General features: G+C 67.5%; 53 protein-coding genes (1 of these 53 running past the window's edge). 25 read left to right on the top strand and 28 right to left on the bottom strand.

All coding sequences use genetic code 11. The features are described from left to right. On the top strand, window positions 1-311 hold the final stretch of the coding sequence (locus C8D78_RS19015; RefSeq protein ID WP_120955425.1) for a GntR family transcriptional regulator. The gene continues 349 nt to the left of window position 1, outside the view; only the last 311 of its 660 coding nucleotides appear in the window; its start codon lies off the left edge, out of view; its stop codon occupies window positions 309-311. A 5-nt stretch (window positions 312-316) separates the two neighbouring features. On the opposite strand, the gene C8D78_RS19010 is transcribed toward C8D78_RS19015, so the two are convergent. After that, a complete protein-coding gene (locus C8D78_RS19010; protein WP_120955424.1) occupies window positions 317-1,096 on the bottom strand; it encodes an SDR family NAD(P)-dependent oxidoreductase in 780 nt (259 codons plus the stop codon). Between the two features lie 335 nt (window positions 1,097-1,431). Here C8D78_RS19010 and C8D78_RS19005 point away from each other — a divergent pair, with 335 nt between their 5' ends. The 3 genes from C8D78_RS19005 (at window position 1,432) to C8D78_RS18995 (ending at window position 3,442) form a co-directional block, all read left to right on the top strand. Further along, window positions 1,432-1,884: a hypothetical protein gene (locus tag C8D78_RS19005; protein WP_244208504.1), complete on the top strand. Its 453-nt coding sequence runs from the start codon at window positions 1,432-1,434 to the stop codon at window positions 1,882-1,884. Window positions 1,885-1,995: 111 nt separating this feature from the next. Then, a complete protein-coding gene (locus tag C8D78_RS19000; protein WP_120955423.1) occupies window positions 1,996-2,478 on the top strand; it encodes a hypothetical protein in 483 nt (160 codons plus the stop codon). Between the two features lie 13 nt (window positions 2,479-2,491). After that, complete coding sequence (locus C8D78_RS18995) at window positions 2,492-3,442, top strand: hypothetical protein (protein ID WP_120955422.1); 951 nt, start codon at window positions 2,492-2,494, stop codon at window positions 3,440-3,442. A 117-nt stretch (window positions 3,443-3,559) separates the two neighbouring features. On the opposite strand, the gene C8D78_RS18990 is transcribed toward C8D78_RS18995, so the two are convergent. The 4 genes from C8D78_RS18990 to C8D78_RS18975 all read right to left on the bottom strand — a co-directional run bounded on the left by C8D78_RS18990 (window position 3,560) and on the right by C8D78_RS18975 (window position 7,415). Further along, window positions 3,560-5,515, bottom strand: coding sequence for a DUF4389 domain-containing protein (locus C8D78_RS18990; protein WP_341867129.1), 1,956 nt, complete (start codon window positions 5,513-5,515; stop codon window positions 3,560-3,562). A 75-nt stretch (window positions 5,516-5,590) separates the two neighbouring features. Next, the gene (locus tag C8D78_RS18985; protein ID WP_120955421.1) at window positions 5,591-6,037 is read right to left on the bottom strand and encodes a flavodoxin family protein; all 447 of its coding nucleotides are present in this window, start codon (window positions 6,035-6,037) and stop codon (window positions 5,591-5,593) included. Continuing rightward, a complete protein-coding gene (locus C8D78_RS18980; RefSeq protein ID WP_120955420.1) occupies window positions 6,034-7,089 on the bottom strand; it encodes a zinc-dependent alcohol dehydrogenase family protein in 1,056 nt (351 codons plus the stop codon). Before C8D78_RS18980 ends, C8D78_RS18985 begins: the two co-directional genes overlap by 4 nt. After that, window positions 7,086-7,415, bottom strand: a complete 330-nt coding sequence (locus tag C8D78_RS18975) for a hypothetical protein (protein WP_120955419.1) — start codon at window positions 7,413-7,415, stop codon at window positions 7,086-7,088. The genes C8D78_RS18980 and C8D78_RS18975 overlap by 4 nt, the downstream gene beginning before the upstream one ends. A gap of 316 nt (window positions 7,416-7,731) precedes the next feature. Between C8D78_RS18975 and C8D78_RS18970 the strand changes: the two genes are divergently transcribed. Further along, on the top strand, window positions 7,732-9,246 hold the full coding sequence (locus tag C8D78_RS18970; protein ID WP_120955418.1) for an amidohydrolase: 1,515 nt from the start codon (window positions 7,732-7,734) through the stop codon (window positions 9,244-9,246). A gap of 31 nt (window positions 9,247-9,277) precedes the next feature. On the opposite strand, the gene C8D78_RS18965 is transcribed toward C8D78_RS18970, so the two are convergent. After that, entirely contained in the window at window positions 9,278-9,787 is a 510-nt protein-coding gene (locus C8D78_RS18965) for a hypothetical protein (protein ID WP_120955417.1), read from the bottom strand. Between the two features lie 439 nt (window positions 9,788-10,226). Here C8D78_RS18965 and C8D78_RS18960 point away from each other — a divergent pair, with 439 nt between their 5' ends. Then, window positions 10,227-10,844, top strand: a complete 618-nt coding sequence (locus tag C8D78_RS18960) for a uracil-DNA glycosylase family protein (protein WP_120955416.1) — start codon at window positions 10,227-10,229, stop codon at window positions 10,842-10,844. A 20-nt stretch (window positions 10,845-10,864) separates the two neighbouring features. On the opposite strand, the gene C8D78_RS18955 is transcribed toward C8D78_RS18960, so the two are convergent. After that, window positions 10,865-12,163, bottom strand: coding sequence for a type II toxin-antitoxin system HipA family toxin (locus tag C8D78_RS18955; protein ID WP_120955415.1), 1,299 nt, complete (start codon window positions 12,161-12,163; stop codon window positions 10,865-10,867). Next, window positions 12,160-12,480 carry a type II toxin-antitoxin system Y4mF family antitoxin gene (locus tag C8D78_RS18950; RefSeq protein WP_244208503.1) on the bottom strand — a complete coding sequence of 107 codons (321 nt, stop codon included), beginning with the start codon at window positions 12,478-12,480 and terminating at the stop codon, window positions 12,160-12,162. Before C8D78_RS18950 ends, C8D78_RS18955 begins: the two co-directional genes overlap by 4 nt. Before the next feature lie 272 nt (window positions 12,481-12,752). Between C8D78_RS18950 and C8D78_RS18945 the strand changes: the two genes are divergently transcribed. The 10 genes from C8D78_RS18945 (at window position 12,753) to C8D78_RS18900 (ending at window position 24,079) form a co-directional block, all read left to right on the top strand. Beyond that, complete coding sequence (locus C8D78_RS18945) at window positions 12,753-13,511, top strand: glucose 1-dehydrogenase (RefSeq protein WP_120955414.1); 759 nt, start codon at window positions 12,753-12,755, stop codon at window positions 13,509-13,511. A gap of 19 nt (window positions 13,512-13,530) precedes the next feature. Next, the gene (locus tag C8D78_RS18940) at window positions 13,531-14,487 is read left to right on the top strand and encodes an L-lactate dehydrogenase (protein ID WP_120955413.1); all 957 of its coding nucleotides are present in this window, start codon (window positions 13,531-13,533) and stop codon (window positions 14,485-14,487) included. A 235-nt stretch (window positions 14,488-14,722) separates the two neighbouring features. Continuing rightward, a complete protein-coding gene (locus C8D78_RS18935) occupies window positions 14,723-15,238 on the top strand; it encodes a hypothetical protein (RefSeq protein WP_120955412.1) in 516 nt (171 codons plus the stop codon). Between the two features lie 121 nt (window positions 15,239-15,359). Beyond that, entirely contained in the window at window positions 15,360-15,968 is a 609-nt protein-coding gene (locus C8D78_RS18930; RefSeq protein ID WP_120955411.1) for a DUF305 domain-containing protein, read from the top strand. A 97-nt stretch (window positions 15,969-16,065) separates the two neighbouring features. Further along, entirely contained in the window at window positions 16,066-16,761 is a 696-nt protein-coding gene (locus tag C8D78_RS18925; protein WP_120955410.1) for a FadR/GntR family transcriptional regulator, read from the top strand. Between the two features lie 103 nt (window positions 16,762-16,864). Then, window positions 16,865-17,917, top strand: coding sequence for an asparaginase (locus tag C8D78_RS18920; RefSeq protein ID WP_120955409.1), 1,053 nt, complete (start codon window positions 16,865-16,867; stop codon window positions 17,915-17,917). Between the two features lie 8 nt (window positions 17,918-17,925). Beyond that, window positions 17,926-19,341, top strand: a complete 1,416-nt coding sequence (locus C8D78_RS18915) for an aspartate ammonia-lyase (protein WP_120955408.1) — start codon at window positions 17,926-17,928, stop codon at window positions 19,339-19,341. A gap of 27 nt (window positions 19,342-19,368) precedes the next feature. After that, window positions 19,369-20,940, top strand: coding sequence for an amino acid permease (locus C8D78_RS18910; RefSeq protein WP_208642013.1), 1,572 nt, complete (start codon window positions 19,369-19,371; stop codon window positions 20,938-20,940). A gap of 144 nt (window positions 20,941-21,084) precedes the next feature. Then, window positions 21,085-22,401 carry an ATP-binding protein gene (locus tag C8D78_RS18905; RefSeq protein ID WP_120955407.1) on the top strand — a complete coding sequence of 439 codons (1,317 nt, stop codon included), beginning with the start codon at window positions 21,085-21,087 and terminating at the stop codon, window positions 22,399-22,401. Window positions 22,402-22,540: 139 nt separating this feature from the next. After that, the gene (locus C8D78_RS18900; RefSeq protein ID WP_244208502.1) at window positions 22,541-24,079 is read left to right on the top strand and encodes a carboxylesterase/lipase family protein; all 1,539 of its coding nucleotides are present in this window, start codon (window positions 22,541-22,543) and stop codon (window positions 24,077-24,079) included. On the opposite strand, the gene C8D78_RS18895 is transcribed toward C8D78_RS18900, so the two are convergent. Further along, window positions 24,076-24,750, bottom strand: coding sequence for an HD domain-containing protein (locus tag C8D78_RS18895; RefSeq protein ID WP_244208501.1), 675 nt, complete (start codon window positions 24,748-24,750; stop codon window positions 24,076-24,078). The genes C8D78_RS18900 and C8D78_RS18895 overlap by 4 nt on opposite strands. Then, window positions 24,747-25,694 (bottom strand): tRNA glutamyl-Q(34) synthetase GluQRS, encoded by a 948-nt coding sequence (gene gluQRS / locus C8D78_RS18890; protein WP_120955406.1) that lies wholly within the window; start codon window positions 25,692-25,694, stop codon window positions 24,747-24,749. Before gluQRS ends, C8D78_RS18895 begins: the two co-directional genes overlap by 4 nt. A gap of 432 nt (window positions 25,695-26,126) precedes the next feature. Between gluQRS and C8D78_RS18885 the strand changes: the two genes are divergently transcribed. Continuing rightward, window positions 26,127-26,585, top strand: a complete 459-nt coding sequence (locus tag C8D78_RS18885; protein ID WP_208642014.1) for an Lrp/AsnC family transcriptional regulator — start codon at window positions 26,127-26,129, stop codon at window positions 26,583-26,585. Between the two features lie 47 nt (window positions 26,586-26,632). On the opposite strand, the gene C8D78_RS18880 is transcribed toward C8D78_RS18885, so the two are convergent. Continuing rightward, window positions 26,633-27,088 carry an Lrp/AsnC family transcriptional regulator gene (locus C8D78_RS18880; protein WP_120955404.1) on the bottom strand — a complete coding sequence of 152 codons (456 nt, stop codon included), beginning with the start codon at window positions 27,086-27,088 and terminating at the stop codon, window positions 26,633-26,635. Between the two features lie 118 nt (window positions 27,089-27,206). Between C8D78_RS18880 and C8D78_RS18875 the strand changes: the two genes are divergently transcribed. Beyond that, window positions 27,207-27,869 carry a LysE family translocator gene (locus C8D78_RS18875; RefSeq protein WP_120955403.1) on the top strand — a complete coding sequence of 221 codons (663 nt, stop codon included), beginning with the start codon at window positions 27,207-27,209 and terminating at the stop codon, window positions 27,867-27,869. 21 nt (window positions 27,870-27,890) lie between these two features. Here the strand turns inward: C8D78_RS18875 and C8D78_RS18870 are convergent, their stop codons facing one another. The 6 genes from C8D78_RS18870 to C8D78_RS18845 all read right to left on the bottom strand — a co-directional run bounded on the left by C8D78_RS18870 (window position 27,891) and on the right by C8D78_RS18845 (window position 33,486). Beyond that, window positions 27,891-28,247, bottom strand: a complete 357-nt coding sequence (locus tag C8D78_RS18870; protein WP_120955402.1) for a nuclear transport factor 2 family protein — start codon at window positions 28,245-28,247, stop codon at window positions 27,891-27,893. Between the two features lie 81 nt (window positions 28,248-28,328). Further along, window positions 28,329-29,333, bottom strand: coding sequence for a hypothetical protein (locus C8D78_RS18865; protein ID WP_120955401.1), 1,005 nt, complete (start codon window positions 29,331-29,333; stop codon window positions 28,329-28,331). 33 nt (window positions 29,334-29,366) lie between these two features. Continuing rightward, the gene (locus tag C8D78_RS18860; protein ID WP_120955400.1) at window positions 29,367-29,867 is read right to left on the bottom strand and encodes a DUF456 domain-containing protein; all 501 of its coding nucleotides are present in this window, start codon (window positions 29,865-29,867) and stop codon (window positions 29,367-29,369) included. Window positions 29,868-29,975: 108 nt separating this feature from the next. Beyond that, window positions 29,976-31,169, bottom strand: coding sequence for an NAD(P)-dependent malic enzyme (locus C8D78_RS18855; protein ID WP_120955440.1), 1,194 nt, complete (start codon window positions 31,167-31,169; stop codon window positions 29,976-29,978). Window positions 31,170-31,475: 306 nt separating this feature from the next. Then, window positions 31,476-32,039: a helix-turn-helix domain-containing protein gene (locus tag C8D78_RS18850; protein WP_425266721.1), complete on the bottom strand. Its 564-nt coding sequence runs from the start codon at window positions 32,037-32,039 to the stop codon at window positions 31,476-31,478. Window positions 32,040-32,220: 181 nt separating this feature from the next. After that, the gene (locus tag C8D78_RS18845) at window positions 32,221-33,486 is read right to left on the bottom strand and encodes an MFS transporter (protein WP_120955398.1); all 1,266 of its coding nucleotides are present in this window, start codon (window positions 33,484-33,486) and stop codon (window positions 32,221-32,223) included. Between the two features lie 142 nt (window positions 33,487-33,628). On the opposite strand from C8D78_RS18845, the gene rraA reads away from it, so the two are divergent. The 3 genes from rraA (at window position 33,629) to C8D78_RS18830 (ending at window position 37,523) form a co-directional block, all read left to right on the top strand. After that, window positions 33,629-34,105, top strand: a complete 477-nt coding sequence (rraA, locus tag C8D78_RS18840; RefSeq protein WP_120955397.1) for a ribonuclease E activity regulator RraA — start codon at window positions 33,629-33,631, stop codon at window positions 34,103-34,105. A 103-nt stretch (window positions 34,106-34,208) separates the two neighbouring features. Next, window positions 34,209-35,867 (top strand): MDR family MFS transporter, encoded by a 1,659-nt coding sequence (locus C8D78_RS18835; RefSeq protein ID WP_120955396.1) that lies wholly within the window; start codon window positions 34,209-34,211, stop codon window positions 35,865-35,867. 192 nt (window positions 35,868-36,059) lie between these two features. After that, a complete protein-coding gene (locus C8D78_RS18830; RefSeq protein ID WP_120955395.1) occupies window positions 36,060-37,523 on the top strand; it encodes a sugar porter family MFS transporter in 1,464 nt (487 codons plus the stop codon). A 115-nt stretch (window positions 37,524-37,638) separates the two neighbouring features. Here C8D78_RS18830 and C8D78_RS18825 read toward each other — a convergent pair whose 3' ends face one another. From C8D78_RS18825 to C8D78_RS18805, 5 genes are all read right to left on the bottom strand, one after another. Further along, entirely contained in the window at window positions 37,639-38,865 is a 1,227-nt protein-coding gene (locus C8D78_RS18825) for an MFS transporter (RefSeq protein ID WP_120955394.1), read from the bottom strand. A gap of 35 nt (window positions 38,866-38,900) precedes the next feature. Continuing rightward, window positions 38,901-39,386: a MarR family winged helix-turn-helix transcriptional regulator gene (locus C8D78_RS18820; protein ID WP_120955393.1), complete on the bottom strand. Its 486-nt coding sequence runs from the start codon at window positions 39,384-39,386 to the stop codon at window positions 38,901-38,903. Between the two features lie 216 nt (window positions 39,387-39,602). Further along, window positions 39,603-40,751, bottom strand: a complete 1,149-nt coding sequence (locus C8D78_RS18815; RefSeq protein ID WP_120955392.1) for a mannitol-1-phosphate 5-dehydrogenase — start codon at window positions 40,749-40,751, stop codon at window positions 39,603-39,605. Further along, a complete protein-coding gene (locus tag C8D78_RS18810) occupies window positions 40,751-42,736 on the bottom strand; it encodes a PTS mannitol transporter subunit IICBA (RefSeq protein WP_120955391.1) in 1,986 nt (661 codons plus the stop codon). Before C8D78_RS18810 ends, C8D78_RS18815 begins: the two co-directional genes overlap by 1 nt. 58 nt (window positions 42,737-42,794) lie before the next feature. Continuing rightward, window positions 42,795-43,523, bottom strand: a complete 729-nt coding sequence (locus C8D78_RS18805) for a TetR/AcrR family transcriptional regulator (RefSeq protein ID WP_120955390.1) — start codon at window positions 43,521-43,523, stop codon at window positions 42,795-42,797. 184 nt (window positions 43,524-43,707) lie between these two features. Here C8D78_RS18805 and ptsP point away from each other — a divergent pair, with 184 nt between their 5' ends. The 3 genes from ptsP to C8D78_RS18790 all read left to right on the top strand — a co-directional run bounded on the left by ptsP (window position 43,708) and on the right by C8D78_RS18790 (window position 46,240). After that, window positions 43,708-45,393 (top strand): phosphoenolpyruvate--protein phosphotransferase, encoded by a 1,686-nt coding sequence (gene ptsP, locus C8D78_RS18800; RefSeq protein WP_120955389.1) that lies wholly within the window; start codon window positions 43,708-43,710, stop codon window positions 45,391-45,393. Window positions 45,394-45,485: 92 nt separating this feature from the next. After that, window positions 45,486-45,905 carry a helix-turn-helix domain-containing protein gene (locus C8D78_RS18795; RefSeq protein ID WP_120955388.1) on the top strand — a complete coding sequence of 140 codons (420 nt, stop codon included), beginning with the start codon at window positions 45,486-45,488 and terminating at the stop codon, window positions 45,903-45,905. 125 nt (window positions 45,906-46,030) lie between these two features. Further along, window positions 46,031-46,240: a hypothetical protein gene (locus C8D78_RS18790; protein WP_244208505.1), complete on the top strand. Its 210-nt coding sequence runs from the start codon at window positions 46,031-46,033 to the stop codon at window positions 46,238-46,240. Between the two features lie 20 nt (window positions 46,241-46,260). On the opposite strand, the gene C8D78_RS18785 is transcribed toward C8D78_RS18790, so the two are convergent. Further along, window positions 46,261-47,481, bottom strand: a complete 1,221-nt coding sequence (locus C8D78_RS18785; RefSeq protein ID WP_120955387.1) for a PucR family transcriptional regulator — start codon at window positions 47,479-47,481, stop codon at window positions 46,261-46,263. A gap of 244 nt (window positions 47,482-47,725) precedes the next feature. Here C8D78_RS18785 and ald point away from each other — a divergent pair, with 244 nt between their 5' ends. Further along, on the top strand, window positions 47,726-48,844 hold the full coding sequence (ald, locus tag C8D78_RS18780) for an alanine dehydrogenase (protein ID WP_120955386.1): 1,119 nt from the start codon (window positions 47,726-47,728) through the stop codon (window positions 48,842-48,844). A gap of 102 nt (window positions 48,845-48,946) precedes the next feature. Here ald and C8D78_RS18775 read toward each other — a convergent pair whose 3' ends face one another. From C8D78_RS18775 to C8D78_RS18755, 5 genes are all read right to left on the bottom strand, one after another. Beyond that, entirely contained in the window at window positions 48,947-50,011 is a 1,065-nt protein-coding gene (locus tag C8D78_RS18775) for a Gfo/Idh/MocA family protein (protein ID WP_120955385.1), read from the bottom strand. A gap of 191 nt (window positions 50,012-50,202) precedes the next feature. Further along, window positions 50,203-51,900: an ABC transporter family substrate-binding protein gene (locus C8D78_RS18770; protein ID WP_120955438.1), complete on the bottom strand. Its 1,698-nt coding sequence runs from the start codon at window positions 51,898-51,900 to the stop codon at window positions 50,203-50,205. Between the two features lie 61 nt (window positions 51,901-51,961). Next, window positions 51,962-54,130: a dipeptide ABC transporter ATP-binding protein gene (locus C8D78_RS18765; RefSeq protein ID WP_120955384.1), complete on the bottom strand. Its 2,169-nt coding sequence runs from the start codon at window positions 54,128-54,130 to the stop codon at window positions 51,962-51,964. Beyond that, the gene (locus C8D78_RS18760) at window positions 54,127-55,146 is read right to left on the bottom strand and encodes an ABC transporter permease (protein WP_120955383.1); all 1,020 of its coding nucleotides are present in this window, start codon (window positions 55,144-55,146) and stop codon (window positions 54,127-54,129) included. The genes C8D78_RS18765 and C8D78_RS18760 overlap by 4 nt, the downstream gene beginning before the upstream one ends. 2 nt (window positions 55,147-55,148) lie before the next feature. Continuing rightward, window positions 55,149-56,135 carry an ABC transporter permease gene (locus C8D78_RS18755; RefSeq protein ID WP_120955382.1) on the bottom strand — a complete coding sequence of 329 codons (987 nt, stop codon included), beginning with the start codon at window positions 56,133-56,135 and terminating at the stop codon, window positions 55,149-55,151. Window positions 56,136-56,207: the final 72 nt, after the last annotated feature.

Here is a 56,207-nt window from a genome sequence, read left to right as displayed (position 1 = left end):
TGCGCTCGGCGATCGACGCCATGTCGGCGGCCGCCGAGGGGAGCCTGGAGGAACGGATCGAATCCGACCTCGAGTTCCACCGGACCCTGTGCCGGCTTACCGGAAACGAGACTCTGCTTCACTCCTGGGAATCGCTGGAGGGTTCCATCCGGATGTCCATCATGTTCGCCGGGATTGAACGGGCCGTCAGCAACATGAGTGTGGACCGGCACCACGACATCGTCGCCGCGATCGAGACCGGCGACGCCGTTCTGGCCCGCACAACAATCCTCGAACACATGGATGTGGCGGCCTCCAACCTGGTGGCCTAGCGGCGTCAGTAGTCCACGATCGCGCCGGAGGAAATGTTGACCGTCGCGTCGGTGATGGCCGCCGCCTTGTCCGAGACGACGAAGCAGGCCACGTTGCCCACGTCCGTCAGGGTGGCCGTGCGGTTCAGGTGTGCGGTTCTGGCGATCTCCACCACGATCTCCTCCCGGCTTTCGGCCTGCCACGGGATGGTTTCGATAATGCCGCCGGTGACCATGGTGACCACCCGGATCCCGTGCTTTCCCAGCTCAAGGGCCCATTGCCGGCGCAGTCCCTCCATCGCGTCCAGCGCCACCTTGAACCCGCCCAGGCCGTGAACGGTCTGCGGTCCCGAGCCACCGAACATGAGCACGACGCCGGAGCGCTGCTTGACCATGTGCACGGCCGCCGCGCGGGTGGTGAGAAAGTGAGTACGCGCGGCCAGTGTGATGGGACGGGTGAAGTCGTCCGCGTCAATTTCCATAAGCGGCTGCTGGACGTCGCCGAACGAGATCACATTGAAGGAGATATCAATCCTCCTGCTCTTCTTCGCCACCCGGTTCACGAAGGCGTCCACCTGCTCTTCATCCAGGGCATCGACGACGGCCGTTTCGGCTGTTCCGCCGGCTTCGCGAATATCGCGGGCCACTTTCTCCAGCCGCGACTCGGTCCTTCCTGCGATGTGGACCATGGCGCCTTCGGCCGCGAATGCCCTCGCCACGGCCCCGCCGACCGCCCCGCCGCCGCCGTAGATCAGGGCGGTCTTGCCGTCCAGCAAGCCGTTTTCCGGAAGACCGTTGTTCAGCATGGTCGCCTGCCTAGTGCCGGGGTTCGTGAATTCCCTCAACTATGTTCTTGCAGGCGGCCGGTGGCAAGAGGACCGGGGCCGTGCGGACCGCCGTGGCCGGATGGCTGGCAAGGTCCGGGACAACGCCGGGACCCGGCCAGGCGTCCCCCCAATGCACACTCCTGGCCGAACCGCGACGCATCGGGCGGCAATTTTGCCGCCCCCTGCAGGCGAGGCATTGGACACGTCCAATTTCTCGTCCTGAGCGTACCCGGAAAGATTAGACATGTCTAATCTGTTAGAATCGCAAGCGAACCGACATCTCGGGACACGCCCGGTCGCATGATATTCGTCTGATGAAAGAGGCCACCGTGAGCAGCGACCAGCCGACTTCCGCGCCGGGCCTTGCCCTCGCCCGCAAGCTGAACATCCTCCTGGACACCGCCGAAGCCGAGGGCCGGAAGATCACGTTCGCCGACGTCCGGGACGCCATGGCCGCTGCCGGCTCGCCGCTCTCTCGCGCAAGGTGGCACTACATGCGATCGGGCACAGGACCGGCGGTCAAGAAGGTCGAACTCCTGCAGAACCTGGCAAGGTTCTTCGGGGTAAGCGAGAACTACCTGATCGACGGCGACGACGAGCTTCCGCCCCGAGTGGAGGCGCAGCTGGAACTGCTCGCCTCCATGCGGGCCAACAAGGTACGCAACTTTGCCGCCCGCCAGCTGGACGGCCTCTCCTCTGAGACGCTCCTCCAGATCCGGGACCTGATCGACGAACAGCTCTCCCGTGAGCAGCCCGACCAGCCCTGAGTAGTCCACTAACCACACGTTGACCTGCGCTGATATGCTTCTGGCGAGGTTTGGCCGTCAGGAAGCGGCGTGTCCATGCTGACGCTCTATCAACAGCCAAGGACTCCGTATATGGATTACGACGCCGCCCGGTCCCGGGCCCGGGAAGCTGAAGCAAGCCTCTCCCTCACCGAGCCGGTCTCCCTGGCATCAATCCAGGCGCATCTTGAACGGCAACGGAGCCGCAAGATCGTCATCAACCCCATCGAAGGGGCAACGGACAAGGTCTGTGGGCTGTGGTTTGGGCTGGACCACATGGACCTGATCCTGCACGCCCGGGGGGCATCAGAAGTCCACCGGCAGCAAATTGTCCTCCACGAGTTCGCCCACATGATCCTGCGCCACGAGCAGGAGATCCTCTCGGCCGAATACGCCGGCACATTCTTTCCGGACCTCGACCCGGAACGCGTCGTCAAGGCACTGAGGCGCTCAGATTTCCTCAACGAGTTCGAGGTCACGGCGGAACTCCTTGCAGACCGCCTGGCGGCAAGGATCCGCCTCTCCCAGGACCGCGCCGGTGGCCAGCCGGGCAATTTCGGCCCGGTATTCGGATGATCGGGGTATTCGGATGATCCAGCTCCTGACGGCTGCGGTTCTCTTCGTCCTTGCGGCGGCCCGGATCCCGGCCATGATGCGGAACCGCCGCGATACCGTGTTCCTTTCGGCCTTGTTCGCCGGTGCCGGCTCGCTGCTGATGTCACCTGCCGTGTATGCCACGGTCGATCACTGGATCGGCGGGATCAATCTCGCCAACCTTGCCTTGCATTCCTCGATGATTTGCAGCCTCTGGTACCTCCGGCGCGCGGTCCTGGAGGCGATCGTGCCGGCCGGCGCGGGCCGGGCATTGGTGCGCTCCCTGCCGCTGACCCTCACGCTGGCGCTGCAAGCGGTGTTCTTCCTCCTGACAGGCCCCACCACGACGACGGACAGCTGGGGGCTTTACCATTACCGCCTGCCGGCCGCCCTGTTTTCCGCCGTGCTGATCGTCTTCATAGGGTGGGTCTGCTCCGGGGTCGGCGTGGCCTGCTTCCGGTACATCCCGCGGATGCGGCGCTCGTTCAAAGCCGGCTTCACCATGGTCGGCGTTGCGGCCGTCCTCGGCCTGTTCGTGGCCGTCAAGTTCACGATCGGGCTGCTCTCCGTCCCGATCCCGGCGCTCCTGGAAGTCCCCGTGCCCTCCGACGCCTTCATCAGGGTCTTGGAGATGCTCACCCTCATCCTGGGCGGGGCGGGCCTGACTGTGCCCGCCGTCGCCGGCCATACCCGCCTCAAACGGCAGGCCCGCTGGGCGTCCGACACCCTCGCCGGCGTCGAACCCATCAGGGAACGGGTGCTAGGGCTCGTGGGCGCCGAGCGGCTCCTCGAAAGCGACCCCGCCGCGCCAGTCCGGGAACGGCTTCACCGGATGATCGTTGAGCTCTGGGACGCCGAGCTTGCGTCCGGCGGAATCCTGACCCCGGGCGAGCGGACATTCCTGCTGGCCGCGGAAGAGCAGCTGGACCTCAACCGGGTCCGGTGACGGGCCGAACACCGCGAGCGGTCCGGGGGCATTCACCCGCCCCGGCCCGTGCGGCCTGCGCTCTGCCGGAACCGCGCCGAACGAGCACCACCGGAACTCCATCGGGCCAGGGTGGCGCTAAGTAACGGGCGGGCCTTCCGGGCCTGCTTCGCCGCGTCCGCTGGCGGGGTGCGGCCCGTTTTGGCCCTCCTGCGCGCCCGGGTGCCCCTCGCCGCGCGGGCTGCCTTCACCTTCGGCGGTCTCATGGTTGATCGAGGCCGCGGGACCGCCGATGCCGTAGAAGTCGGGCTGACCGCCACCTGGGCCGGCCGGCGTCCCTGCGGGGGAACCGGCGTCTGGGCCTGAACCGGGTCCGGGACCGGGGCCGGGGGCGGCCCCCGGGCCCGGACCGGTAAAGGAGCCGGCACTCGGGCCGGGGGCTGGACCAAAGCCGGGGCCCGGTGCCGGGGCGGCGCCGGGAGGCTGGTATGGGGGTGCCGCGGCGGCTCCGGCCGGGGGTGCGGGGACGGGTCCGGCGTACGCGAGCGCAGGCAGGTCACCTGGATCCACGGGACCCATGTCGAGGTGGAACGGCGGATATTCGTCCCGCATCAGGGACACGTAGGTGATGACGCGGTAGATCCAGCGGTTCAGGCCGAGGAGCAGGTCGAACAGCCCCCGGAAGTACTGGCCGGTGAACAACAGGATCACCCCGGCAATTAAGACCAGCAGACCCAAGAGGGAGATGCCCACTCCTTCCTGCACCCAGCGGCCGTCCCGGAACTCCCCTGACGTCGCCGTGCCGGTCAGCAGGCCGATGATCAGCAGATGCGGTATGGCCAGCAGCCACGATTTCACGAAAATCAGTCCGCGGGACAGCCGTTCGGGATAGTCGACGTCGAAGTCCGCCGGGTAACTGGTGCGGGCCAGGGTGAATGGCGGGTAAACGTCCGTGCCGATCGCGCTCAGGGCGTAGAAGGCCACTCGCCAGTTCCAGCGGATTACGCCGACATTGAAGTCAAAGAGCGAACGCGGGTAGCGCCCCGTGAACAGGATCGCGAACCACGCCACAAGGGTGACCACCCCGAAAGCGAACCAGAGGAAGAACAGCACGATGTAGTGCGGAATGGCCAGGAACCACTTGACCAGCCACATCCAGCGGGACAGGTTCGGGTCGAGGTAGCCGTTGAGGCGCGCCGGATACACATAGCGCGACGGCGTGCCCGGCGGCACGGGATAGGGAGTTCCCTGCGGGGTTGCATAAACCCCTGCCGCGCCCGGCGCGGCGGCACTGTTCAGCTGCCCCCGGGTCCCGGGCGGGTATGTGCCCACCGGATACGGCTGGCCGGGTTGGCCCGGCGTGGGCGGCAGGTTGCCAGGAGGGACGCCGCTGCCCGGCCCGCCGCGGCCGGATCGTGCGGCGCGGCCCAGTCCGACTGCGCCCAGCACGATCAGCGGCACCCCGATCAGGAGCATCACAATCCCCCCGATGAGCAGCCCGATGAAGACCGGCCAGAGCAGATCGGAGCGCGCCCCCGCCTGCAGGTTCACCGTTACGGGAGCACTCGCGTCCGCGTTCATGACCACGACGGCCCAGCTTCCGGGGCGCAGGTCCCAGGTGAGATCCTGCTCTCCGGGACCGGTGGCGGTCGCGGCCCAGAAACTCTGCCGGGCAGGGTCGGAGGGGGTGTTGGCGCCAGCCACGTCGCGGTAGATGACGCGGAAGGGGTCGAACCTGACGTCGACGATCTCGGTGTGCCGGACACCGGCCAGATACGCCTCGACGTCGGCCCGAGGGCCTATGCCAATGAAGATTTGCTTACCGGGATCGGTGGTGGACCCGCGCAGCAGTACGCTGCCCGCAAAATCCGCGGGGGTGCCCTCGGGGAGGCCGCCTTCGGTCATGGCATCCAGCCGCGGAGTGGTGAGCGCGTAGGAATCGCCTGAGAACGGCGCCGACGGCGTGGTGAAGTACCTGCCGTCGCGCTGCTGGTAGTTGGCCCAGCCCGTGACCCCGGCTCCCGCCAGTAGCCCCAGACCGACGAGTGCGCACAACGCACCGATCACCAGCATGACTATCCGGCCTGCTTTCATGGCCGCCGTCCTTTCAGATGGCCCGTTGGCACGCCCTGTTGGGCGGGACATCCGGGTGTCGGGGCCGGGCGGACCCTACCGCCCGAGCGAGGTCAGCAGGGCCTTCGCCCAGTTGCCGGCCTTGTCTATTTCTCCGGTGCGCAGCGGCCCCTTAGTGCCGCCCACGTAGAACGGCATGGGTTCGGCGATGATGTCGGCCCCTCCGGCGCGGAGGGCACGTGTGATCTTCTTGGCGGCATCGCCGTGGATGAACATCCGCAGACGGGTGTCGAAAGCGGCCGCCTTGACTCCCTTGAGCTGATCCTGGCCAAAGCCGGACAGCAGCTCGGTGACTTTCGGCGTCGGCCGCCAGCCGTTGATGGGGCTGCCGACCACGAGGAGGTCCCCTGCCGCCAGCGCTCCCGAGTCGAAGTCATCCACCGGCACGGCCGCGGCGTCCAGTCCCTCGAGTTGGCCGGCCACAGTCTCGGCCACGGCCTTGGTGTTGCCGAAGGCCGAGTCGTAGACAATGAAGGCTTTCAAGCCGTGATCACCACTTTGAGGGCCTTCGTCTCCGCCGCGCGGGCGAAGGTGTCGTAGGCCTCCATGAACTCGTCAAAGGTGAAGTGGTGGGTCGCGAAACTGTCCGCCGGGACTTTCTGTTGCGCCACGAGCTTGAGCAGCATGGGAGTGGTGTTGGTGTTGACCAGGCCCATGCTGATATTGATGTTCCGGATCCAGAGGTCTTCCACGTGCAGTTGCACGGCCTTGCCGTGCACGCCCACATTGGCCACATTGCCGCCGGGCCGCACGACGTCGATACACATGGTGAAGGTCTCCGGGATGCCGACGGCCTCGATCGCCACGTCCACGCCCTGCCCGTCGGTCAGCAGCATCACCTGCTCTTTCCAGTCGGCATCGCTGGAGAGGACCACATCGGTGGCTCCGAATTCGCGGGACTTCTCGAGCCGGTGCGCGTCAAGGTCGACGGCGATGACGGTGGCGGCGCCGTAGAGGCCGGCCGTGGAGATGGCGGCCAGCCCCACGGGTCCAGCGCCGATCACGGCGACTGTATCGCCGGGCTTGACCCGGCCGTACTGCACGCCGATCTCAAATCCGGTGGGCAGGATGTCCGAGAGCATGACGGCCTGTTGGTCGCTGACGCCCTCGGGCAGGAGGTACAAGGAGTTCTCGGCGTAGGGAACGCGGACGAATTCGGCCTGGGTGCCGTCGATCAGGTGCCCGAAGACCCAGCCGGTACCGGAGGCGCCTTCCTCTCCGAGGCAGTGGGAGTACAGGCCGGCCTTGCAGTTCACGCAGTGCCCGCAGGACTTGATGCAGGAAATGATGACGCGGTCCCCAACCCTGAGACTGGTGACGGATGCGCCGACCTCGGTGATGGTGCCGACACCCTCGTGGCCCAGGATGCGCCCCTTGGCCACGGCCGGAACATCGCCCTTGAGGATGTGCAGGTCGGTGCCGCAAATGGTGGTCGTGTCCACCTTGACGATCACATCGCTCGGGCTCTGGATGGTGGGATCGGGAACGTCGGTCCAAGCCTTCTGGCCGGGGCCGCCGTAGACGAGCGCTTTCATGCGTACTCCTTGGTTCTAAGGATGACCAGCGGGTCTACGAGGCGGAGCCGGCACGGCGTTTCAGTGGCGTCGATTCCGGAATACAGCAACGAGACGCGGGCACGCTCACGGAGCTCGTCGATCGCGGGGGCCGAAACGCGGGCATGGGCGAGGTCGAGCACGAGTTCGAATCCCGGGAGTTTGCTCGTGACCCGGCGGCAGACGACGTAGAGTGCGCGCACGTTGGCCACGGTCACTACGCCGTGCACCTCGATCCGCGCCGTCTCGGCGTCGGCGTCAAGGCGTATCAGAACGTTAAGTTTGGGGTCCCCAATATGGTGATGCATGAATCCGTCAGAGCTCCCTGACGGTTTCCGGGTTTGTGGACAACACCGTGGGTGGACTGTAGTTGTTCATTTGGCCGTGGCCTCCTGCCATTTCCTGCTGAAGCCGGAAAGTGCAAAACGCCTTTTCCTTCCCCAAGTCGCGGCGAGACCCGTACTGCCTTCCTCACAAGCGGCTGTTCCCCCGACGTATGGCCCCCAACTGGCCGCGCAGGAATTACCCCAGATTCAGCTTGGCGGGAATGCGCGCTGGGGGTAAGGGGCGAAAGTCCCTTGCGGCCGTTTGGGTCCTCCGGAGTTCCGTGCTTAGCCTGTTCCCATGGCTGCACCGCTCGAACCCTTCAATCTTCCGGATCTTGTGCTGGCGTCCGTGCGGCAACCGGGGGACGACGTATGCTCTGATGTGCATATACGGGATGGCGTCGTGGCGGCGATTGCGCCGTCGGGCCGGACGGGCACGCTGCCCGCTGCCACCCGCACTGTGGACTTTGATGGCCGCTACATCATTCCGGGGCTGTGGGATGAGCATGTCCACATGACACAGTGGGCGCTGGCCTCCAACCGGCTTGACCTTTCCGGTGCAGGCTCGGCGCGCGAGGCGGCCGGCGTCGTCGGGTCCCACCTCGCACGGATGGGAGGCGAGGACCCGGCTCCGCACGCCGTCACGACTCTCGTCGGCGCTGGTTTCCGTGACGCCGTCTGGACGGATGTACCTAGCCTGGACCTCCTCGACGGCGCGACGAACGGCCGGCCGGCGGCGCTGATCAGCCACGACCTCCACTGTGTCTGGCTGAACTCGGCGGCGGCCCGGCGCTACGGCGTGCCGGTGGACGCAAGCGGGCTGCTCCGCGAGGGACCCGCATTTGCCGTGACCCGCCAACTGGGCAAGCTCCCGGCCGCGGTGGTGGATTCGTGGGTGCAGCGGGCCGGCCGGGCCGCCGCCGCGCGCGGCGTGGTGGGGATCGTGGACTTCGAGATGACCTGGAACCGTGACGTCTGGCTGCGGCGGATCGCCGGCGGCTTCGCATCGCTCCGGGTTGAGGCGGGGGTCTATCCCCAGGATCTGGACCGGGCCGTGACCGATGGGCTGCTGACAGGCTTGGAGGTGGCAGGCAGCGACGGGCTCCTGACGGTGGGCCCGCTAAAGGTGCTGATCGACGGTTCGCTCAATACCCGCACCGCGTTCTGCGTTGACCCGTATCCGGATGGCGGCCACGGTCTGCTGACGGTGAGCGGAACGGAGTTACTGGCTTTGCTGGTCCGTGCCCGCCAGGCAGGCTTTGTACCGGCGGTCCATGCCATTGGCGACGCCGCCAACCAGGTGGCGCTGGACGCTTTTGAGGCGGCCGGTATTGCCGGGCGGGTGGAACATGCCCAGTTTGTCCGGAGCGAGGACCTCCCCCGCTACGGCCGGTTGGGCGTGACCGCGAGTGTCCAGCCGGCGCACGCGCTCGATGACCGGGACGCTGCGGAGGCGAATTGGGTCGGGCGGACGGACCGGTCCTTCCCGCTCCGCTCGCTGCTGGCGGCCGGTGCGACGCTCGCCCTGGGATCCGACGCCCCGGTAGCCCCGCTGGACCCGTGGACCGCGATGTCCGCCGCAACGGCCCGGGCCCGGCAGGACGGCCGCGGGCCGTGGCACGCTGAGCAGGCGCTCACGCGGCAGGAAGCCATCACGGCCTCGACCCGCGGCCGCGGCCGGCTTCGGCTCGGGGACCGCGCCGATCTTGCGGTGCTCGACGGCGACCCGCTGACTGTCCCCGACGCACAGTTTGCCGCGATGCCGGTGGCCGCAACGTTGGTGGCGGGCAGGTTTACGCACGGGGACGCTTAGCTGGCGGAAGCAGGCGCCCCGCTGGCGTCTGCTAGGTGCCTTTGACCCGGGCCCGGACCAAGTTGGCATACGGCAGCCGGCCATACGCTTGCACGAATGCGGCGTGGTACCCGGCCTCGGCCCCGTTGAGTTGCTCCACGGGCAACTCCTTCCACGCGATGATGAGCGAACCGGCAGCGGCGAGCTGCCAGATGAGCCGGCCGTCCCAGTGGCCGGGCGGCTTCCCGGCGCCGAAGTCGACGAATTCCTGGATTTGCCGGCGAAGCCCACGGTTGCCCTTGCTTCCGGGCCCGGCCTTGCCCACGAAAAGGACATCGGCGCCGTCGACCCATTCGGCGTCGAGCGCTTCCGCTTTCAGCGTGGGGTCCTTCTTCTTGAAGACGCCGGCCGTGCTTCTGGCCAGAAACTCCGGGCGGTATCCTTCCGGCCGCAGCACGGCGAATATTCCGGGTTTCTGCGGAATCCGGTTGATGTCAAGGTCTCCGAGCCGCCGGAATCCGGTGAATCCGTCCTGTTTCAGTGACTGTGCGTTGATGGGCATGGATTCCTTGGATCGGGGCGCGGGCGTTCCTTCGATGCTGACAGACGCGCACGTTCGGTGGCTCTTATTTTGTCAGTGCTCGGCCGGAGACTTGAACCGCGAACCCGCGACGACACCTGCCGCACCCCGAACTGCGACGCCCCGATCCGCCGCCTGGCGACGGCGACAAAGAAAAACGCCATGCACCGAGTGGGCCGCATGACGTGAGGCCTGCAGGTACCTTCGCGATCTCGCTAAGAGAAGGCTGGGACACTTTCATGTCCCGAACAACCCGGCGTCATCTGATGGTTACCTGCAGGCAATTTAAGAGTACGCCCGCCGTATCGCCGTGACCAGATGAAGAAAGCCTCTGGTCACGGACGTAAGAACACGCTCTCCCCGAAAGCGTAGAGTGGAGGAAGCCGCCTGATTCTGGACGCCAAGTGCTGAGGGAGAAATCGTGACGATTGACTGGGACGAAAAAAAGACCCTGCTGCAGGAGCCGAACATTGCCGCCGTAACGCAGCTGTGCGACGAACTCATGGAAAAGAAGCCTGGATCCGTGGTCCCCTACATCGACCCCATCCATGACGAGGACGAATGCCGGATTGTCAGCCTCCATGTCAGCCCCGGCAAGGGCACGGAATCGGGCTTTGTTTCACACTTCAATGACGATGAGGCCGCCCGCCGCGCCACCTCCATTTACGAGGCCGCGGAGCTGGATCCCCGCTACGTGATGCCCTGGAACGCCTATCCGTGGGTCCGCGACCCGGAGGCCTCCTCGGCCCTGAACGTCCAGGAGAAGACCGACGGCCTGCGGCCCTTCCGCCAGTTCCTGAAGATCAACCGCCGCGTCTCGGCCGTCATTGCCCACGGCGCAGACGCCCACTCCTTCCTGACGCTGTTCGAGAAGACGTACCACTCCTCGCTGAAGAACCATGGCGTCAAAATTTACAAGGCCACGGCGCTCGGCGGCCGCGCCTTTGCCGTCTCGCCGGTGAAGCAGGAAGAGCTCCTCACCAAGAACGTTGAAGTGTACAAAGACGCCATGCAGCGGGCGGGCATCCAGCACCTCTGAGCCGATAGGACGCCGGCACGTCACCCCGCCATGAGCCGGCGCCGGTGTTTGAGCTCCTTGATCCAGTCCCGGGTGACCGGCGCCGGGAACGGTGAGGCGCCGTCGACGGTCATGGAGCTGAATGCCGTACCCGTCTCAAGGTCCGCCAGCAGTGGTGCGGAGGCCTTCAGCGCCAGCTCCAGCAGTTGGACAGCGGCGCGCTCTGTCAGCCCCATCCCCGTGGCCCAGCCCAGGAAATGCCTCCGCGAAATACCCGTCCGCTTCCCGCCCAGCGTCAGCGCGAGCGTCTTGTCCCCGTAGACCACGGTGGAGGGGATGTCATAGACCGGCGCGATGGACCATTCTCCGGTCGGCTGCTGCACCATCGAAACGTTCTTGGCGTGCAGGTCCCCGTTGCCTGTCAGCCACGCAAATGCCGCCTGCAGGCCCAGATTCCGCAGCGCCGGCAGCGGAGCCGCGCAGTACGCGGCGAGGGCATGGCACACCTGCCCGTAACCCACGTTGTACTTGTCGGCCGGGTACAGCCCCAGTACTTGCGCCCCGTCCTCGACGGCGAGCCGCAGCACCGCGTTCGGTGACCCGGGCGTCGCCGTAGACCCGGTCGCCGTGGGCACCATCGTTTTGGACCCCTCCGTCTGGGCCCCCTCCGTCTGGGCGGCCGGCACCCGGTCGAAGCGCTCCACGAGGAGCCCCGGCCGGCCGGCGACGTCGCGGATCAGCCGGACCCGGCTCAGGGGAATCCGCAGCCGCGCCGCGTAGCGGAACATGGCGCATTCGTTTTCGACGACGTGCGGGAACTCGGGCGCGTTGAGTTTGAGAATGTAGCGGCGGCCGGCGCTGGCCACCGGCATCGAGATCATCCCTGCGGACAGCTTGTCCTGCACCCCGGCAAGCGCCACCGGGTCGATCAGCCCGGAGTCACCCAGCAGGGCATCGAAATCCACGGGTGTGCCCGGGTCAAGTTCGACGGCGTGCTCGTCCGGGTCCAGCTTCTCGCCATGGCCCACAATTTGCACGTCACCCACCGGGTTGGCGCCGGCCGCGATGAGCAACGACAGCTCGTCATCCACACTGGTCTTGACGGAACGGCGCAGGGCATTGAGCCGCCGCCCCTCGGGCAGGAGCCCGGTGAAATAGGGCGGGGCGGCCCCCGCGGCGGACAGCACGGGGACTGTGGTGAGCGGCAGCGAGCTCGCGACGGCGGGGCCCCCGGACGCCAGGTAGGCCGGCAGATAGCTGAACCGGGTGCCGCCGTCGTGCCGTTCCAGCCGCGCCGCCAGCACGCCGGCCTTATAGACATCCGCGACGCGGTGCCTCATGGCCGGGCCTCCGGGCCGTCCGCGGCTTCGCGAGGACCTGGCCTTTCGCCGCGCAGACCGTGGCCGCCGCCCTCACGCGGGCCGGCGAGGGCGCGGGCGGCGGCGCTGGTCCGGGTCTGCACCCGGAGCTCGAGCCCCAGGGTGTCCAAAAGCGCGAGCAGCGAGTCCAGCTGCACGGTGCGTTTTCCCTGCTCGACGAACCGGACAAAACGTTCCGAGACCCCGGTGAGTTCGGCCAGCTCCCGCTGGCTTAGCCGGAGCGATCTGCGCCGGGACCGGACCTCGGCCGCAAGCTGGTCCGGAAACGGGTTGCCCATAGCCGCCTCTCCGTGGGTCAGATAGGCCCGCCAGTACCTGAATCTATAGGTACGAACGTGCCGTTTTCCTTGAATTCACAGTGTAGAGCCGGCAGCAGAGCAGTAACAAGGGCATTCCGGCACGTTCGTACCGGGGATGCGGGCGGGGCAGGAGCTGCCGACACCCCCCGTAGGGTCCAACGGCCCTGCCCGCAGTCCGGACGCGACGGGATGCTGGACAGGGGCGGCCCGCCAGTGCCCCCTGACGCGAGACAGCCTGGAAGGGACACGCCGTGGGACGCCTGGACGGCAAAGTGGCATTGATCAGCGGCGGCGCCCGCGGCATCGGCGGGGCCACGGCCGGCCGGATGCTGCAGGAAGGCGCGAAGGTTGTGGTGGGCGATGTCCTGGACGAGGAAGGGGCTGCCCTCGCGGCCCGGCTTGGCGACGGCGCCCGCTTCGTTCACCTGGACGTGACCAGTCCGGCCGACTGGCAGGAGGCAGTGGACGGCGCCGTCAGCGCGTTTGGCGGCCTCAGCATCCTGGTCAACAACGCCGGAATCGTGAATTTCGGCCGGATCGATGACTATGCGCACGAGCAGTGGGCCCGGATCATCGCCGTGAACCTCACGGGGGTGTTCAACGGCATCAAGGCCGCGGCGCCGGTCCTGGCCCGTTCAAGCCCGGCCGCCATCATCAACGTGTCATCGATCGCCGGACTGCGCGGGTATGAGCAGCTTGCCGGATATACGGCGTCGAAGTTCGGGGTCCGCGGCCTGACCAAGAGTGCCGCGATGGACCTTGGCGGCTTGGGCATCCGGGTCAATTCGGTGCACCCGGGCGTCATCCAGACTCCCATGACGGCGGGCATGACCTTCGACACCGGCCACGTCCCGCTGCACCGGATCGGCCAGCCGACGGAGGTCGCCGATCTTCTGGTGTACCTCGCGGCGGACGAATCGTCTTATGTCACGGGCGCTGAATTCGTGATCGACGGCGGCGAAACCGCGGGTTCGGTCGCCGCGACCCCGGCAGAAATACCGGGAAACTAGGCCGGAAAGAGGCAAAAAAATGTCCCGGAAGAGCGGTTCAAAATTAGCGGTGGTCGGCGCTGGCAGCGTCGGGACGTCCCTCGCCTACGCTGCCCTGATCCGCGGCTCGGCCAGCCACGTGGCCCTGTTCGACGTCAACGCCACCAAAGCGGAGGCAGAAGTGCTGGACCTGGCGCACGGGACGCAGTTCGCCGCCGCGTCGGCTACCGTCACGGGCGGCGGGGATATCTCCGCCACGGAGGGCGCCGACGTCGTGGTTGTGACGGCCGGCGCCAAGCAGGCCCCGGGCCAGACGCGCCTGGACCTTGCGGGCACCAACGTGCGCATCCTTGAGGACCTCATGCCGCAACTGCTGGCGCAGGCCCCGGACGCGGTCTTTGTGCTCGTCACGAACCCGTGCGACGTCCTGACGGTCGCCGCGCAGAAGATCTCGGGTTTGCCCGCATCGCGGATCTTCTCCTCCGGCACCGTCCTGGATACTTCCCGGCTCCGGTGGCTGCTGGCCGAACGCGCCGGCGTATCACTCGCCAGTGTCCATGCCAGCATGGTGGGCGAGCACGGCGACACGGAGTTCCCGGTCTGGTCGGGCGCCACCATCGGCCCGGTGCCGATCCGCAACTGGACGGCCGACGGCGAGCGCATCTTTACCCCCGCACTCCTGGCGGAGACCGCGCGCGAGGTGACGCAGGCGGCCTACAAGGTGATCGCCGGAAAGGGCGCCACCAACTACGCCATCGGGCTGTCCGGAGCCCGCATCGTCGAGGCCCTGGTCCGGGCTGAGAACGCGGTGCTTCCCGTCTCCACCGTGCTGGACGGGCAGTACGGCATCTCCGGCGTCGCGCTCTCGCTGCCCAGCGTCGTCGGACACGGTGGGGTCCTGAAGGTGCTGGACACCCCCATGGACGACGGCGAGCTCGCCTCCCTGCACCGTTCGGCGGAAACGCTGCAGCAGAGTCTGGCGACGCTGGGAATCTGACCCGACAGGCTCGCGGACGTGGCCGTTTTGGGCGTTGGACCCACGATCACCAGCTGGAACAGCAAGGTAGCCCCGAGGCCCGCCAGACACCCTGACCGCGCGAATGCCGCGCTGCCGGCGGGACGGAACCCGGACCAGAGACCGGACGCGGGTCCCCGGTACCCTAGAAGGGCCGCCGCGCAACACTGGCTCACGCGATGGTTAGCAGCGCAAGGGCACAGACAGGAGGACCGCCGTGACCGCCGCCCCCGCAGCACCCCCGGCAACTCTCCTCCGCCGCGCAGCACTCCTGGCCGGCATCCTTGCCGTCATTGCGGGGTTCCTCGGCATGCACATCCTTGCCGGCTTCCACGCAGGGCACAGCCGGGCGCCCCACTGGGACGCCGCGGCCACGTCCGCGGCGGTTCCTCATGACATGCCTGCCGGCCTGGACAGTGCCGGCCACTCGGCCGCCATGGAATCTGCGGCGGGCACTTCCGCCGCCGCCATTCCCGCGTCGGCGGCTTCGGCGACAGCCGGCGGCACGCCGACGCCGGCGTCGTGCACCTGCCAGGGCGGCTGCGCCGAGAAGCCGGCCGCACACCCGGAGTGCACGCCCTTCGCGTCCAGCGCCTCCCTGAGCGCACCGCCGCCGGGCACCACAATGGCGCTGGCCCGCCCATGGGCCGCCACCGCCGCGGCCCAGTGGTCGGCGTCCCAGCACATCCCCGACTCACCCACACCCAACGATCTGTCCATCAGCCGGACGTAGACCGGGCCCGCGCCGTTGATTTTCCGGCGCTTCAACATGCCCGCGGGCGCGCCGCCCTCTTGCGCGGCCGCCCCGCCCGACGCCGGCGTCCGCCGCCGGAATTCCAAAGGACAGATCTGACATGAACAAGACCCTCACCATTTCCGCAACCGCCCTCGCCGCGATAATTGCCCTGGCCGGCTGCTCCACCACCCCGGGCTCAAACCCCGGTAGCACCATGGCCGGAATGGGCAACGGCACCACGGCCGCGAGCTCTCGGCCGGCAGCTGCCGACGCCGGCCACAACGGCACCGACACCCTCTTTGCCCAGGGCATGATCCCCCACCATGCCCAGGCCGTAGAGATGAGCGAGACGATGCTTGCGAAGCAAGGGGCCGACGCGAGGATCAAGGCACTGGCCACCAAGATCAAGGCCGCGCAAGGCCCGGAGATCGAGAAGATGACGGGCTGGCTCACGGCCTGGAACGAGCCCGCGCAGATGGCCGGCGGCCATGCCATGTCCGGCATGATGGGCGACGACGATCTCAAGAGGCTCGATGCCGCCCAGGGAAACGAGGCCGCGAAGCTCTTTCTGCAGCAGATGATCGCGCACCACGGGGGCGCCGTGGAAATGGCGAATGCAGAGGTCCGCAGCGGCGAGAACGCCGATGCCGTGCGGCTGGGCAGGGACATCGCGTCCGCCCAGACCAGGGAAATCGCGGACATGAAGCAGCTGCTCGCCGCGTTGTAGGCAAACGGCCGACAGCTGGGCTGACGGCGGCCCGGACTCCTGCCCCCGGGCCGCCGTCACAGTTGACACCCGGTGTGACCCCTGCCATATTTGAAGCGTGAACCTGTCAGACAGCCGGACAGCAGGACAGCCTCTCGCCCGCCTCAGCGCGGCCGAAGCCGTCTTCAATGTCCTCCGGGCCGAAATCGAATCCGGGAAGCTCGGCGTCGGCGCCAAACTGAGCTCGGAGGCCACACTGGCCCAGCAGTACGGCGTGAGCCGCTCCGTAGTCCGCGAGGCCCTGCGCTCCTGCACCGCACTGGGCCTGACCGTCACGCGGACCGGGCGGGGCACGTTCGTCGTCGCCAACCGCGTGGCCAACGACCTGGTCCTGGGCCAGTACTCCGCGCATGACCTCACCGAGGCCCGGCCCCACATCGAAGTGCCTGCCGCCGGACTGGCCGCCGAACGCAGGTCGCCCGAGGAACTGGACACCATGCGGGACGTCGTCGCCGCAATGACCGCCGAGGACGACCCCGAAGTGTGGGTGGGCCTGGACTCGAGCTTCCACGCGCTGATCGCGCGGGCCAGCGGGAACAAGGTGTTCGAAAACGTCGTGGCGGACATCCGCGAGGCCCTGGCCCACCAGTCCGAGACCCTGAACATGGTCGCGGACCGCCAACGGGCCTCCGACGAGGAGCACCGGCGCATCCTGGCCGCCATCGAGGCCGGCGACGCGGCAACGGCGCGCATCGCCATGAGCCAGCACCTGCACGCCGTCGGCGTTGCCCTCGACTCGATCCTGAACCCGTGACGGCCGGCACCCGGCCCCGCGCCAAGGCGGGCAGGTTCACCAGCCCCAACCACCACATCAGCAGCTTGACCGGCACTACCCGACACCACCGCCAAAGGACGCAATGATTTCTCCCGCCCTCGCGCACCTCCCCACCCCGCCGGCCCCGGCGGGTCTCCCGCAGCACGTCCCGCTCGCGGTCCAGACCCGCGACGGCGTGGTCGAGAGTGTCCACTACGGCTCGGCAATCGCCACCGGGGCAGACGGCAGTACCCTCCTCGCCGCCGGGGAGCCCCTCGCCCCGTTCTACCCGCGCTCCGCCTTGAAGCCGCTGCAGGCCGTCGCCATGGTCCGCGCCGGCCTGGACCTTCCGGACGAACTCCTCGCCCTCGCCGCCGCCAGCCACTCGGGCGCCGCCGCCCACCGCGACGGGGCGCGGCGCATCCTGGACCTGCACGGGCTGACCCCCGGAGACCTGGAGAACAGCACCGACCTGCCCTACGGCGCCCGCGAGCGCGGGGAATGGCTCGGCGGCGGCGGTGAGGCCACCCAGCTGGCGCAGAACTGCTCGGGAAAGCACGCCGCCATGGCCGCCACCTGTGTCATCAACGGTTGGCCGGTTCGGGGATACCTGAACCCGGGGCACCCGTTGCAGCAGCTCGTGGCCCGTACCGTGACGGAGCTGACCGGCGAGGAGCCGGAGCGCACGTCAACTGACGGCTGCGGCACGCCGCTTTTCGCCCTCACCCTGCGCGGGATGGCCCGTGCGTTCGGCAAGCTGGCCGCAGTGGCTGAATCCGGGAAGAGCGCAGAGGCCGCCGTCGCCGGCGCCATGCGCCGCCACCCGTACATGGTGGCTGGCGAGGACCGTGACGTCACCGCGCTGATGCGCCTGGTCCCCGGCCTTCTGGCCAAGGACGGGTTCGAGGGTGTCCAGCTGGTGGGACTGCCGGACGGCCGCGGCGTCGCAGTGAAGATCTCCGACGGCGGGGACCGGGCCCGGATGCCGGCCACCGTGCGGCTCCTGGCCGTGCTCGACGTCGACACCTCCTCCCTGGCGCGCCTCGCCGCATCCCCTGTGCTGGGCGGCGGCCGGCCCGTCGGTCTTTTGCAGGCGACCGACTTCCTTGGTGCCGGCCGGACCCCCAACGATCCCAACGCCTTCGACGCCCTGTAAGGACAGCCATGACTTCGATCGACAACACCGCAGCTTTCCGCTCCGAACACGACCTCCTGGGCGACCGGGATGTTCCGGCCGACGCCTACTGGGGTGTCCACACCCTCCGGGCCGTGGAGAACTTCCCCATTACCGGCCAGCCGCTCTCTTCCAACATGTACCTGGTCCGGGGACTGGCCGCCGTGAAACTGGCCGCCGCCCGCACCAACCACGAGCTCGGACTGCTCGATGCCGGGCGCGCGCAGGCCATTGAGGAGGCCTGCTCCGACGTCATGAACGGCAAGCTCAGCGAGCAGTTCGTGGTGGATGTCATCCAGGGCGGCGCCGGGACGTCGTCGAACATGAACGCCAACGAGGTGATCGCCAACCGGGCCCTGGAAATCCTCGGCCACCCCAAGGGCGACTACGCCCGGCTGCACCCCAACGATCACGTCAACCTCAGCCAGTCCACCAACGACGTCTACCCCACGGCCGTCAAGCTCGGCACGATCTTCGCCGCCCGGGAACTGCTCGAAGCGCTCACCGAACTTGAAGACGCCTTCGCCGCCAAAGCGCTCGAATTCCGTACGGTAGTGAAGATGGGCCGCACCCAGCTGCAGGACGCCGTCCCCATGACGCTCGGCCAGGAATTCGGCACCTACGCCGTCACGATCGGTGAGGACCGGCTCCGCCTGGCCGAGGCCGACCTGTTGATCCACGAAATCAACCTTGGCGCCACGGCGATCGGCACCGGCCTGAACGCGCCGGCCGGTTACGCCGAGGCCGCCTGCCGGCACCTGGCCGAGATCACCGGCCTCCCTCTGGTCACAGCGGTGGACCTGATCGAGGCCACCCAGGATGTCGGCGCCTTTGTGCACCTCTCCGGGGTGCTCAAGCGGGTCGCGGTGAAGCTGTCCAAGATCTGCAACGACCTCCGGCTGCTGTCCTCCGGCCCGCGCGCCGGCTTCGGCGAGATCAACCTCCCCGCCGTGCAGTCCGGCTCCTCGATCATGCCCGGCAAGATCAACCCGGTCATCCCCGAAGTGGTCAGCCAGGTGGCCTACGAGGTCATCGGCAACGATGTCACCATCACCATGGCCGCCGAGGCCGGCCAGCTTCAGCTCAACGCCTTCGAACCGATTATTGTCCACAGCCTCCACAAGAGCATCTCCCACCTGGAAGCCGCCTGCCGCACCCTCACGGCCCGCTGCGTCCGGGGCATCACCGCCAACACCGAACGGCTCCGCCTCACGGTGGAGCAGTCAATCGGGCTCGTCACCGCCCTCAACCCGCACCTGGGCTATGCCACGGCCACGGCCATCGCGCAGGAAGCCCTCGCCACGGGCAAGGGGGTCGCTGAGCTCGTGCTCGAACACGGGCTGCTCACCGCGGAGCAGCTCACCGAGCTCCTCAGCCCGCAGCGCCTGGCCAACCTGAGCAAGTAACGTACCCTCGAACCCCGAAGGACCCCCATGACTTCTCCTGACACTGCCCGCGCCCAAAAACAAGAACAGCCGGTCCAGCAACAGCTCTCCGACCACACCATTCCGGTGCATGCCCATGCCTCGGAGGCGGCACTGCACGCCGAGGACCAGGGCTACCACAAGGGCCTGAAACCCCGGCAGGTGCAGATGATCGCGATTGGCGGGGCCATCGGCACCGGCCTGTTCATGGGCGCCGGCGGCCGGCTCGCCACCGCCGGCCCGGCGCTGATCATCAGCTATGCCGTCTGCGGGTTCTTTGCGTTCATGATCCTGCGCGCCCTCGGCGAACTCGTGATGCACCGGCCGTCCTCGGGCTCTTTCGTCTCCTACGCCCGGGAATTCTTTGGCGAGAAGGCCGCGTTCGTCACCGGCTGGCTGTATTGGCTGAACTGGGCGATGACCGCGATCGTGGACATCACCGCCGTCGCCCTGTACATGAACTTCTTCAAGAAGTACTGGGCGCCCATCGCGGACGTGCCGCAATGGACCTGGGCCCTGGCCGCCCTCATCCTGGTCCTGGGCCTGAACCTCATCAGCGTCAAGGTCTTCGGCGAGCTGGAATTCTGGTTCGCGCTGATCAAGGTGGTGGCGCTCGTGTCCTTCCTGCTCGTCGGCGTCTACTTCGTCATCTTCGGGACCCCGGTGGCGGGCCAGGAGGTCGGCTTCAGCCTCATCGCGGACAACGGCGGCCTGTTCCCCAACGGGCTGCTGCCGGCAGTGGTGGTGATGCAGGGCGTCGTGTTCGCCTACGCCTCAATCGAGCTGATCGGCACCGCCGCCGGCGAGACGGAGAACCCGGAGAAGATCATGCCGCGGGCCATCAACACGGTGGTTGTCCGCATTGCCGTGTTCTACGTGGGCTCGCTCGTGCTGCTCTCGCTGCTGCTGCCCTACGGCGCCTACAAGGCCGGCGAAAGCCCGTTCGTGACGTTCTTCGGCTCGATCGGCGTGGACGGCGTGGACGCCATCATGAACCTCGTGGTCCTGACCGCGGCCCTGTCCTCGCTCAATGCCGGCCTGTACTCCACCGGCCGGATCATGCGCTCCATGTCCATGTCGGGTTCTGCGCCTAAATTCGCCGCCCGGATGAACAAGGCCGGCGTCCCCTACGGCGGCATCGCCCTGACGGCCGGCGTGGCCGTCCTGGGCGTCATCCTGAACGCCGTGGTTCCGGCCGAGGCCTTCGAGATCGTGCTGAACGTTGCGTCGCTGGGCATCATCAGCACCTGGGCCATGATCGTGCTGTGCCAGATGCAGCTTGCCCGGCTGGCGGCCCGCGGGGAACTGCTCCGGCCCTCGTTCCGGATGCCGGGCGCGCCCGTCACCGGCTGGATCACGCTGGCCTTCCTCCTGGCGGTGCTGGTCCTCATGGCCTTCGACTCGCCGGTGGGAACGTGGACCATCGCGTCCCTCGTGGTCATCGTTCCGCTCCTGATGCTCGGCTGGCGTCTTTCCCGGCACCGCATCCTGGAAATCGCCGCCGTCCGCGACGGCTTCACCGGCCCGTATCCGCTCATGGCCAACCGGCCGTCGGGGAACACGGGACAAGGTCCGGAGTAGCCGGCCGGCCCGCTTCTGGATGTAGGTCCTGCGCGTAACGCAACGTCCGCGCAACGTCCCGGCCCGGATGGTTCGCATATGCTCAGCAGAGGCGCCCACACTGGCGCCCACCGGCTCAGCGACGAACCATCCGGGAGACACTTCATGACCAATTGGCGGATCAGAGACTTCCACTCGGCCGATCTTGACGGCATCCTGCACCTCTGGGAGTCCCTGAAGGAATCGAACGTGGAGCCCGTCTACGCGCTCTCCGAGGTCCTGGCCTCGTGCGAAAAAGACCACGCCGTGGTTGCGGTGCAGGGCGAACAGGTGGTGGGCGCCGCCGTCGGACGCGCCGCCCACGACCAGGGCTGGATCGTTTTCCTGGCCACGCTGCCCGAGTTCCGGGGCCGCGGGATCGGCACCTCCCTGCTGGCCGCCGTCGAGAACCGGATGGCCCCGCACGGGCTCAACAAGCTCTCCGCGCTCATGCCCGAGGCCGAAACCCGGGTGGAGGCCTTCCTGGGCCGCGGCTTCGTGCTCAAGAAAAACCTGCGCTATTTCGAACGGAAAATCCCGGTCCAGCGCCAGGAGCTGGAGCCGCTCAGCCTGCTGGGCGGCCGCATCCTGGCCCGCGACCTGTGGGAGAACGTGGCGGGCATGCGCCGCGAAAAGGAACTGCTGGAACGCCGCCTGGTCCTGCCGCTGGCCGAGGCCGACCTCGCCGACGAATACGGCGTGGTGCCCCCGCGCGCCGTGGTCCTGTTCGGGCCGCCCGGCACCGGGAAGACGACCTTCGCCAAGGCGATCGCGTCCCGGCTGGAGTGGCCGTTCGTGGAGGTCTTCCCGTCCCGGCTGGCCGCCGATCCGCAGGGCCTGGCCGGGGCCCTGCGGGAAACGTTCCTGGAGATCGCCGAGCTGGAGCACGCCGTGGTCTTCATCGACGAGGTCGAGGAGATCGCGGCGCAGCGCTCGGGCGAACCGCCCTCTCCCCTGCAGGGCGTCACCAACGAGCTCCTCAAGATCATCCCGGCCTTCCGCGAACAGCCCGGCCGGCTCCTGGTCTGCGCCACCAACTTCATCCGCGCCCTGGATTCGGCTTTCCTGCGGCACGGCCGGTTCGATTACGTCATCCCGATCGGCCTGCCGGACCGGCAGGCCCGCGAGGCGATGTGGCAGCGCTTCATCCCCGCCGCAGTGGTGGACGACGTCGACGTGGAACTCCTCGTGGACCGCACCGAAGGCTTCTCCCCCGCGGACATTGAGTATGCGGCCCGCAGCGCCTCCCAGCGGGCACTGGAAAAAGCGGTGTACGACGACGGCGGCGCGGCCTCCGGTGGCAGCCCCTCGGTTCGCGAGGCGGTCCGGAAGGGCCCCTCGACCCAGGACTACCTCGATGCCATCCGCGACACCCGGACGACGGTCAGCGAAGAGGTGCACCAGCTGTTCCTCGAGGACATCGACGCCCTGGGCCGGGTGTAACCAGAGCAACGCGGGGTCAGATACGGCCCATGTTCGGGTCCGGGATGGGCGCGATCTGACCCCGCGTTGCAGTCACTGCTGTCCAGACGGTGACCTTCGGCCCTTTCCGGCGCACCCGGAGCCTGCCAGAGTGGCGGTCATGGCCATGGACGCTGTCGTCAACACCCTGTGTGGCACGCTGCGCGGCGCGGAGGCCGACGGCGTCCGTACCTTCCTGGGCATCCCCTACGCGGCACCGCCGACCGGACCGAACAGGCTCCTGCCGCCCCAGCCGGCCGCGTCGTGGACCGGCGTCCGGAATGCCATGGAGTACGGGGCCGCGCCTCCCCAGGTCGCTCCGCCGGTCAGCGCGGGGTCCGATTGGGACACCGCCCTCAGCGGGGACGACTGCCTGAACCTCAACATCTGGGCCCCCGCCGCGGGGCCGGCCGCCACCGGCCCGTCCGGCACGGGCTGCCCGGTGATGGTCTGGATCCAGGGCGGCGCGTTCGAAGTCGGCTCGACGGCGGCCTACGACGGCCGGAACTTCGCCCGCGACGGCGTCGTGTGCGTTGTGATCAACTGGCGCGTGGGCGCCGACGGGTTCCTCTATCTCGACGACGGGCACGCCAACGTGGGCCTCCTCGATCAGGTCGCGGCCCTTGAGTGGGTGCGGGACAACATCGCGAACTTCGGGGGCGACCCCGGAAACGTCACCGTCTTTGGCGAGTCGGCCGGGGCGATGAGCATCGGTGTTCTTCTCGCCATCCCCCGCGCCGCAGGCTTGTTCCGGCGGGCCATCCTGCAGAGCGGGGCGGCCCACCACGTCATCCCGGCCCCGGCCGCCGAACGGATCGGACGGTCCCTGGCGCAGAAGCTCGGAGTTCCGCAGACCCGCGCGGCCATCGCGGCCGTCCCGGTCAGGAGGTTTCTCTCGGCGCAGACGGAGCTGAAGGCTGAACTGCTGGCCCACCCGGATCCTGAGCATTGGGGCCCCGAGGTGGCGGCGAGCCTGATGCCCTGGCAGCCGGTGATCGACGGCGACGTCGTTCCCCGCCGTCCGATCGAGCGGATAGCCGCGGGGGCCGGCGCCCACGTCGACGTGATGATCGGCACGAACACCGAAGACTGGAAGCTGTTCCTGGCCATTACCGGCGTGCTGGCCGACGTGACGGACGAGAGCCTGCGCGGAGCGGACAGCATTGAGGGGTTCCCGCCGCCGGCCGCCTACGGCCTCCCGGTCCCAACTGCGGTCGACGCGTATCGCGACCACTACCCGGCCGCCACTCCCGGTGAACTTCTGGCGGCCGTGCAGACGGACTGGTGGGTACGGATTCCGGCGATCCGCCTGGCGGAGGCTCATGCGAACGCCGCGCAGGCTTCCGGCGCGGGCACCTACATGTACGAGTTCGCCTGGGCTGCGCCCGGCCTTGGCGCGGTCCACGCCCTGGAAGTGCCGTTCGTCTTTGACACCCTGGACACGAACGCCCGTCTGTTCGGGCCGCTCCTGGGCGCGAATCCTCCACAGGAGCTGGCAGACGCCATGCACGCGGCCTGGGTGTCCTTTGCGACCAGCGGTGACCCGGGCTGGCCGGCATACGACCCCGGGCACAGGATCACCAGGCGGTTCGACGGCATTCCCGGCGTGGTGCAGGACCCCCGGGCTTGGGAACGCGCGCTATGGGACGGTATCCGCTAGCCAGCCGCGCCCACGGGTCCCGAGTCGCGCTGCCCGGCGTTTTCGTGCCCTGCATTTTTGTGTCCGGCATTTTCGTTGCCGGCGTCCTCGTAGGAGAGATTCTCGTAGTCGGTGTCGTCCGCCTCGTCGAGCATGTCGTCCAGCTCATCCAGCAGCCACGGGTTGATCCGGGCCAGAATCTTGCGGGTCTCTTCGACCGGGACGGCGGCATAGAGCACCGGACGGGCCTCGTCGTAACGGGTGACCGGCGGCTTGTCCGGCCACTTCTCGGCAAGCGCCTTGACGCGCTCGGGTAGCGAATTGTGCGCGTTGTCGGCAATTTTGACCAGGGTGGCGTCGTGGTCTTCGGCGATATAGCGGATGCCGGCCTGGTAGTCGTCCGGGTTCTCGTGGAGGCGTTTGGTGACGCGCTCGATAATGTTGGCTGCCCGCTCCGAGACTCCCATGTCCAGCAGCGCCTGACGCGTCATCGGGGTGTCCTCGGCGATGTCGTGGAGGTATCCGGCGATCCGGACGTCGTCGTCGAAGTCCGCCAGGGCATCCCCCACGGCGATCACATGCTCCCGGTACGGCCGCTTGAGCTTGTCCTTCTGTCGATTGTGGGCCACTTCGGCCAGGACCTTGGCTGTCTCGACGGTGAAGCGGGGCTGGGGGTGTGCGGGCTCGGTCATGAATCCAGCCTACGCGCCGTGGCTTCCGGTCCGGGCCGGGTGGCGGTTCCCGGCTGCGGGTCCGGCATCCCGGGCCACACCCAGGGCTCGCGCGGCAGCGCGGCGGGGTCGAAGGCGGCCACTGCGTGCTTCAGGGGGCCGGGAGGAAGGCCGAGGGACGCGAGCAGCGCGTCCCGGACCTCGTCCGCGGTCACGCCGGCCAGCGCCAGGTCAGAGAGGGTGACCGCGCCGTCGCGCTTGGCCAGGCGGGCGCCGTCGGCGTTCAGTACCAGCGGCACATGCGCGTATTCCGGAACAGGCATATCTAGGAGGGACGCCAGGTATGCCTGCCGCGGCGTGGACGGCAGCAGGTCGTCTCCGCGGACCACCTGATCGATCCCCTGGGCGGCATCGTCCACCACCACGGCCAGGTTGTAGGCGGTCACACCGTCGTTGCGTCGGAGCACGAAGTCGTCCACCACGCCGGTGTAGCGGCCGTGGAGCACATCCCGGACCGTAGCCTCCGCCACGTCGGCTCGGAGCCGGATAGCCGCCGGGCGGACGGCCCGTTTGGCCGCGCGCTCGGCGGTGCCGAGATTGCGGCAGGTGCCCGGGTATGCGCCCAGCGGCGCATGGGGCGCGGAGGGGGCCTCCTGGATTTCGCGGCGGGTACAGAAGCACTCGTAGGTTCGTCCGGCCTCCGTCAGCCGCGCGATGGCCGCGGTGTACAGGTGCTCCCGGTCCGTCTGGCGCACGACGCCGCCGTCCCAGTCCACGCCGATCGCCGTCAGATCGCGGAGCTGCTCGGCCTCGGCGCCGGCCCGCGCACGGTCCAGGTCTTCGACCCGCATCAGGAACCGCCGGCCCGAGGACCGGGCGAAAAGCCACGCCAGGATGGCCGTGCGGAGATTGCCCACGTGCAGTTCACCGGAGGGGCTGGGGGCGAAGCGGCCGGCTGACGTCATGGGACCAGCCTATGCGGAGCGGCACGGGAGCCCCTCAAATACCAACGCGGGGTCAGATCCGGCCCATGATGGAGCCAAACATGGGCGCGATGTGACCCCGCGTTGCCGGGCGGAGCACACAAGAGCCCCTCAGCTACCGATGACTTCGGGACATCCGACGTCGGTGGCTCAGGGGCTCTTGCCGTGTTGAAATGCGGTGTGCGGATTGACGATGCGTGAACAAGAGTCAGTCAGCGGCGGGTTCCTTGCGGGAGCCTCATCCAGGGTCCGGGTGGTGTGCCGGGGTGCCTGTAGCCTTCGGGGCGGTGGCGGTAGCCTTGCCCCTCTGTTGTCACTATTTGAGCAGAAGACCTACAGTTGGTGCAACAGACCGTTGATGGAGTAGTCAATCTGATCAACTCTATTCGAAACGGGGAGCAGGAAGTGATCATTTTGCAGGAGCTTGACGTGACGGACCGCCGGATCCTCGCCGCATTGGACGATGATCCCCGCGTGCCGGTGATGGTCCTTGCGCAGAAGTTGGGCCTGGCACGCGGTACGGTGCAGTCCCGCCTAGAGCGGATGCAGGCGTCGGGCGCACTCCGTCCGAACAGCAGTCGGGTGGTGCCCGCCGCCTTGGGCCGCGGCGTGGCGGCCGCCGTGAGCGCGGAACTGGACCAGAGCCACCTCGACGAGGCGATCGCCGCCCTGCGCAACATCCCGGAAGTGCTCGAATGCCACGCCCCGGCCGGCGACACCGATCTCCTGATCCGGGTGGTGGCCACGAGTCCCGACGACCTCTACCGCGTGTCCGAGGAGATCCGGCTGTGCCCAGGGATCGTCCGGACCTCGACAAGCATGTTCCTGCGCGAAGTCATCCCGTACCGGACCACGGGGCTGCTGGGCGCCTAAGCCCGCCGCGGCACCCGGGGCCGGACTCCCGATGCCCTGCACAGGGCTCAGACCGGCGGACCCGCGTTGGCTTTCAGGTTTTTCATGACCAGGGTGGACGTCAGGCGTTCGACGCCGGGCAGCGAGGTGAGTTCGCTGTCGTAGAAGCGCTGGTAGGACGGCAGGTCCTCCGCAATGACCTTCAGTAGATAGTCCGGCGAACCAAAGAGCCGCTGGGCCTCCACGATATTTGGATTGTCCGCCACCCGGTTCTCGAAGATTTCCATCGTGGATCGGTCCACCTGGCGCAGCGTGACGAACACGATTGCCTCGAATCCGAGCCCGACGGCGGCCGGATCAATGTCCGCCCGGTAGCCGCGGATGATCCCCGCCGACTCCAGATCCCGCAGCCGGCGGTGGCACGGTGCCACCGTCAAACCGACCTTCGCAGCCAGGGCCGTGGCAGTCATCCGCCCGTCCGTTTGGAGGTGGCGCAAAATATTCCTGTCAATGGCGTCAATCACGCAATTATCTTACCCAGTATCGGAGATTCTGCAGTAAATAGGCGAACACTTATGGGGCGATTTTGCCTAGAGTTTTCCCTGTACCTGCTACGAGGTGCCGCACCCCTGGAGTCCTGCCGTGAACCCCCAGCTTTTCTTCGCTTTCCTGGTTGTCGCCGTCGCCCTGGCTTGCACTCCCGGCGTTGACTGGGCATATTCGATTGCTGCCGGGCTGAGGCAGCGCAGCTTCGCCCCCGCCGTCGCTGGGCTCTGCGGCGGCTACGCCCTGCACACGGTGCTCCTGGTGCTGGGCCTGGCGGCACTCTTGGCCGGGATGCCCGGCGTGCTCGGCTGGCTGACGGCCGCGGGCGCCCTCTACCTGCTGTGGCTTGGCTTCAGCACCCTGAGGTCCTGGCGGGGCGCCAGCTTCGGTTCCGGCACGGATGGTCCGCCGGCGGCCGCTTCCGCGAGCCAGTTCCGGGTCTTCTTCCAGGGCGTGGGCATCAGCGGGATCAATCCCAAGGGCCTGCTGTTCTTCGTAGCCCTGGTGCCGCAGTTCGTCAGCCCGGATGCCGCGTTGCCGGTTCCGGTCCAATCGGGTCTGCTCGGGCTCACTTTCGTCCTGCTCGTCGCCGTCATCTACAGCTGCGTGGCACTTCTGGCCCGGAAACTGCTGCATGCCAGGCCGGGCGCCGCCCGCCACGTAACGCTCACCAGCGGCATCATCATGCTGATTCTCGGTGCCGCACTGCTGGCCGAACAGATCATGCCCGCCCTCGGCGCAGCCGTGGCGGGTTCATAGTCCGGGGAATCCGCGGGACGGCTACTTGCGCTGCATGTACCACTCGGTGAACGACGACGCGCGGCCGTCCGCCGTCAGCTGGATGATCCACAGGTTGTCATAGCTCCTGCTGTTGCCGCGATACGTGGTCAGGCCCTGCACAAATGCCCGGCCGCCGTCGACCCCCAGGATCTTCCACTCAAACGTCCAGTCATCAGGCTCATCACGCCCGTCAAGCCAGTGCTCTACGATGTCTTCCCGCCCACGCCACGGTTCGGGTTCCTGGGGGCTGGTCGCATAGACGGCGTCCTCCGTGAACAGGGCCCGGATGTCCTCAGGATCGTTCGTCGTCCACGCCGTGATGTAGTGCTGCATCCAGCGCTCGACCGCATCTCTCATGCCTCGTTTGTACTCCCCGCCCCGGGGACCCGCAAGGGTAGTGAATACGTGGATTTTCCCCGTAAATGACCCGGACGCCGGTCAGTCCCCGTCAGTGCGACCGTATTCGCGGTCCCAGAGTTCGTGCATCTCCGCATCCTTCCGGATGGCCTTCACAGCCGCCACTTCTGCCGGTTTGCGACGCTGCCATTCCCGGGATCCAAGGGTCTTGCGGCCCGCGTCCAGGAGGAGCAGGGCACGGTCCGTCATCGCGTCGCTGCGCAGCGTGAAATCTGTCTTCCGGCGCCTCAAAACCTCCTGGAGGGCGGCACGGGCCGCGCCGTAGGCTCCGAGCCTGCGCAGGGAACGGGCCCGGACCAGCAACAGCGCAGCCGCCAGGTCGTCCGCGTTCAGCAGTCCCTCGGTGTCCGCCACCACCTCCGCGTCGCGCCCCAGTTCGGCCGCAAGGGAACAGCGGGCCAGGGCCAGCGGGAGCGACGGCGGCAGGCCGGCGAGGGCCGCAAGCGCCGCCTCCGTCTGGCCGGTCTCGCGCAGGGAATGCGACAGTGCCAGGAACACGGCCTCCTCGCTGAAGAGCACCGGTACCTCAATTCGCTCGGCGACCTCAACCCTGGTGCTAACCCCGGCCAGGTACACGGCGGCGTAGCGGTTAGCTTCGGCGTCGTTCCGGAGTCCGAGGCCGTGCTGCAGGAGTTCGGATGCGCGCAGGTGCCCGCCGTGGGCGTAGGCCAGCAGCCCGGCCATGAGGTAGCAGAGGCCGGCCCAGCCGGGGTAGGTGCGGGCCAGGGTAATGAGCCGGTCCGGGTCAGTGCTGCTGAAGATGGCATCGTGCACGGCCTTGGCCGTCTTGCCGGCCGTGCGGCCGGCGACTTTGCCCAGGCGGGGTACGCCGCCTTCGGCGGCCAGTGTCCCGGGGTCGCGGCCTGCCATGAGTCCGGCGACCACGCCGCCCACGTTCCCGGCGAGGCCGCGGACAGGCGTCCGGACCAGGGCTTTGCGGAACGGCGTCAGGTCGCGGGTGTCGGTGTACGGCCTGCGTTGGCGCTCAGGAATGCGCGGGGCCGATTCTCCAAGTCCGGAGCTCATGACCCCATGCTAGTAGGGTCCGGCGGGGCGCTGCTAGGCGGCCGAGGCGACCCAGAGGCCTATCACCCAGGTGCTCGCGGAGAGGCATGCGAGGCCGAATTCCGCGAGCATGCCCAAGCCGGTGGCCTTCATCGCAGCCCAACTGGAGGCGACCGCGCTGCTGAAGACCCGCGTGCGCTGCAGTTCGCTGAGCAGGAGCCCGGCGGCGAAGCCCACGAAGAGCCCGACCACGGGGATGAGGAACATCCCGGCCACGCCCAGCACCAGCCCCACCGCCACGGACCGGCCCGGGATGCTGTGCTGCTTGAGCTTGCGGCCGGTCAGGACGGCGCCAGCGGCCATGCCGGCCAAGACGAACACCAGGCCGATCGCGAAAACTACCCACCCGGTGGTTCCCGCTCCGCCCCACAGTGCCCAGGCGAGCAGGCTAAGCCCGATCAGGATACTGCCGGGCAGGACGGGGAGGATGGTCCCGGCCACGCCCACCAGGATGGCGACGCCGCAAAGCACGGTCACGACGGTCTCGGGGTTCATGGCCCCAGTCTAGGCCGGGTCAGAACCGGCAGGTCCGAACCGCCAAGGCGGGGGCGGCGCTCCCCCAAGGATGCGCCGCCCCCGCCGCGTGCCGCAGTGCGCGCGGACTTACTCGGCCTCAACCGCGGCGGCGACGGCCGCGGAAACCGCCGGCGCAACCCGGGGATCAAGCGGGCTGGGCACGATGTAATCGGCGGAAAGGTCGTCCTCGGCCAGGGCGGCGATGGCCCGGGCCGCGGCGAGCTTCATGGCCGGCGTGATCCGGCGGGCGCCGGCGTCGAGGGCTCCGCGGAAGATCCCGGGGAAGGCCAGCACGTTGTTGATCTGGTTCGGGAAGTCGCTGCGTCCGGTGGCGACCACAGCCGCGTACTTGCTGGCGACCTCCGGCAGGACTTCCGGGTCCGGGTTGGAGAGGGCGAAAACGATCGAGCTGTGGTTCATCAGCTTGAGGTGCTCTTCGTCCAGCTTGGCGGAGGAGACACCCACGAACACGTCGGCGCCGAGCAGCGCCTCACCGGGGCCCCCGGTGACGCCGCGCGGGTTGCTGCGGGCGGCGAGCACGGCCTTCTTGCTGGCAGGATCGGCGGCGATGTCCGCCCGATCCATGCTGATCGCACCGCGGGAATCCAGGAGGACGACGTCGCCGATGCCGGCGGTTAACAGGATTTCGGCGACGGCGATCCCGGCGGCCCCGGCGCCGGAGACCACCACGCGCAGGCTCCCGAGAGTCCGGCCGGTCACCTTCGCGGCATTCGTCAGGGCGGCGAGGACCACGACGGCGGTGCCGTGCTGGTCATCGTGCATGACCGGGCAGTCCAGTGCCTCGATGAGCTTTTCCTCGAGTTCGAAGCAACGGGGTGCGGCGACGTCCTCCAGGTTGACGGCACCGAAGCTCGGGCGCAGACGGACCATGGTTTCGACGATTTCGTCCACATCGGTGGTGTTGAGGACCAGTGGGATGGAGTCGAGCTCTCCGAAGGCCTTGAACAGCGCGGACTTGCCCTCCATCACGGGCAGCGAGGCGCTTGCCCCGATGTTGCCCAGGCCGAGCACGGCCGTGCCGTCGCTGACGACGACCACGAGGCGCTGGGCCCACGTGAGTGTCTTGGCGAGCTCGGGGTTGGCGCGGATTGCCCGGCTGACCTGCGCCACCCCGGGCGTGTAGGCGATGGAGAGGTCACGCTTGCTGGCGAGCGGGACGGTGCTGGAGATCGAAAGCTTGCCGCCCTGGTGGGATGCGAAGATCTCCTCGTCGCTGGGGGCGGCGACTGTCTCGGCCGGGGAAGTGGAATCGGCGGGAATGAACGTTTCAGTGGACACGTCGTTGTCTCCTGGGACTCACCGTGGGCGCACGGCTCTTGGAAGCCCGAGCATGGCGATGCTCGAGTTGGTCTGGCGGGAGCGTCGGCGACCAGAGGTGGCGGTCGTCCGAAGTGCCCCCGGAGTTGCTGGCGTCAGCCGCCTCCGGTCCAGCAATGGTAAACAGGGGACCGCGCCGGTTTTGCCGGGAAGAGACGGGGCGCCCCCGTGGTGAAACGTTTATCCACGTCATCATGTGACCCAGATCACTTCAAAGTGGGAGTTTTGCGGCCCGCTGGTCTAGACCGGTTACGCGGTCTGGCGGGCCCTTTCCAGGAGCGAGCAGGCCGTCTTTAGGTCCCCCTCGGCTTCGAACAGGGACAGCCTGCGGCAGCGGACGGCTTGAACCAGTCCGGTCACCGTCAGCAACAGGACCCGGGCGACGGCGGCGTCGCCGCATGCGGCGGTCACCGCCTTCTCGGCCGTCGCGTCGATCTCGCGGAGCAACCGCGTGGTGTCGGTGTCCTTGACGTAGACCGCCCGGTTGAGGCACTGCTCGACGGCGGGCTGCATGAGGCGCATGTGGAAGATCTCCATCACAACCCCCGCGAGCGCCGGCGCCGGGGCCGCAGCTTTTCCCTCGTCCGAGGGGGTCCCCGCAAGCAGCTCGCCCAGTTGCTTGCGGTACAGCGCCAGGACCAGCTGGGTGGCCGAGGGGAAATAACGGTACAGCGTCCCCAGCGGAACGTCCGCCTTGGCCGCCACCTCGGAAAGGACCACGGAATCAAGGCCCTTGCGGGCAAACCCGGCGGCTACCTCCAGGATCCGCACGTAACGGAGCCGTTGCCGGGGCAGGGTGGGGGGAGGGGCCATCGGTGGAAGATCTGAGTGAAAGTCAGGCATCAGCAGCGTTCCGGGGGTCGTTTTTCTCGGCGGCTGTGAGCGTTCCGCCCACAGCGCTGCCGCGGCAATTGCCGTCCACTATACGCCACGAAACCGGGCGTACGGCCCGTCAGCCGCGGCCGTACGAGGCCCCGGAAAGGGAGCGAAGGCCTCAGTCGACGCCCTTGATTTTCACCACGAACACGGCGCCCAGGAGCCCAATCACTGCGGCGGCAACATACAGCGCCACATAGCCGCCCCACAGGGTCACAAACGGAAACGCGATGAGCGGTGCGAGCACTTGCGGCAAGGAGTTGGCGATGTTGATGACGCCAAGATCCCTGCCCCGGTTCAGGGCCGTCGGGAGCACCTCGGTGATGAGGGCGAAGTCCACCGCAAGGTAGCAGCCGAAGCCGATGCCCAGCACAGAGGCCCCGAGCAGCGCCCCCGGCCAGGTGGGTGCGAACGCGAGAATGAGCGAGGCCGCCGCGATCAACGCGGAGGAGAAGATGACAAGCGGCTTCCGGCGGCCCAGGCGGTCACTCAACCGGCCTCCCACCACGCTGGTGATAATCACCATGACCGCGTACAGGCCGGTCAGGATCAGCACGCCGAACGCGGGTTCGATGCCTTCCGTTTGGCGGACCCGGACGGCGTCGCTGAGGAAGAACAACAAGTAAAGGGTGATCATGTGGTTGCCGATGTTGACCAGCAGGCGCGTCAGCCAGGCCCAGGCAAAATCCGGGTGGCGGACCGGCGAGATCCAAAAGCCGCGCACAAAGCCGGCCAGGCTGAAGGGCGGGCGGGCCTGCGCTGGCAGCGGGACGTCGTCGTTCTTGACGTAATAGAGGACGACGCCGGCGAGCAGGGCGGCCGCGCAGACGAAGTACCCCGCGGCGAAGTTTCCGGCGACGGCGGAGGCGATCACCGCCCCGGCCAGGATTCCCGCCGTCTGGCCCATCGCGGCGAGGCCGCCCACCGTGCCGCGCTGGGGAACAGGCACCCTGTCCGGGATGGCCGCGGTGATGGCCGCGTAGGCGCCGTTGCAGCCGGCTTGGACCAGGCACCAGAGCAGCGTCATGACGGCGACAGTCGGGGCCCCCGCCAGGGCGATCAGCGCCGCGGCCCCCAGGACGGCGCCGAACAGCACCCACGGCACCCGGCGGCCCCGGCGCGAGGTGGTCCGGTCACTGAAGGCGCCGAAGAGGGGGTTGGCGACCAATGAGACGGCCGCGCCGGCACCCGTGACGAGGGCGAGGATGGCTTCCTTGTCCGGCTCGCTGAAGGCTGCCGCCTGCTGGCCCAGCAGCACCTGGAGCGGTGCGAAGAAGGCCGCGTTGATGCCGACGTTGACCAGGACCACCCCGGCAGTCCAGACCGGCCGGACGCGGCGCTCGGGTTCGGCGAGTGCCGGCGCGGTGGTATCGGACATGCTCATGGCTCCCCCTGGAACTGATGATCAAACGGGTGTATCAGTGCGGAGCCAGACTACCGGGCCTCGGCAGGTTCATTGGAAGTGTGCGAGTCTCTAGATGACCCTGCTGCCACCACACCCTACTGCCAGCACCTAAGGAGCACTCGTGACCGCTTCCGCCGTCAACACCGCAGACCTTTTCGATGAGCGCGGCCCGGAGCTCGACTCCGTGTCCCTACAGTTCCAGTCCCTGGGCGGGCGCACCCACTTCAGCGGCGCGGCGCGGACCATCCGGTGTTTAGAAGACAATGCTCTGGTCAAGTCCATCCTGGCCACTCCCGGCAACGGCTCCGTCCTGGTGGTGGACGGCGGCGGCTCCCTCCGCACGGCGCTGATGGGGGACATGATCGCGGCGAACGCCGTCGCGAACGGCTGGGCCGGCGTCGTCATCAACGGAGCCATCCGGGACCGTCTCGCCATCGCGGCGCTGCCGCTCGGGGTCAAGGCGCTGGGCAGCAACCCGCGAAAGAGCGCCAAGGACGGCGCCGGGTCAGTGGACGTGCCGCTGGAGATCGACGGCGTGACCGTCCGCCCCGGCGCGATGATCTGGTGCGATCCGGATGGAATCCTCGTGGAACGCTGAGGACTTTCTTCTCCGGACGGTAGTAGCGGGAACAAATGTGCCAGTAACATAGTTACTGAAAGCAACTATCAGCTTGATCCCCACACTTCCCCCTGGAGCAGTCATGTCCAAAACCACCTCCGTGCGCGCCGCGGGAGAGGTCCTGACCCACCGTCAGACCATCACCGTCATGGTCGGACTCATGCTCGGCATGTTCCTGTCCTCGCTGGACCAGACGATCGTGTCCACGTCGATCTACACGATCGCCAACGACCTCGACGGGCTTTCCCTGCAGGCCTGGGCCACCACCGCCTACCTGATCACCTCCACCGTGAGCACGCCGCTGTACGGCAAGCTCAGCGACATCTTCGGCCGCCGCCCGCTGTACCTCATCGCCATCCTGATCTTCCTCGCCGGCTCGCTCTACGCCGGCTCGGTCCACTCCATGACCGAGCTCGCCATTGCCCGCGGCATCCAGGGCATGGGCGCCGGCGGCCTGCTGGCCCTCGCCCTGACCATCATCGGCGACATCGTGGCGCTCAAGGACCGCGCCAAGTACCAGGGCTACTTCATGTCCGTCTTCGGCGTCTCCTCCGTGCTGGGTCCGGTGATCGGCGGCGCCTTCGCGGGCACCGAGACCATCCTCGGCATCGACGGCTGGCGCTGGGTGTTCCTCATCAACATCCCGATCGGCCTCGCGGCCCTCGCCGTGGTGTTCCTGTACCTGCACCTGCCCGCCAAGCACGTCAAGCAAAAGATCGACTACTGGGGCGCCGCCGCCATCACCCTGGCGATTGTTCCCCTCCTGCTCGTCGCCGAACAGGGCCGCAGCTGGGGCTGGAGCTCCGCCAACTCCTACATCTGCTACGGACTGGGCGTCGTGGGCATCATCGCGTTCCTGCTGGTCGAACGTCATGCGGCCGACTACGCGCTGATCCCGCTGCGGCTGTTCAAGAACACCACCTTCGGCCTGTCCTCGCTGCTGAACTTCATCATCGGCATTGGCATGTTCGGCGCCATCGCCATGCTCCCCATGTACCTGCAGTTGGTCAAGGGCCTGACCCCCACGCAGGCCGGCCTGATGATGATCACCTTCACGGTGGGTATCCTCACCGGCTCCATCACGGCCGGCCGGACCATTTCGGCGTCGGGCACGTACCGGATCTTCCCGATCCTGGGCACCGCAGTCCTGACCGCGGCCGCCGTCGTCATGGGCCTCTCGCTCGGCGTCGACACGCCGTTGTGGGTCCCCGGCGTCATCGCGGTCTTCTTCGGCCTGGGCCTGGGCTTCTGCATGCAGCCGCTGACGCTGGCCATGCAGGTCTCCGTTCCGTCCAAGGACATGGGCGTGGGCACCTCCTCGGCCGCGTTCTTCCGCTCCATGGGCGGCGCAGTTGGAACGGCCGTGTTCATCTCGATGCTCTTCAGCCTCGCTGCGGACAAGATCGCCACCGGCATGAAGGACGCCGTGCAGAACGCGGACTACCTCAAGGTCCTCAAGGATCCCGCCGTGGCCGCCGACCCCGCCAATGCCAAGCTGTACGACTTCTTTAAGAACGGCGCCAGCAATGACTCGCTGAACGACACCAGCTGGCTGCATACCGCCAACCCGACGCTGACCCGCCCCATTGTTGAAGGCTTCGCGCAGTCGATCGACGCCGTCATGCTCACGGCCGCCGTACTCACCGGAATCGCCTTCCTGATCACCTTCGCGCTTCCGAACAAGAAGCTCACGGACCCGAAGACAATCGCCCGGGAGAGTGCAGCAGCCGCGGCCCACTAGGCCCGGTCCGGCGGCAGAAAAACCACCACGGCAGGCAGTCCTCCGGGACTGCCTGCCGTTGCCGTCTGCCCCGTCCGCCGAATGTAAGTTTTCTCTCACTTTCTGGCCCTGTGACCGGCGCCGCACTGCGTCCGGTGTAAGACTGGGTAGTTGCGGCGCAGGCCGTGGACCACGAATTGCCGAGGGAGCCATATGACCATCACCCAAGACCAGACCACCGCCAAGATCCCCCAACGGGTGATCTGGCTTGCAGTGGCGGGCGCCGTCGGCGGCTTCCTCTTCGGCTTCGACTCATCGGTGGTCAACGGCGCGGTCGACGCCATCAAGGAAGAGTTCGCGCTCAGCGAGGCCGTGACCGGCTTCGCCGTAGCCGTCGCGCTGCTCGGCTGCGCGGCAGGGGCCTACCTCGCCGGCAAGGTGGCCGACCGCTACGGCCGGATCCCGGCCATGAAGATCGGCGCCCTGCTGTTCCTGATCAGCGCCATCGGCACCGGCTTCTGCTTCGGCGTCTGGGACCTGATCTTCTGGCGTCTGATCGGCGGCCTGGGCATCGGCCTCGCCTCGGTGATCGCCCCGGCCTACATCTCCGAAATCTCGCCGCGGCACGTGCGCGGCCGGCTGGCCTCGCTCCAGCAGCTCGCCATCACCACCGGTATCTTTGCCGCCCTGCTCTCCGACGCCGTCTTCGCCACCACCGCCGGCGGTGCGAGCCAAGACCTGTGGTTCGGCATCGAGGCCTGGCGCTGGATGTTCCTGGCCGGGGCTGTCCCCGCCGTCATCTACGGCTGGATCGCCTTCACCCTGCCGGAGTCCCCGCGCTTCCTGGTCTTCAAGGGCAAGGACGAGGAGGCCCTCAAGGTCTTCAAATCGATTGCCCCGGACAGCGACACCGAGCGCCACCTGCGCGAGATCAAGGAGGCCATCGAAGAAGACAAGCTCGCCGGCCGGAAGGGATCCCTGCGCGGAAGGGCCCTTGGCCTGAAGCCGGTTGTCTGGATCGGCATCATCCTCTCCGTGCTTCAGCAGTTTGTCGGCATCAACGTGATCTTCTACTACTCCACCACCCTGTGGAAGGCCGTGGGATTCCAGGAAAAGGACTCCCTCACCATCTCCGTGGCCACCGCAGTCACGAACATCCTGGTGACGCTGGTTGCGATCGCCCTCGTGGACCGGATCGGGCGCCGCCCCATCCTGCTCGCGGGCTCCATCGGCATGGCCCTCTCGCTGGGCACCATGGCACTGGCCTTCGGCTCGGCCACCGGCTCCGGCGACGCCATCACCCTGCCCGGCGCCTGGGGTCCCGCTGCCCTCGTGGCCGCCAACATCTTCGTGATCAGCTTCGGCGCCTCGTGGGGTCCGCTGGTATGGGTGCTCCTGGGCGAAATCTTCCCGTCCCGGATCCGTGCCCGAGCCCTGGGCCTGGCCGCCGCCGCGCAGTGGATCGCCAACTTCGCCATCACTTTGAGCTTCCCCGTCATGGCCGCAGCATCGCTGCCCCTGACGTACGCCATGTATGCCCTGTTCGCGGCGGCGTCGTTCTTCTTTGTCATGTTCAAGGTGCCCGAAACCAACGGCATGTCCCTGGAACAGGCCGAGACCCTGTTCGTGCCGAAGGGATCCGCGAAGGATGCAGCCAAGGACTCCACCAAGGCTTGAGCCCGCGGGGTGAGGTAGCCGCCGCACCCGGGGACACAACAAAGAACGCCCAGGCTTCCTCGGAAGCCTGGGCGTTCTTCGTTGTGTCGTTGGCTGCTGCGCGAAGCCGGGGTTGCTAGACCACGTGCGGCTCGTGCGCCGTCAGGTAGCGGCGGCCGCCCAGGACCACGGCAATCGCGACCACCATGGCGAGCGCGCCGGCGAAGAACGGCACCTGCGGGCCGAAGTGCTCGCCGAGCTGCGCGGCGGCAAACGGCGCCAGGGCGCCGCCCATCCAGCGCACAAAGTTGTACCCGGCGGAGGCCACCGGCCGGGGTGAATCGGAAACTCCCATGGCCAGTTCGGTGTAAACGGTGTTGTTGATGCCCAGGAGCGCCCCGGAAATGATAACCAGGACCACAACGGCCGGAACCGAGTGCCCGGCGGCGAGACCCAGTCCTACAAGGTCCAGCATCAGCAGGGCCAGGGTGCCGGTGAGAACCCGGACGGCCCCGAAACGGTTCTGCAGGACGGGGGCCGCAAATACGGAGAACACGGCGACCGCGACACCCCAGCCGAAGAACACCCCGCCGATCCCGTAGGCGTCCATGCCCAGAATGAAGGGCGTGAAGGCGAGGACGGTGAAGAAGCCGTAGTTGTAGAACAGGCCGCTGGCCGCCGTCGTCCGCAGTCCCTTGTGGCCCAGGGCCAGCAGCGGGTCGCGGAGCCGGACCTTGCGTTCGGGCAGCGGGGTCTTGGGCAGCAGGGCAACGAGGGCGATAAAGGCGGAGGCCATCAGCACGGCGGTGCCGAAGAACGGCGCGCGCCACTGCCAGCCGCCCAGCAGGGCGCCCAGCAGCGGGCCGAGGGAAATGCCCAGGCCGAGGGCGGCCTCGTAGAGGATGATCGCGGTGCCGGCTCCGCCGCTGGCGACACCGACAATCACGGCCAGCGCCGTGGCCACGAACAAGGCGTTGCCCAATCCCCACCCGGCCCGGAAGCCGATGAGCTCGGCCACGCTGCCCGACGTGCCGGAGAGGGAGGCAAACACGACGATCACCGACAGTCCGATCAGCAGGGTCCGCTTCCCGCCGATCCGGGACGAGACGTACCCGGTGATCAGCATGGCGACGGCGGTGACCGCGAAGTAGCTCGTGAAGAGCAGTGACACCTGGCTGGGCGATGCGTCCAGGTTCTTGGCGATCGCCGGCAGGATGGGGTCCACCAACCCGATGCCCATGAAGGCGAAGACGGCCGCGAGAGCGGTCGCCCACACCGCCTTGGGCTGTTTAAGTAGTGAGGTCTTCTCGGCCTCGAGGGTAACTTCGGCTGCCGACAGGGTGTCGGCGGACTGGCCGTGCATGGGGCACTCCTAAATGGGGGAAATTCGGTTGAGTATCAGGCCTGAAGCGTCGCGTTGATCCTGCCGATGACCGGCAGGGCGGCTGCGAGGGCGGCACGGTCGGCGTCGGGCAGGGACGCGAGGATGCCGGCCATGACGGCGTTGCGGCGTTCGTTGGCGGACTCGACGGCGGTGCGGCCGGCCTGGGTGAGCCTCACCCGGACGGCGCGGGAGTCCTCGGGGTCCGGCTCCCGGCGCGCAAGGCCGGCGCGCTCGAGCTTGATGATCTGTTCGGTGGCGCTGGGCACCTTGACGCCGAGGTTCCGGGCGATTTCACCCACCCGCACTCCGGCGGCTGAGGAAGCGCCGGCGCCTGTTGCAGGCCCCGAGTCCATCAGCATTTTCAGGGTGCTGAGCTGCGCGGCGCTGAGTTCGCCGTCGGCATCCAGGCGCCGGACCAGGTAAATGCTGTGGCGAAGGGCCTCGCGGAAGTCCTGGGCGAGGACGAGAAGGCCGGGGTCGGCCGGTTCACTGGCGTTCATAGTTAGGTAGCCTAACAGTTAGGCACCCTAACGGTCAATGGGGAGGGGTTGCCCTGTCACTTGTGGTTGCTAAAACCGGCGCATAGGAGCCATAGGTGATAGGGCAACGGGTGGGTGACGGCGGAATCCCCTCGGGCCGGGACATAAAGACGCCGACGCCGGAACTCGGGTGAGTTCCGGCGTCGGCGTTCAGTGCTCGGCGTTTATCGGAAGGGGCTAGACGACAGCCTTGGCTTCCGCAATGAGGGAGGAGACCGAGGCGAAGAGCGGGTGGCCCGGCGCCAGTCCGGTGACCTTCTCGGTGGCCTCGTCCGGTGAGGACGCAGACAGGATTTTCGCGAGCTCCACGGACTCCGTGTCGGCAGGATCGTAGAAGCGCAGGGCCGAGGCGATGGCCCCGAGCAGCGCTTCCGGGACAATCCCGCGTTCGGCCAGTTCGGCAGCCGGACCGATGAAGCGCTCGTGCCGGCTGAGTTTGCGCAGCGGGGCGCGGCCCACCCGGGTGACGGTGTCCGGCAGGTGCGGGTTGGAGAATCGGCCCAGGATCTTCTCCACGTACGCCTCCTGCTCCGCACGGTTGAAGCCGTGCTTGGCGACCAGGAGCTCCTTGGTTTCATCCAGGACGGCGCGCACGTCGGCGGCGACGTCCTGATCGGCCATGGCCTCGGATATCTTGCTCAGGCCGGTCTCAAAACCGAAGTAGGCCGCCGCCGCGTGGCCCGTGTTCACGGTGAACAGCTTCCGCTCGATGTAGGGTTCGAGATCGTCCACGAAGGTCGCCCCCGGGATCACCGGCTGCTTCCCGGCGAACGGGGTGCGGTCGATCACCCACTCGTAGAAGGTCTCCACTGTGACGTCCAGGCCCTGCCCGGCCTCCTGGTTGGGCACAATCCGGTCCACCGCCGTGTTGGCAAACACGGCGGCAGCGTCCAGGGATCCGGCGGCGGGGTCCCACTGGGCGGCCACCTCGGACTTCAGGATGTCGGTTGCGTTGATGGCGTTTTCACACGCCATTACCTGCAGCGGCGCCAGCCCGGCGGGGCGGGCCGCGATCCCCTTGGCAATCAGGGGCGCCACGAACTTCAGGATGTGCGGGCCCACGGCGGTGGTGACGATGTCCGCCGTCGCGATTTCCGCGACGACGTCGGACTCCTGGGTGCCGGAGTTCAGCGCACGGAAGTGATCGACGGTGCGCACGGCCGGGATGTCTCCGACCTCGTGGACCTGGTAGCTGTCCGCGGCGGCCAGCTGGGTGATGAGGGCGTCCGCGACGTCGGCGAACACCACCTCATACCCCGCCTCGTGCAGCAGCAGCCCCACGAACCCGCGCCCGATGTTCCCGGCGCCGAAATGAACCGCCTTCACTAGGAGTTGACCTTTCCGAAGAGTGCCAGGACTTCATCGACCGTGGTGGCCGCCTCAAGCTGCGCCACCTGTGCCTTGTTGGTGAAGACCTTGGCGATCGAGGACAGGATCTGCAGGTGTTCGTTGTTGACGCCGGCGACGCCGACCACGAACTTCACTTCTTTGCCGTTCCAGTCGATGCCGTTCGGGTAGCGGATCACGGACACCGCGGACTTCATGATGTGGTCCTTCGCGGCGTTGGTGCCGTGCGGGATGGCGAGGTAGCTGCCCATGTAGGTGGAGACGGATTCCTCGCGTTCGTGCATGGCGTCCAGGTAGCCGGAGTCGACGGCGCCTCGGTCCAGCAGGAGCTGCCCGGCCTCGTCGATCGCGGCGTCCCGGGTGGTTGCCGCGCCGTTGAGAACGACGCTGTCGGCCACCAGGATGCCCGCCGGGCCTGCTTCGGACTCCTCCTCCGGGGCCGCGGGCGCTTCGGGCGTGACGGCGGCGGGGGCTACCGCAGCGGCGCCCGCGTCGGGGACCTCTCCCCCGTCAGTGTTGCTGGCCCTGATCAGCTCAACGATCTCGTCGTACCGGGGGCTGTTCATGAAGTTGTCCACGGACACATGCACGGCGCTGGCGGTCACGGGCTTGGCCCGCTCGGTCAGATCCTGGTGCGTGATGACGACGTCGTACGTGTCGCTGAGGTTGGCGATGGCGGAGTTGGTGACCTTGACCTCCGGGAAACCGGCGGCCTTGATCTTGTTCCGGAGCACCGAGGCGCCCATCGCGCTGGAGCCCATGCCGGCGTCGCACGCAAAAACAACGTTCTTGATCGGGGTGGCGAGGACGGCGACGCCGCCGGAACCTGCGCCCTGTCCAATCAGTGCGGAGGAAACCGAGCTCTTCTTGCCCTTCAGGGCCTCCATCTTGTGGGTGGCCTGGTCCAGGTCGTCTTCCGCGGTTGCCTTGCTGGCTTTGAGGATCACCGAGCCGATAAGGAAGGACACCGTGGTGGCGAAGAGCACGGAGAGCGTCACGCCGACGTAGCTGTCGCGTGCTGTTGCGGCGTAGACCGCGATTATGCTGCCCGGGGCGGCCGGGGACCGGAGGCCGGCCCCGGTGACCACCAGGGTGAAGATGCCGGTCATGCCGCCGCCGATTGCGGCGAAGATCATCATCGGCTTCATCAGGACGTACGGGAAGTAGATCTCATGGATGCCGCCGACAAACTGGATCACGGCCGCGCCCGGCGCAGATGCCTTGGCCAGGCCCTTGCCGAAGAAGCTGTAGGCGAGCAGGATGCCGAAGCCCGGACCGGGATTGGCTTCGAGCAGGAACAGGATGGACTTGCCCTGCTCAAGCGCCTGCTGGGTGCCCAATGGGGTGAGGATGCCGTGGTTGACGGCGTTGTTCAGGAACAGGACCTTGGCGGGCTCGATGAAGATGCTGGTGAAGGGCAGCAGGCCGTTGGCGACCAGCCATTCGACGACGGCGCTGGCGCCGTTGCTGAACGCCTTCACCACCGGACCGACGATCATCATGCCGACGACCGCCATGATGGCGGCCAGAATGCCGGCCGAGAAGTTGTCGATCAGCATCTCGAAGCCGGGCTTGACGCGGCCTTCCCAGATCTTGTCGACCTTCATCATGAGCCACGCGGTGAGCGGGCCCAGGATCATGGCACCGATGAACATGGGGATGTCGGTACCGACGATCACACCCATGGTGGCCACCGCACCCACTACGCCGCCCCGCACACCGTAGACCATCCGGCCGCCGGTGTAGCCGATCAGCAGCGGGAGCAGGTAGGTGATAATTGGCCCGACCAGCTTGGCGAGCTCTGAATTGGGGAAGAAGCCAGCCGGGATGAAGAGCGCCGTGATGAAGCCCCAGGCGATGAAGGCTCCGATGTTGGGCATGATCATTCCGGACAAGAACGTCCCGAATTTCTGCACGTGCACCCGCATGCTGGTGCGTGGTTTCGCAACTGTCTCTGTTGCCATGTGAATTCCTAACCGTAGTTCCCGCTGCTTTGCAGGATGGTCCGATAATTTCGCCGAGCTAACTGTTGGAGCTGGTGGAGATCCGGTGGAGCCATTCGAGGAAGAGCTTGAGTTCGGAGCTGGAGAGCTGGTCCGAGTGGGACGCCTGGAGAGCCGCGTTCAACGCAATGGCCGCCACCACCACCGAGGACTTTCCGGTGTCGTCAGATTCATTGCTGCGGGCCTGTTCCGCCGAAACCGCAAAGATCATGGCGTCGCGGGTCATGGCGGACAGCTCGAGGTTGCGCGCTGGCGCCTTTTCCGCGATCAGCATCAGGGTCACCCCCACATTGGCCGCCAGGATGGACCTGGCCGCCTCCTTGGGCGGGACGTTGAGCTGGCCGGACACGGCAGCCTTGTTGAGCATCTCCTCCATGAGGGCCTCGGCGTCGGCGACGATCGCCGGCCGGCTCTCAGGGCGGATATTGCCGAACATGACGAGGTACAGCTCCGGCTGTTTCAGCCCGAACTGCACGTGGTTGTCCCACATTCGCCGGATGTCCTCCAGCGGCTGGCCGGAGGGTGCGAAGTCCCGTTCCCCCGCGACGTAGTCGTCAAAACCTGCTGCGACGACGGCGTCGAACAGCCCTTCCTTGTCGCCAAAGTGGTGATAGAGGGTCGGTGCCGTGACACCGGCCAGCTGAGTGATCTGGCGGGTCGAGACCGCGGACCCACCGGAATTGGCCAGGAGCTCGGCGGCCGCACGCAACAGCCGGGCTTTGGGTGGTAGCTGGCCATCGATACTCATAACCGCTACCCTAGCACCTATAGCAACGCTATATGAACTGGATCACATACAATTTTTTCAGGTGCCATGATCCGGCCGCTGACGAAGCCGTCAGCGGCAGCGTCGATGATCAGCAGGATCAGCTACGGCATCTGCTTTACCGGCTTAGTGGCCACCGGCCTACGACAGAGAATGAGGACCTTCAGTGCAGAACTTCCCAGGAGTAGGCGTCAGCCCCGGCCGCATCATCGGTACCGTCCGGCAGATGCCCAAACCGATCAGCGAACCGCCCGCCGGAGAGCAGCTGCCCGCCGGCGTCACGGCGGAAGAGGCGACGGCGGCACTGAAGGCGGCCGCGAAGTCGGTCCACGACGAGCTCAAGGCCCGCGCCGAAACCGTGAGCGGCGACGGCAAGGCCGTCCTCGAGGCCACCGCGCTCATGGCCACCGACACCATGCTGCTTAAAGCCGCGACCAAACTGATCGGCCGCGGATCGTCCGGGCAGCGGGCCATCTGGGAAGCCGGCGCCTCGGTCTCGGAAATGCTGCATAACCTGGGCGGCTACATGGCCGAGCGCGCCACCGACGTCCTCGATGTCCGGGCACGGATCGTGGCGGAGCTGCGCGGCGTTCCCGCGCCGGGCATTCCCGTCTCTGCGACGCCGTTCATCCTCATCGCCGAGGACCTCGCCCCGGCGGACACCGCCACCCTGGATCCGGAAAAAGTCCTGGCCCTGGTCACCGCCGGCGGCGGCCCGCAGTCCCATACCGCCATCATCGCCCGCTCGCTGGGCCTGCCCGCCGTGGTCGCCGCCGTCGGCGTCGACGAGCTGGCCGACGGCACCGAAGTGTACGTGGACGGCGCGGCCGGCCTCATCACCGCCGAACCGGGGGAGTCCCAGCGGGCTGCCGCGGCACACTGGGCCGCCACGGCGTCGCTGCTGTCTGCCTTTGACGGAACCGGCACGACGGCGGACGGCCACCACGTGCCGCTCCTGGCCAATGTCGGCGGCGCCAAGGACGCCGTGGCCGCGGCCGGGCTGAACGCCCAGGGCGTGGGCCTGTTCCGCACCGAGTTCTGTTTCCTGGAGCGGGATACCGAGCCGACCGTGGAGGAGCAGGCCGCCGCCTATAAGGGGGTCTTCGACGCCTTCCCAGGCAAGAAAGTGGTGCTCCGCACCCTCGATGCCGGCGCGGACAAGCCGCTGCCGTTCCTGACCGACGCCACCGAACCCAACCCTGCCCTGGGCGTCCGCGGCTACCGGACCGATTTCACGACGCCGGGCGTCCTGGAACGCCAGCTGCAGGCGATCGCCCTGGCCGATCAGTCCTCCGACGCCGACGTGTGGGTGATGGCACCCATGATTTCCACGGCCGAGGAGGCCGCCCGCTTTGCCTCGCTGTGCGCCGCGGCCGGGATCAAGACCCCGGGCGTCATGGTGGAGGTCCCGTCGGCCGCCCTGACGGCCGAAGCCATCCTCCGCGAGGTCGGCTTCGCCAGCCTGGGCACCAACGACCTCACCCAGTACGCCATGGCCGCGGACCGCCAGCTCGGCCCGCTGGCCGCCCTGAACACCCCCTGGCAGCCGGCCGTGCTGAGGCTCGTGGGGTTGACTGTGGAGGGCTCGGTGGCCGAGGGCCACAACAAGCCCGTCGGCGTATGCGGCGAGGCCGCGGCGGATCCGGCCCTCGCTGTCGTCCTCACAGGCCTGGGCGTCACCACGCTGTCCATGACGGCGCGTTCCATCGCGGCCGTCGCCGCGGTAATGAAAACCGTCACCCTGGCCGAGGCCCAAGAGCTGGCCAAGCTGGCCCTGTCCGCGCCGAGCGCCACCGAGGCCCGGGCCTGGGTCAGGGCCAAGCTTCCGATCCTGGAGGAACTGGGGCTCTAAGCAGGGCCTGCACCGTGGGGCCTGTACCGTGTGGTCCGCCGGCTGGCTCGCCGGCGGACCCACCCGCTAGGACCACCCGCTAGGATGCACCCATGGCACTCATAGCACCCCGGGTAACGGCCGGCCTCCCGGCGGAGGACGCGCAGAAACTCAAGTACGCCCTCGACGGCAGCCACGACATCACGGTATTCGTGGACGGCACCGTCCACCGCCTGCCGCCCGAGGCGAGGGACGCCGTCGTCGACCTGCTGGGCCGGTTCAGCCGCGGCGAGGCCGTCACGGTCAGCAGCGTCGAGGAAATGTTGACCACCTCCCGCGCCGCGGAGCTGGCCGGGATCTCGCACACGTACTTGCGGAACATGACCGACCGCGGGGAGATCCCGGTGCAATACCGGGGAACGCACCGAAGGATCCGGCTGGCCGACATCATGGCCTGGCTCGAAACGCAGAAGAAGCACAGCACGGATTCGGCTGACGCGGCCGGCCAGAATGTCGGCCCGACCGCTTCATGAACGGGCACTTCATGAAGCAGTGATAAGGATCAAGCAACGATCGGACGCCGGCGCCGAAACGCGGATAAGGCGGGGGTTAAACTTCGATGGTGGGTAAATTCAGAGGATGGCACATCTTGGCAGGCATGGCCGCCATGCTGCTCGCCGGCATCCTTGGAATCGCCATGGGCCTGAACATCACGGCAACTTACATGGCTAGCGGTGTCGCATTCGTTGCGGTGTCCCTTTGGGTGGACAGCCGGATTTCCCGACGCCGGAACGCCGCGCGCCGGCTCGCCGCCGGAGACGACGCGGCGCCGGGACTCGACATCAACACCTCCAAGCACGAGGGCTAGTCCGCATGCCGAAATAGGAGTCAGATCCGCGGCCGGGCCGCCCAGCGCCGCGCCTTGAGCGCAGCATGAAGCTCCAGCCGCACCATTCCCTTCAGCGGGTCCACGCCCAGCACCTGACGGATCCGGCCGAGCCGGTTGTAGATGCTGCTCCGGTGGAGGTGCAGCTTGGTCGCGACTTCCTGGACGGAGGCGTCGTTGTCGTAGAAAAGCTCCAGCACGGGCAGCAGCTCGTGGTTGCGGTCATGGTCCTCGAGGATCCGGAAATACACCGATCCCGCATCTGCCCACGCCCCCGCACCGCCACCGGCCGAGGCCAGTAGCTGGTAAACGCCGGTGGCCCGGCAGTCGACGAGCTCGCCCAGCTGCGGATCCACTGCCGCAGCCTGGGCCGCCTGCCGCGACTGCCGATAGGCCTCGGCGAGTTCGCGCGGCTTCCCGAACCCCTCGCTGGTGCCCAGGATGATCCGCCGGACAGTGCGCCCCGAACGTTTGGCCAGTTCCAGCTGGTAATGGACCAGCACCTGGGCATGGTCCGCCCGTCCCGTGGACTCCCGGAAGATCACCACAGCATGGGATTCCGTGCCGGCGCTGAACAGTGCGGCGTCCACCCCGATGGTGGCCTGCAGCGCCGCGGAGCGGTGGATGAGCGTGTCTGCGATGGGGTCCGAGCCCCCGGCCCAGCCGTCCGCGTCCAGGATGGTCACCAACTGCCAGGGGCCCTTGCCCTGGATCTCCTTCCAGCCCGCCACGGCCGCCACCGCGTTGGCCTCGCCGGCGCAGGCGGCTAGGAACTCCTGCTCGCGACGGCGGCGGAACGCGGACTCGGCCGTGTTGGAATCCAGTAACAGGGAGGACAGCTGTTCCAACTCACGTGCAACGTCCGGTAACTGGGCGAGCACGGACGCGCCGCTTGGTTCTTCGGCGTCGAGCTGGACCCACAGGTACCCCACCCGGAAGCCCCGCACCAGCAGCGGCACGCAGATGCGGCCCAGCATGCCGAGGTCCGCGTTGGCCGGCACCACCACCGGCCGGACCGCCGTGGCAATTCCGTGCGAGAGCTGCCAGGCGATGACGTCCACCGGAACACGCTTGCTGAGCAGGAAGTTCACCCGGACGCGGTCCGCATGCGACTGGTTGGAGCTGTAGGCGAGGAGCAAACCGTCGAGGTCTTCGAGGGAGAGGCCGCGGCCCAGCCGCTGCGCCACTTGCTCCACGAGCTGCTCCACGTCCTGCTGCTGCATCCAGCCAGACTACTGCCCCGGGCCGCCGCACTGCGAATGCGCCGCGGACGGACACGAGCCGACACCTGACGCCCGCTCCCGCGACAAATGTCTACCCCCTAAAGTGAAAAAGCGCGGAATGACGCGGCCGAGGACGCCGCCCCGGCGGCCGCACCTGTCGCCTGCCTCACAGCGGGATCTATTCTGGAAGTACGAATCCCCCGCTCATCCAGGCCCGCGAGGCCGCCACCACTGGAGCCAAAAAATGATCATCGGTGTCCCCAAAGAGATCAAGAACAACGAGTTCCGCGTCGCCATCACGGCAGCGGGCGTCCACGAATTCCGCACCCACGGCCACGCAGTCCTCGTCGAGCGCGGCGCGGGCCTGGGCTCGGGCATCACGGACGAGGAATACGCGATCGCCGGCGCCGAGATCGTCGCCGAGGCCGACGACGTCTGGGCCCGCGCCGACATGGTCATGAAGGTCAAGGAACCGGTCAAGGCCGAGTACCACCGCTTCCGCAAGGGCCTGATCCTCTTCACCTACCTGCACCTGGCCGCCGAGCCGGAACTGACCCAGGAACTGATCAACACCGGCGTCACCGCCATCGCCTACGAGACCGTCCAGGAGGGCCGGACCCTGCCGCTGCTGGCCCCGATGTCCGAGGTTGCCGGCCGACTGTCGGTGCAGGTGGGCGCCACCTCCCTGATGGCTCCGGCCGGCGGCAAGGGTGTGCTGCTCGGCGGCGTCCCGGGCGTCCGTCCGGCCAAGGTGGTTGTCCTGGGCGCCGGCGTTGCCGGCACCAACGCCGCAGCCATGGCCCTGGGCCTCGGCGCGGATGTCACCATCCTGGACATCAACATCAACCGCCTCCGCGAACTGGATGCCCAGTACCAGGGCCGCCTGAAGACTGTCGCGTCCAACGCCTACGAGATCGAAAAGTCGGTTGTCGACGCCGACCTCGTGATCGGCTCGGTCCTGATCCCCGGAGCCAAGGCCCCCAAGCTCGTCACCAACGAACTCGTCTCCCGGATGAAGCCCGGCTCCGTGCTGGTGGACATCGCGGTGGACCAGGGCGGCTGCTTCGAGGACACCCACCCCACCACGCACCAGGAACCGACGTACAAGGTCCACAACACGATCTTCTACTGCGTGGCCAACATGCCCGGCGCCGTCCCGAACACCTCCACCTACGCGCTGACCAACGTCACCCTGCGCTACGCCGTCTCGCTGGCGAACCTGGGCGTCAAGGCCGCGTTCGAGCGCGACGCCGCCCTGGCCGCCGGCCTGAACATCGCCGGTGGCAAGGTTGCGCACCGCTCGGTCTCCGAGGCGCACAACCTGCCCCTGGTCGCCGACTGGCACGAACTGGTCTCCGCGTAAGTTCCACGCGGTAAGTTCCGCGCGCATCGGCTGCTCCGTTACCGCCCTTTTGGACCCCCAAAACGGCGGCTACGGAGCAGCCGATGGCTGTTTAAGCCCTAACTAGGCGCGTTCGGCCAGGGACCGCGCCTGTTCGATGAGCTGCAGCACCTCCACCGGGCCCGCGGGGTCGACCGGAACGGGCAGCTCCGAGGCGGCTCCGCCGTCGGCGATCTTGGCCGCCAGGATCCGGTAGAACTCCGGGTAGGCGCCACGCTCGGTGGGCAGCCGGTCCAGGTGGCCGTCGCGGCCCAGCATCCCGGCCCAGTCCGGGTCCTCGACGCCGTAGCCGGCGTCCAGCGGGCTGCCGCCGGCGACGATGTACGGCTCCTGCGGGTCGACGCCGTGCTTGGTGAAGCCGCCCTCGCCGCCCAGGATGCGGTACCGGGGACCCTGCTGGGCGCAGAGCATGTTCATCCAGAGGTGACTGATCACCCCGGAGCTGTGCCGCAGGACCACAAAGACATCGTCGTCCACCCGCTGCCCCGGCCGCCTGGTCTCCAGTTCCGCGTGCGCCACCGTCGCCGGTCCGAAGAGCTGCACGGCCTGGTCCAGCAGGTGGGTGCCGAGGTCAAAGAGCACCCCGCCGCCGTCGTCCGCCGTCGCCGCCGCTTTCCATGCCTTGGGAACCTCGGGCGACCACCGCTCAAAGCGTGACTCAAACCGGCTCACGGGGCCCAAGGCTCCTGCCTCCACGAGGGCCTTGACCGTGAGGAAGTCGCCGTCCCAGCGCCGGTTCTGGAAAACCGTCAGCACCCGGCCCAGCCGCGCGGCGAGGTCGATGAGTTCCTGTCCCTCGGCGCTGCGCACGGCAAAAGGCTTGTCGACGACGACGTCGAGGCCGGCTTCCAGCGCGGCTTTGGCGAGGGGATAGTGGGTGGCCGGCGGCGTGCCGAGGACCAGCAGATCCAGCTCGCCGGAGAGTTCCAGGATGCCGGCCGGGGTGTCGACGATCCTGGCCGCCGGGTAGCTGGACGCGGCGGCGGACCTCCTGCCGGGATCGGACGTGGAGATCGCCTTGAGCGAATAGGCGGGGTTGGCGGCGATGAAGGGGGCGTGGAAGACGCTGCCCGAGAGGCCGAAGCCGGCGACGGCGGTGCGGATGGGCCGGGATGAATCGTTGGTCATGGTGCCTAGGCTACCGCCCGCCCTGCGGGGGTGTTCCTGCCGGGTGTCCCTGCCGGTTGGAACCTGCCTGCTGGACCCTGCCGGCTGGTTAGCGGCCTGGCCGTTAAACCGGCGAGGCCGGCGCCGCCCGGTTGCTTCCGGGGGCGCCGGCCTCGGCCGTGCTGCTTGTTAGTGCTTGGTGCTTGTCAGTACTAGCTCTTCTGCCAGCCGACAACGCTCCAGTCCGGGGTCTGGAACAGGGCTGCACCGTAGTTGGCCAGGCCAGTGCGGGCGAAGTAGATCTGCGGGCCGTTCATGATGACGCCCATGGAGAAGTACTTCTCCATGTGCTTCTTCTCGACGTCCATGGCGGCCTTGTTGCGCTGGGCGTCGTCCTGAATGGACGCGAGGTCCTTGATGGTCTTGTCCAGTTCGGCATCGCCGAGCCTGTTCTCGTTGGTTGCCGAGTCGTAATACTGCTTCACGGCGCCGGTGGCGTCGGCGCCGACGCCGTAGCCGGAGATGGTGAGCTGGAAGTCGCGGCTGCCAACCACCTTGCCGAAGTCGGCGTCGCCGCGCTGGTCAATGCCGACCTCCATGCCGGCCGCCTGCAGCTGCTTCTGCAGCGTCTGAACGGTGGCGAGGCCGGTGGGGTCGTCACCGAAGTTGGTGATCTTGAACGACGCCGGGACGCCGTTCTTTTCCATGATGCCCTTGGCGTTGGCCGTGTAGCCGGCCTCGGTGAGAACCTTCTTGGCGGCGTCGGCACCGGTTTCCTTGACCGGGTAGTTGTCCTGGTAGTACTTCGAGAACGGCATCAGCATCATCGAGCCCGAGTTGTTCTCCTGCCAGTTCAGGCCGCCGAAGCGGACGGCGCGGATGGCGGGGCGGTCGACGGCGGTGAAGATTGCCTTACGGACCGCGACGTCGGTGAGCGGCGCCTTCAGGGCGTTGAGGTTCAGGCCACCCGCGAAGAGCCGCTGACCGCGGCGGACCTCGGCGTTCTTGGTGCCTTCAAGCTGCTTGTACTTGGTGAGCGTACGGCCGTCGGCCATGTCGATCTCGCCGTTCTTGAAGGCGGCGATCTCGGCGCTTGCCTCCAACTGGCGGAAGATCACCTTGTCCAGGACCGGCTTATCGCCCCACCACTTGTCGTTCGGAACAAGGGAGACGGTCTTGGCGGCAGAGTCGTACTTGTCGACCTTGAACGGTCCCGCCATCCATTCCGGGTGCATTTCGCCGGTGAAGCCGGTGTTGAAGAGCGCCGGGGTGTTGACGGCCTGCGGGACGAATCCGCCGAAGATGTCGCTGAGCGGGTACACCGGCTGGGTGGTGGTCACGACGACTTCCTTGTCGCTGCTTCCGGCCTTGACGGAGTCGATGAACTCATAGGCGCCGGACGTGACGATGTCGATGTCCTTGTTCTTGCCGTTGAGCATCTTCCACGTGTTTTCGAACGTGGAGGCGTTGATCGGGGTGCCGTCGTTGTAGGCGGCCTTCGGGTTGATCTTGATGGTGATGGTCTGCTTGCCGTTCTTGACCTCACTCTTGAAGTCTTCGCAGAAGTTCTTGTTGAGGCTGGCGGTGCCGTCGAAATCGAGCTTCCAGCAGCCGACATAGCCGGCCTCGTCGATCGGGTAGTGCAGCTCGGTGTTGTCCGAGGAGTTGCCCGCGTTGGAGAAGCCGTTGAAGTCCGGTCCGATGTTGCCCAGGGGAAGCGTGACGGTGCCGCCCTGCTTCAAATCACCGGCCTTTTTGGCGTTGACGCTGACCAGCTTGCTGAGGTCCCCGGAGGCATCCTGTGCCTTGGCGCTCTCGGCAGTGGTGGAGGCGCCACCGCCGCCGCACGCGGTCAGCGCGAGCGCGGCCACTACGGCGGCGATGCCACCGATTTTGGTCCGATTCTTCATCATGTTCCCCTTCATTTTTCCTGCGAGTGTGATGCGTGGGTGGCTCTGGTGTGGGTGCGGCTCAGTGGGCGTCGTGGACGACGACCATGTCCGCGTCCAGTTCGCCGTCCGGGTAGAAACAGGCGAACTGCTGGTCGGTGGCTGCCTTTCCCAGGACTGGCTCCAGGGCCGGTTCCAGGGTCAGGCACTTCTCCTGCCGGGCCGGCGGCAGCGCGGCGAACACGGGACAGCGGGTGGCGAAGTTGCAGCCTGCCGGGGCCTCCAGCGGTGAGGGCAGGTCGCCCTGGAGGATGATCCGTTCGCGGGTGCGCTCCAGCTCGGGATCCGGCACCGGGATCGCGGAGAGCAGGGCACGGGTGTAGGGGTGGCGGGGGTTATCGAACACGGCGTCGACGTCGCCGATCTCCACGATTTTGCCCAGATACATGACGGCGACGCGGTTGGAGATGTGCCGGACCACGGAGAGGTCGTGCGCCACCATGAGGTAGCTCAGGCCCAGTTCGGCGCGGAGCTTGTCGAGGAGGTTGATGACGCCGGCCTGCACCGACACGTCGAGGGCGGAGACGGGTTCGTCCAGGACCACCAGGCGGGGGTTCACGGCGAGGGCGCGGGCAATGCCGATGCGCTGGCGCTGGCCGCCGGAGAACTGGTTCGGGAAGCGGTTCACGTGGTCCGCCTGCAGGCCCACGAGCTCCATCAGTTCCATGATCCGTTTCCGAATGGCCGGCTTGGGCAGGCCCAGGTTCTCCATCGGCTCGGCCAGGACCTCGTACACGGTGAAGCGAGGGTCCAGCGCCCCGGTGGGATCCTGGAAGACCATCTGCAGTTCCTTGCGCATGGCGGCCTTGGTCCGGGCATCGGCGGCCTGCTTGTTGCTTAGCCCGCCGATCACCACCTCACCGTCCTGGTCCTTGTGGAATTCCATGATTTCCAGCAGGGTGGTGGTCTTTCCGCAGCCGGACTCCCCCACGATCGAGAAGCACTCGCCCTCGCGGATATCGAAGCTCACCCCGTCCACGGCCTTCACGGTGCCGATCCTGCGCTTGAGCAGGGCGCCCTTCAGGAGGGGGAAATGCTTCCTGACGTCGCGGAGTTCCAGGACAGTCTTGCGCTCGTGCCGCGGCAGGCTGTCAAAGCCGGAGACCGGCACGGCCGGGGCGGCGAAGATGGCGTGGGCGCCGACGTCGGCGAGGGCCTCGCTCTTGATGCATGCGGCGCTGTGTCCCGTGCCGGGTGCCACCGCCAGGAGGTCCGGTTCGCCCTCGAGGCAGGCCTCGCTGGCCAGCGGGCAGCGAGGCGCGAAGGAGCAGCCGGTGGGCGGGTGGATGAGGTTCGGGGGAATCCCGTCGATCGGCACGAGGGAGGTCTTTTCGGCGATGTCCACGCGCGGGACCGCGCCCAGCAGGCCCATGGTGTAGGGCATCCTCGGGCTGTAATAGATGTCGTCGATGCTGCCGGTCTCCACCGGCCTGCCCGCGTACATGACCATGATGTCATCCGCCATCCCGGCGACCACGCCGAGGTCGTGCGTGATCATGACGACGGCGGCACCGGTTTCCTCCTGTGCGGCGTGGAGCACCTCCAGGACCTGCGCCTGGATGGTGACATCCAGGGCCGTCGTCGGCTCATCGGCGATCAGGACCCGCGGGTTGTTGGCGATCGCGATGGCGATCATGACGCGCTGGCGCATGCCGCCCGAGAACTCGTGCGGGAAGGCTTTGAGCCGGTCCTTCGGGCTGGGGATGCCGACCAGGCCCAGGAGCTCGACGGCGCGGGCCTCCTTGGCCTGTTTGCTCATGGCCGGGTTATGGACGGACAGGGCCTCGACGATCTGGGCGCCGACCGTGTAGACCGGGGTCAGGGAGGACAGCGGATCCTGGAAGACCATCGCGAGATCGTTGCCGCGGTGCCGGCACATGGCCTTGTCGCTGAGCCCGAGCAGTTCCTTGCCGTTCAGCCGGACCGAACCGCTGACATCCGCCGTCGGGGGCAACAGGCCCATGATGGCCAGGGACGTGACCGATTTGCCCGAGCCGGACTCGCCCACGATCCCCAGCGTCCTGCCTGACATCAGATCGAAGTCGATGCCGCGCACCGCGTGGACCACACCGTTTTCGGTGTTGAAACGCACGTTGAGGTCCCGGACGGACAGAACCGCGCCGGTGGGCGCGTGCAGCCCGGCGTCGCGGAGTCGATCGGCGGTCTTCTGGGCAGTGGAATTGCTGGTCATTGGTTCTTCTTCTGTGTGTTGCCGGTCTGCGCTGTGCCACTGCCGGCCGTGCTCTTCTTGGCCGTGCCCTTCTTGGCCTTGCCAGTGGAGCTGGAGCTGGGATCGAACGCGTCGCGGAGGCCGTCGTTCATCATGGCCAGGGAGCCGGTCAGCAGGAACATCACGGTCAGGGGTGCCCAGAACATCCACGGGAATGTGGAGACCTGGGAGGTGGACTGGCCGATCAGCACACCCAGGCTCACGTCCGGGACTTTGATGCCGATGCCGATGAAGGAGAATGCGACCTCGGCGAGGATGGCGCCGGTGACGCCGCGGGTGACTTCCAGGACCAGCAGGGAGCCGATGTTGGGGACCAGGTGCCGCCAGACGATGCGGCGCGGCGGGATGCCCATGTACTGCGCGGCTTTGACGAAATCGCGCTGCATGAGGGACATCGAAAGCGACCGGATGAGGCGCGCGGTGCCCATCCAGCTGAAGACCAGCAGGACGATGATGAGCAGCAGCCAGCTCGGGACGGAGTTTTTCAGTCCGTTGGCGCCGCCGCTCGTCGCCACTGCGACCACCAGCAGCGCCGGCATCATGATCAGCGCTTCGAGGATGAACAGCATGACCTTGTCCACTTTGCGGCCGAAGTACGCCATGGTGCAGCCGTAGACCGCGGCGATCAGCACGGAGACGAGGCCGACCACGAGGCCGATCAGGATGGAGACCCGGGTGCCCTCGACTGTCAGGGCGTAGAGGTCGATACCGGCCTGGGAGGTGCCCAGTAAGTGCTCCGCGGAGGGCGGCATGCCGATGCTGAAGGGGTCGATGGTCTCCTTGTCCCAGCTGCCGAAGAACCCGCCGATGAAGGAGACGAGGGTCAGGGTCAGGAAGACGGCCAGGCCTACGACGGCGGTCCGGTTGCGCAGGAAGCGCCGCAGGATGATCCGCGACTTGCCGATCACGACGTCGTCGTTGTCGAGCTTTCCTTCGTCGCGGAGAACGGCCGGATCGATCGTGTTGAGGTTGGTCATGGTTACTGCACCCGCACTCTCGGGTCGACGAGCGTGGTAGCGAAATCGGCGAGGATGGCCCCGACCGCGAAGATGACGGAGCCATAGGCCAGGGTGGCGGTGGCGGCGTTGACGTCCTGCAGCGCAATCGCGTCAATGGACCAGGACCCCACCCCGTGCCAGGCGAAGATCTTCTCCGCGAAGAAGCCGCCGGCGAAGATCGCCGGGATGGTAAATGCAATGCTCTGGGCCACGGGAATGAAGGACACGCGCAGGGCGTGGCGGCTGATGGCCTGGTTGCGGGTCAGGCCCTTGGCCCGGGCCGTCCGGACGAAGTCGGCGTTCACGTTGTCCAGCAGGTACTGGCGCTGGGCGATCTGGTAGGCGCCCCAGCCGGCGATGGTGATGGCGAAGGTGGGCACGGCGTAATGGGCGAGCATGTCGATGAACTGGGCCCAGCCGTCGCCGTCGAGGCCCGGGGTGGAGATGCCGGTGACGAAGAAGACGCGTTCCCCGACCGAATCGTTGATGTTGATGGCGCCGAGCTGTACCAGGAAGTAGGCGATCGGCGCGGGGACGATGTACATCAGGTAGCTGTACGAGGTGATGACGCGGTCCGATGCCTTGTACTGACGGGCAGCCGTGTAGACGCCGAGGGCGACGCCGATCACCAGGGTCAGGATGATCGAGGCCAGGAAGAGCCGGGTTGAGATCCAGACCCGGTCGCCGAACTCGGCGTTGATGAAGGCGCCGTTGGGGCTGCGGCCCCAGTCCCAGCGGGTCACTATGCCCGTGAGCCAGTCAACGTAGCGTTCCCACGGGCTGAGGGCGGGATCAAGCCCCTTGAGCCGGAAGGAGTTGGCCACCTGTTCAGGGGTGGGCCGGGGAATCCGCTCCTGCTCGAGCAGCGCCGGCTGAAGCGTGCTCACTGCCAGAAGGTAGCCGGCACTGGTGGTCAGGAAGATCATGAAGACATACGTGGTGGCACGTTTGGCCAGGTATCGGAGCATGGACCGGTTAGTTCCGGATCGTCGTTGTCTGCGCGGATCCGGCTGCCGTGGCGGCGGGTCCGAGGGGCCGCA

Origin of the sequence: Arthrobacter oryzae (genome assembly GCF_003634095.1) — a bacterium.
Lineage (GTDB): Bacteria > Actinomycetota > Actinomycetes > Actinomycetales > Micrococcaceae > Arthrobacter > Arthrobacter oryzae.
The sequence above is the reverse complement of the archived record's forward strand: the minus strand, read 5'-3'. Positions and strand labels throughout refer to the sequence as shown.

Coding starts and splice junctions, on each gene's coding strand:
- C8D78_RS18990 (WP_341867129.1), bottom strand. CDS start 5,515: ATGAAAGCAGGCCGGATAGTCATGCTGGTGATCGGTGCGTTGTGCGCA.
- C8D78_RS18775 (WP_120955385.1), bottom strand. CDS start 50,011: ATGACCAACGATTCATCCCGGCCCATCCGCACCGCCGTCGCCGGCTTC.
- C8D78_RS18920 (WP_120955409.1), top strand. CDS start 16,865: ATGATTTCTCCCGCCCTCGCGCACCTCCCCACCCCGCCGGCCCCGGCG.
- C8D78_RS18770 (WP_120955438.1), bottom strand. CDS start 51,900: ATGAAGAATCGGACCAAAATCGGTGGCATCGCCGCCGTAGTGGCCGCG.
- C8D78_RS18995 (WP_120955422.1), top strand. CDS start 2,492: ATGATCCAGCTCCTGACGGCTGCGGTTCTCTTCGTCCTTGCGGCGGCC.
- C8D78_RS18870 (WP_120955402.1), bottom strand. CDS start 28,247: ATGAGAGATGCGGTCGAGCGCTGGATGCAGCACTACATCACGGCGTGG.
- C8D78_RS18795 (WP_120955388.1), top strand. CDS start 45,486: ATGGCACTCATAGCACCCCGGGTAACGGCCGGCCTCCCGGCGGAGGAC.
- C8D78_RS19000 (WP_120955423.1), top strand. CDS start 1,996: ATGGATTACGACGCCGCCCGGTCCCGGGCCCGGGAAGCTGAAGCAAGC.
- C8D78_RS18970 (WP_120955418.1), top strand. CDS start 7,732: ATGGCTGCACCGCTCGAACCCTTCAATCTTCCGGATCTTGTGCTGGCG.
- C8D78_RS18755 (WP_120955382.1), bottom strand. CDS start 56,135: ATGCTCCGATACCTGGCCAAACGTGCCACCACGTATGTCTTCATGATC.
- C8D78_RS18965 (WP_120955417.1), bottom strand. CDS start 9,787: ATGCCCATCAACGCACAGTCACTGAAACAGGACGGATTCACCGGATTC.
- C8D78_RS18765 (WP_120955384.1), bottom strand. CDS start 54,130: ATGACCAGCAATTCCACTGCCCAGAAGACCGCCGATCGACTCCGCGAC.
- C8D78_RS18895 (WP_244208501.1), bottom strand. CDS start 24,750: ATGACCGAGCCCGCACACCCCCAGCCCCGCTTCACCGTCGAGACAGCC.
- C8D78_RS18930 (WP_120955411.1), top strand. CDS start 15,360: ATGAACAAGACCCTCACCATTTCCGCAACCGCCCTCGCCGCGATAATT.
- C8D78_RS18790 (WP_244208505.1), top strand. CDS start 46,031: ATGGCCGCCATGCTGCTCGCCGGCATCCTTGGAATCGCCATGGGCCTG.
- C8D78_RS18955 (WP_120955415.1), bottom strand. CDS start 12,163: ATGAGGCACCGCGTCGCGGATGTCTATAAGGCCGGCGTGCTGGCGGCG.
- C8D78_RS18905 (WP_120955407.1), top strand. CDS start 21,085: ATGACCAATTGGCGGATCAGAGACTTCCACTCGGCCGATCTTGACGGC.
- C8D78_RS18830 (WP_120955395.1), top strand. CDS start 36,060: ATGACCATCACCCAAGACCAGACCACCGCCAAGATCCCCCAACGGGTG.
- C8D78_RS18805 (WP_120955390.1), bottom strand. CDS start 43,523: ATGAGTATCGATGGCCAGCTACCACCCAAAGCCCGGCTGTTGCGTGCG.
- C8D78_RS18910 (WP_208642013.1), top strand. CDS start 19,369: ATGACTTCTCCTGACACTGCCCGCGCCCAAAAACAAGAACAGCCGGTC.
- C8D78_RS18915 (WP_120955408.1), top strand. CDS start 17,926: ATGACTTCGATCGACAACACCGCAGCTTTCCGCTCCGAACACGACCTC.
- C8D78_RS18785 (WP_120955387.1), bottom strand. CDS start 47,481: ATGCAGCAGCAGGACGTGGAGCAGCTCGTGGAGCAAGTGGCGCAGCGG.
- C8D78_RS19010 (WP_120955424.1), bottom strand. CDS start 1,096: ATGCTGAACAACGGTCTTCCGGAAAACGGCTTGCTGGACGGCAAGACC.
- C8D78_RS18845 (WP_120955398.1), bottom strand. CDS start 33,486: ATGAGCATGTCCGATACCACCGCGCCGGCACTCGCCGAACCCGAGCGC.
- C8D78_RS18865 (WP_120955401.1), bottom strand. CDS start 29,333: ATGAGCTCCGGACTTGGAGAATCGGCCCCGCGCATTCCTGAGCGCCAA.
- C8D78_RS19005 (WP_244208504.1), top strand. CDS start 1,432: ATGAAAGAGGCCACCGTGAGCAGCGACCAGCCGACTTCCGCGCCGGGC.
- gluQRS (WP_120955406.1), bottom strand. CDS start 25,694: ATGACGTCAGCCGGCCGCTTCGCCCCCAGCCCCTCCGGTGAACTGCAC.
- C8D78_RS18835 (WP_120955396.1), top strand. CDS start 34,209: ATGTCCAAAACCACCTCCGTGCGCGCCGCGGGAGAGGTCCTGACCCAC.
- C8D78_RS18975 (WP_120955419.1), bottom strand. CDS start 7,415: ATGCATCACCATATTGGGGACCCCAAACTTAACGTTCTGATACGCCTT.
- C8D78_RS18820 (WP_120955393.1), bottom strand. CDS start 39,386: ATGAACGCCAGTGAACCGGCCGACCCCGGCCTTCTCGTCCTCGCCCAG.
- C8D78_RS18825 (WP_120955394.1), bottom strand. CDS start 38,865: ATGCACGGCCAGTCCGCCGACACCCTGTCGGCAGCCGAAGTTACCCTC.
- C8D78_RS18980 (WP_120955420.1), bottom strand. CDS start 7,089: ATGAAAGCGCTCGTCTACGGCGGCCCCGGCCAGAAGGCTTGGACCGAC.
- C8D78_RS18850 (WP_425266721.1), bottom strand. CDS start 32,039: ATGGCCCCTCCCCCCACCCTGCCCCGGCAACGGCTCCGTTACGTGCGG.
- C8D78_RS18810 (WP_120955391.1), bottom strand. CDS start 42,736: ATGGCAACAGAGACAGTTGCGAAACCACGCACCAGCATGCGGGTGCAC.
- C8D78_RS18950 (WP_244208503.1), bottom strand. CDS start 12,480: ATGGGCAACCCGTTTCCGGACCAGCTTGCGGCCGAGGTCCGGTCCCGG.
- ald (WP_120955386.1), top strand. CDS start 47,726: ATGATCATCGGTGTCCCCAAAGAGATCAAGAACAACGAGTTCCGCGTC.
- C8D78_RS18860 (WP_120955400.1), bottom strand. CDS start 29,867: ATGAACCCCGAGACCGTCGTGACCGTGCTTTGCGGCGTCGCCATCCTG.
- C8D78_RS18940 (WP_120955413.1), top strand. CDS start 13,531: ATGTCCCGGAAGAGCGGTTCAAAATTAGCGGTGGTCGGCGCTGGCAGC.
- C8D78_RS18900 (WP_244208502.1), top strand. CDS start 22,541: ATGGCCATGGACGCTGTCGTCAACACCCTGTGTGGCACGCTGCGCGGC.
- C8D78_RS18760 (WP_120955383.1), bottom strand. CDS start 55,146: ATGACCAACCTCAACACGATCGATCCGGCCGTTCTCCGCGACGAAGGA.